Source organism: Xanthomonas vasicola pv. musacearum NCPPB 4379, assembly GCF_000277895.2.
Classification (GTDB): Bacteria; Pseudomonadota; Gammaproteobacteria; order Xanthomonadales; family Xanthomonadaceae; genus Xanthomonas; species Xanthomonas vasicola.
Map to the genome: position 1 here is coordinate 3,571,330 of NZ_CP034655.1, position 57,671 is coordinate 3,629,000.

39 protein-coding genes and 3 pseudogenes (2 of these 42 only partly in view) are annotated in these 57,671 nt (G+C 62.2%); 19 read left to right on the plus strand and 23 right to left on the minus strand.

Annotated elements, in window-relative coordinates:
• A protein-coding gene (sucC, locus tag KWO_RS16560) for an ADP-forming succinate--CoA ligase subunit beta (RefSeq protein ID WP_010366204.1) crosses the window boundary here: on the minus strand, nucleotides 1-30 show its start. The gene continues 1,140 nt to the left of window position 1, outside the view; only the first 30 of its 1,170 coding nucleotides appear in the window; its start codon is at nucleotides 28-30; the stop codon falls past the left edge of the window.
• A 232-nt stretch (nucleotides 31-262) separates the two neighbouring features.
• On the opposite strand from sucC, the gene KWO_RS16565 reads away from it, so the two are divergent.
• A complete protein-coding gene (locus KWO_RS16565) occupies nucleotides 263-1,876 on the plus strand; it encodes a sensor histidine kinase (protein ID WP_010375222.1) in 1,614 nt (537 codons plus the stop codon).
• 264 nt (nucleotides 1,877-2,140) lie between these two features.
• Nucleotides 2,141-3,595 (plus strand): sigma-54-dependent transcriptional regulator, encoded by a 1,455-nt coding sequence (locus KWO_RS16570; RefSeq protein ID WP_026113341.1) that lies wholly within the window; start codon nucleotides 2,141-2,143, stop codon nucleotides 3,593-3,595.
• A gap of 470 nt (nucleotides 3,596-4,065) precedes the next feature.
• Here the strand turns inward: KWO_RS16570 and pilB are convergent, their stop codons facing one another.
• The 4 genes from pilB to KWO_RS16585 form a co-directional block, all read right to left on the minus strand.
• Nucleotides 4,066-5,799 (minus strand): type IV-A pilus assembly ATPase PilB, encoded by a 1,734-nt coding sequence (gene pilB, locus KWO_RS16575; protein ID WP_010375213.1) that lies wholly within the window; start codon nucleotides 5,797-5,799, stop codon nucleotides 4,066-4,068.
• A 64-nt stretch (nucleotides 5,800-5,863) separates the two neighbouring features.
• On the minus strand, nucleotides 5,864-6,226 hold the full coding sequence (locus KWO_RS16580) for a pilin (RefSeq protein WP_338141969.1): 363 nt from the start codon (nucleotides 6,224-6,226) through the stop codon (nucleotides 5,864-5,866).
• The gene (locus tag KWO_RS23595) at nucleotides 6,159-6,329 is read right to left on the minus strand and encodes a pilin (RefSeq protein WP_338141970.1); all 171 of its coding nucleotides are present in this window, start codon (nucleotides 6,327-6,329) and stop codon (nucleotides 6,159-6,161) included. Before KWO_RS23595 ends, KWO_RS16580 begins: the two co-directional genes overlap by 68 nt.
• Before the next feature lie 42 nt (nucleotides 6,330-6,371).
• Nucleotides 6,372-6,788 carry a pilin gene (locus tag KWO_RS16585; RefSeq protein ID WP_010375211.1) on the minus strand — a complete coding sequence of 139 codons (417 nt, stop codon included), beginning with the start codon at nucleotides 6,786-6,788 and terminating at the stop codon, nucleotides 6,372-6,374.
• Nucleotides 6,789-7,151: 363 nt separating this feature from the next.
• On the opposite strand from KWO_RS16585, the gene KWO_RS16590 reads away from it, so the two are divergent.
• The 6 genes and pseudogenes from KWO_RS16590 to KWO_RS23600 all read left to right on the plus strand — a co-directional run.
• Nucleotides 7,152-8,408 (plus strand): type II secretion system F family protein, encoded by a 1,257-nt coding sequence (locus KWO_RS16590; RefSeq protein WP_026113135.1) that lies wholly within the window; start codon nucleotides 7,152-7,154, stop codon nucleotides 8,406-8,408.
• A gap of 6 nt (nucleotides 8,409-8,414) precedes the next feature.
• A complete protein-coding gene (locus KWO_RS16595; protein WP_010375207.1) occupies nucleotides 8,415-9,278 on the plus strand; it encodes a prepilin peptidase in 864 nt (287 codons plus the stop codon).
• A 13-nt stretch (nucleotides 9,279-9,291) separates the two neighbouring features.
• Complete coding sequence (gene coaE / locus KWO_RS16600; RefSeq protein ID WP_010375205.1) at nucleotides 9,292-9,936, plus strand: dephospho-CoA kinase; 645 nt, start codon at nucleotides 9,292-9,294, stop codon at nucleotides 9,934-9,936.
• Nucleotides 9,937-10,074: 138 nt separating this feature from the next.
• Entirely contained in the window at nucleotides 10,075-11,058 is a 984-nt protein-coding gene (locus tag KWO_RS16605) for an IS5 family transposase (RefSeq protein WP_017113471.1), read from the plus strand.
• 311 nt (nucleotides 11,059-11,369) lie between these two features.
• Entirely contained in the window at nucleotides 11,370-16,259 is a 4,890-nt protein-coding gene (locus KWO_RS16610; protein ID WP_220474987.1) for an RHS repeat-associated core domain-containing protein, read from the plus strand.
• 916 nt (nucleotides 16,260-17,175) lie between these two features.
• A pseudogene (locus KWO_RS23600) lies at nucleotides 17,176-17,316 on the plus strand (SymE family type I addiction module toxin); the annotation flags it as partial.
• A gap of 26 nt (nucleotides 17,317-17,342) precedes the next feature.
• Here the strand turns inward: KWO_RS23600 and KWO_RS16625 are convergent.
• A protein-coding gene (locus KWO_RS16625; protein WP_100243780.1) for an IS3 family transposase occupies nucleotides 17,343-18,445 on the minus strand; the annotation gives its coding sequence in 2 pieces (ribosomal slippage) (nucleotides 17,343-18,187 and nucleotides 18,187-18,445; 1,104 coding nt in all).
• A 23-nt stretch (nucleotides 18,446-18,468) separates the two neighbouring features.
• Between KWO_RS16625 and KWO_RS23410 the strand changes: the two are divergent.
• Nucleotides 18,469-18,760: pseudogene (locus KWO_RS23410) on the plus strand (SymE family type I addiction module toxin).
• A gap of 100 nt (nucleotides 18,761-18,860) precedes the next feature.
• Here KWO_RS23410 and KWO_RS16635 read toward each other — a convergent pair.
• The 4 genes from KWO_RS16635 to rimK all read right to left on the minus strand — a co-directional run bounded on the left by KWO_RS16635 (nucleotide 18,861) and on the right by rimK (nucleotide 22,432).
• On the minus strand, nucleotides 18,861-20,195 hold the full coding sequence (locus tag KWO_RS16635) for a sensor histidine kinase (RefSeq protein WP_010363803.1): 1,335 nt from the start codon (nucleotides 20,193-20,195) through the stop codon (nucleotides 18,861-18,863).
• Nucleotides 20,188-20,865, minus strand: coding sequence for a response regulator transcription factor (locus KWO_RS16640; RefSeq protein WP_003490678.1), 678 nt, complete (start codon nucleotides 20,863-20,865; stop codon nucleotides 20,188-20,190). The genes KWO_RS16635 and KWO_RS16640 overlap by 8 nt, the downstream gene beginning before the upstream one ends.
• Nucleotides 20,866-20,944: 79 nt before the next feature.
• A complete protein-coding gene (locus tag KWO_RS16645; protein WP_173399561.1) occupies nucleotides 20,945-21,367 on the minus strand; it encodes a hypothetical protein in 423 nt (140 codons plus the stop codon).
• A 177-nt stretch (nucleotides 21,368-21,544) separates the two neighbouring features.
• The gene (gene rimK, locus KWO_RS16650) at nucleotides 21,545-22,432 is read right to left on the minus strand and encodes a 30S ribosomal protein S6--L-glutamate ligase (RefSeq protein ID WP_026112187.1); all 888 of its coding nucleotides are present in this window, start codon (nucleotides 22,430-22,432) and stop codon (nucleotides 21,545-21,547) included.
• A gap of 492 nt (nucleotides 22,433-22,924) precedes the next feature.
• Here rimK and glgX point away from each other — a divergent pair, with 492 nt between their 5' ends.
• Nucleotides 22,925-25,057, plus strand: coding sequence for a glycogen debranching protein GlgX (glgX, locus tag KWO_RS16655; RefSeq protein ID WP_010375008.1), 2,133 nt, complete (start codon nucleotides 22,925-22,927; stop codon nucleotides 25,055-25,057).
• 570 nt (nucleotides 25,058-25,627) lie between these two features.
• Here the strand turns inward: glgX and KWO_RS16660 are convergent.
• The 5 genes and pseudogenes from KWO_RS16660 to xopAD form a co-directional block, all read right to left on the minus strand.
• Nucleotides 25,628-26,020: an H-NS histone family protein gene (locus KWO_RS16660; protein WP_010363844.1), complete on the minus strand. Its 393-nt coding sequence runs from the start codon at nucleotides 26,018-26,020 to the stop codon at nucleotides 25,628-25,630.
• Nucleotides 26,021-26,110: 90 nt separating this feature from the next.
• Nucleotides 26,111-26,502 (minus strand): annotated as a pseudogene (locus KWO_RS16665) (hypothetical protein).
• 111 nt (nucleotides 26,503-26,613) lie between these two features.
• On the minus strand, nucleotides 26,614-27,273 hold the full coding sequence (locus KWO_RS16670; protein WP_010375012.1) for a thermonuclease family protein: 660 nt from the start codon (nucleotides 27,271-27,273) through the stop codon (nucleotides 26,614-26,616).
• A gap of 534 nt (nucleotides 27,274-27,807) precedes the next feature.
• Nucleotides 27,808-28,791, minus strand: coding sequence for an IS5 family transposase (locus KWO_RS16675; protein WP_017113471.1), 984 nt, complete (start codon nucleotides 28,789-28,791; stop codon nucleotides 27,808-27,810).
• Nucleotides 28,792-29,370: 579 nt separating this feature from the next.
• Complete coding sequence (gene xopAD / locus KWO_RS16685) at nucleotides 29,371-37,416, minus strand: XopAD/skwp family type III secretion system effector (protein WP_159102193.1); 8,046 nt, start codon at nucleotides 37,414-37,416, stop codon at nucleotides 29,371-29,373.
• Nucleotides 37,417-38,375: 959 nt separating this feature from the next.
• Between xopAD and KWO_RS16700 the strand changes: the two genes are divergently transcribed.
• Together KWO_RS16700 and KWO_RS16705 are read left to right on the plus strand one after the other, a co-directional pair.
• Nucleotides 38,376-39,128: a glutamine amidotransferase gene (locus KWO_RS16700; protein WP_010377926.1), complete on the plus strand. Its 753-nt coding sequence runs from the start codon at nucleotides 38,376-38,378 to the stop codon at nucleotides 39,126-39,128.
• 59 nt (nucleotides 39,129-39,187) lie between these two features.
• Complete coding sequence (locus KWO_RS16705) at nucleotides 39,188-40,087, plus strand: BPSS1780 family membrane protein (protein WP_010377923.1); 900 nt, start codon at nucleotides 39,188-39,190, stop codon at nucleotides 40,085-40,087.
• Between the two features lie 152 nt (nucleotides 40,088-40,239).
• On the opposite strand, the gene tatC is transcribed toward KWO_RS16705, so the two are convergent.
• The 4 genes from tatC to KWO_RS16725 form a co-directional block, all read right to left on the minus strand.
• Nucleotides 40,240-40,995 carry a twin-arginine translocase subunit TatC gene (gene tatC, locus KWO_RS16710; RefSeq protein ID WP_010377921.1) on the minus strand — a complete coding sequence of 252 codons (756 nt, stop codon included), beginning with the start codon at nucleotides 40,993-40,995 and terminating at the stop codon, nucleotides 40,240-40,242.
• Nucleotides 40,992-41,618, minus strand: a complete 627-nt coding sequence (tatB, locus tag KWO_RS16715) for a Sec-independent protein translocase protein TatB (protein ID WP_010377919.1) — start codon at nucleotides 41,616-41,618, stop codon at nucleotides 40,992-40,994. Before tatB ends, tatC begins: the two co-directional genes overlap by 4 nt.
• Before the next feature lie 15 nt (nucleotides 41,619-41,633).
• Nucleotides 41,634-41,861: a Sec-independent protein translocase subunit TatA gene (gene tatA, locus KWO_RS16720; RefSeq protein ID WP_003484969.1), complete on the minus strand. Its 228-nt coding sequence runs from the start codon at nucleotides 41,859-41,861 to the stop codon at nucleotides 41,634-41,636.
• A gap of 73 nt (nucleotides 41,862-41,934) precedes the next feature.
• Complete coding sequence (locus KWO_RS16725; RefSeq protein ID WP_010377917.1) at nucleotides 41,935-42,840, minus strand: lipid-binding SYLF domain-containing protein; 906 nt, start codon at nucleotides 42,838-42,840, stop codon at nucleotides 41,935-41,937.
• Between the two features lie 154 nt (nucleotides 42,841-42,994).
• Between KWO_RS16725 and hemH the strand changes: the two genes are divergently transcribed.
• Entirely contained in the window at nucleotides 42,995-43,960 is a 966-nt protein-coding gene (hemH, locus tag KWO_RS16730; protein ID WP_026113157.1) for a ferrochelatase, read from the plus strand.
• A gap of 2 nt (nucleotides 43,961-43,962) precedes the next feature.
• Entirely contained in the window at nucleotides 43,963-44,823 is an 861-nt protein-coding gene (locus tag KWO_RS16735) for an alpha/beta fold hydrolase (RefSeq protein ID WP_010377911.1), read from the plus strand.
• Nucleotides 44,824-45,368: 545 nt separating this feature from the next.
• On the opposite strand, the gene KWO_RS16745 is transcribed toward KWO_RS16735, so the two are convergent.
• The 3 genes from KWO_RS16745 to ttcA form a co-directional block, all read right to left on the minus strand.
• Nucleotides 45,369-46,154, minus strand: a complete 786-nt coding sequence (locus KWO_RS16745) for a YgjP family zinc-dependent metalloprotease (protein ID WP_010377907.1) — start codon at nucleotides 46,152-46,154, stop codon at nucleotides 45,369-45,371.
• A 349-nt stretch (nucleotides 46,155-46,503) separates the two neighbouring features.
• Nucleotides 46,504-47,409, minus strand: coding sequence for a recombination-associated protein RdgC (locus tag KWO_RS16750; protein ID WP_010374498.1), 906 nt, complete (start codon nucleotides 47,407-47,409; stop codon nucleotides 46,504-46,506).
• Between the two features lie 58 nt (nucleotides 47,410-47,467).
• Nucleotides 47,468-48,385 (minus strand): tRNA 2-thiocytidine(32) synthetase TtcA, encoded by a 918-nt coding sequence (ttcA, locus tag KWO_RS16755; protein WP_010377905.1) that lies wholly within the window; start codon nucleotides 48,383-48,385, stop codon nucleotides 47,468-47,470.
• A gap of 595 nt (nucleotides 48,386-48,980) precedes the next feature.
• On the opposite strand from ttcA, the gene xylA reads away from it, so the two are divergent.
• Nucleotides 48,981-50,318 carry a xylose isomerase gene (gene xylA, locus KWO_RS16765; RefSeq protein WP_010377902.1) on the plus strand — a complete coding sequence of 446 codons (1,338 nt, stop codon included), beginning with the start codon at nucleotides 48,981-48,983 and terminating at the stop codon, nucleotides 50,316-50,318.
• A gap of 221 nt (nucleotides 50,319-50,539) precedes the next feature.
• Here the strand turns inward: xylA and KWO_RS16770 are convergent, their stop codons facing one another.
• Nucleotides 50,540-51,613, minus strand: a complete 1,074-nt coding sequence (locus tag KWO_RS16770) for a LacI family DNA-binding transcriptional regulator (protein ID WP_010377901.1) — start codon at nucleotides 51,611-51,613, stop codon at nucleotides 50,540-50,542.
• Between the two features lie 161 nt (nucleotides 51,614-51,774).
• On the opposite strand from KWO_RS16770, the gene KWO_RS16775 reads away from it, so the two are divergent.
• The 4 genes in view from KWO_RS16775 to KWO_RS16790 are tightly spaced (at most 23 nt apart) and all read left to right on the plus strand, a layout consistent with a single transcriptional unit that may run on beyond the window.
• On the plus strand, nucleotides 51,775-53,985 hold the full coding sequence (locus KWO_RS16775) for an alpha-glucuronidase family glycosyl hydrolase (protein ID WP_042506416.1): 2,211 nt from the start codon (nucleotides 51,775-51,777) through the stop codon (nucleotides 53,983-53,985).
• Nucleotides 53,982-55,946, plus strand: coding sequence for a sialate O-acetylesterase (locus KWO_RS16780; protein WP_026113112.1), 1,965 nt, complete (start codon nucleotides 53,982-53,984; stop codon nucleotides 55,944-55,946). The genes KWO_RS16775 and KWO_RS16780 overlap by 4 nt, the downstream gene beginning before the upstream one ends.
• 11 nt (nucleotides 55,947-55,957) lie before the next feature.
• Nucleotides 55,958-57,217, plus strand: a complete 1,260-nt coding sequence (gene manD / locus KWO_RS16785; protein WP_010377889.1) for a D-mannonate dehydratase ManD — start codon at nucleotides 55,958-55,960, stop codon at nucleotides 57,215-57,217.
• 23 nt (nucleotides 57,218-57,240) lie between these two features.
• Nucleotides 57,241-57,671, plus strand: partial view of a glycoside hydrolase family 43 protein gene (locus tag KWO_RS16790; protein ID WP_026113113.1) — the beginning only. It continues 1,228 nt past the right edge of the window; the window shows 431 of its 1,659 coding nt (coding positions 1-431); it begins with the start codon at nucleotides 57,241-57,243; its stop codon lies beyond the right edge, outside the window.

Below are 57,671 nucleotides of genomic sequence, written 5' to 3' on the forward strand. Positions count from 1 at the left end.
CTGTTTTGACTGGTATTCGTGGAAATTCATGCGTCACCGTGGGAAAAGGAAACGACCGCTGCGTGCAACGCAGACCGCCTGGGCGGCACGTCGTGGGACGCGAACGGGCCGCCTATTGTGGCTGACCACGCCGTGCGGCGCAAAATTCGCCGGGATTGGTCGCCTGATCGCAGCGCTTGCGCGTAGACCCACTCTGTGCTCGAGCGCTGCGTAGACCACGCACCTGCCTATACTCGCTGCTCGCTCCAGCGGGGGAATCGGCTTGGCATCCATCGCATCGCTCATCGCTCGGATACAGTCCGCGCCGCAGCGCGAGCTGTACTTCTTCTCATTGTACCGGGTGCTGGTGGCCGGCCTGATCGCCGCGCTGGTGTTTAGCCCCTTGTCCGACGCCATCCCCGAGCCGCGCTACCCGCCCCTGGCCGCAGGCGTAGCAATCGGCTACCTGTGCATGGCGATCCCGCTGCTGTTTTGGGGCCGCAGCGAGCGCCGCCTGACGCCCACCGTGCTATGCGCGGTGGTGGCTGACATCCTGGCCGCAACCTTGGCAACGCACGCCCTGCCCGGCGCCAGCGCCGGCATTGCGATGATGCTGCTGTTCAACGTGGCGGCCGCCTCGATCCTGCTGCGGCTGCGCTATGGCATGAGCATCGCAGTGCTTGCCAGCGCGGCCATCCTGCTGGAATACCTGTGGACCCTGCTCGAAGGCGGCGGCGCCACCCGACCGGTCGCCGAGCTGGCCATGTTCGCCACCAGCTATGTCGCGGTGGCCTTCATCTGCGAACAGATCGCCTCGCGCGCACGGCGCAATCAGGTATTGGCCGAAGAACGCGGCGCGCAGGTCGCCAATCTGTATGAGATCAATGAGCTGATCATCCGGCGCATGCGCACCGGCGTGCTGGTGGTGGACACCCATAACCGCATCTCGTTGGCGAACGAGGCGGCACTGGCCCTGCTTGGCGATGGCGACCCGCGCAACGCACCGGCCGATCTCTCGCTGGTGGCACTTACCCCGGAGCTGGCGCGCCGGCTACAGCGCTGGCGGAGTGGCTGGCGTCAGGAAGAAGCCCCGCTGCAACTCGGCGCCGACCGCCCGGAAGTACAGCCGCGCTTCGTGCGTCTGCTTGCCGACAGCGACCTGGTACTGGTGTTTCTGGACGACGCCACGGTGGTGTCGCGTCGCGCCGAATCGCTGACGTTGTCGGCGATGGGCCGCTTTTCGGCCAGCCTGGCGCACGAGATCCGCAACCCACTGGCCGCAATCAGCTACGCCTCGCAATTGCTGGAGGAGTCGCCGGACATCGGCGATGCCGACCGACGCCTGCTGCAGATCATTCATCAGCAATGCCAGCGCACCAACGGCATCGTCGAAAGCGTGCTCGCACTGGCGCGGCGGGAACGCGCCACCCCTGACAACCTGGACTTGGCCGCATTCGTGCGGCGCTTCGTGGTCGAGTACCGGCAGACCCTGTCGATGGAAACCGACATCCTGGAAGCCAGCATGCAGGGCAGCACCGTGCATGCCCTGGTCGATCCCAAGCACCTGCATCAGATCCTCACCGCGCTGGTCCACAACGCACTCAAGTACGGCCGCGTCATGGACGAACCGGCACGGGTCAAGCTGCGCGTCGAACGCGTTGAACGCATGGCGGTGATCGATGTCATGGACCGCGGCCCCGGCATCCCGGAAGCCGTGGCCGCGCAACTGTTCCGCCCGTTCTATACCACCTCCGAACACGGCACTGGCCTGGGTCTGTATATCGCCCAGGAACTCTGCCGCGCCAACCAGGCGCAACTGGAGTATATCTCGATCCCCGGCGGCGGCGCATGTTTCCGCATTTCGTTGCAAGGCCCAAACAGCTTGCTTGGGAGGTGAGTGGTTGGCTGTCGGCTGGGCGGGGTGTTTGATGTGGCGATATCAGATGGATCGCGCAGCTTGTTCGACACCAGAACGCTGCAGTCTTCGTAGATGCAAACGACCCGCAGCAACGAGCTTTCAGGTCTCGCAGGCTTGAGCAGGGCCTCATAAGCAGATCCGTTCGAAACGCGGCCCCTCGACACGCCCTTTCCGCCGACTGGCAACTGCTCCTCGCAAACGCTCAAAACGCAACAGCGACGCCCCCGCGCTGCAGGTGAATCGTTGGGCCGCGACCCGCTCGACAATTGTCGACCATCATCACGCTGGGCTATCGTGCGCAGCATGAGCGAACCCAAAAGTGCCCTGGTTGTCGATGACGAGCGTGATATCCGCGAGTTGCTTGTTCTCACCTTGGGCCGCATGGGGCTGCGCATCAGCACCGCTGCCAATCTGGCCGAAGCGCGCGAATTGCTGGCCAACAATCCCTACGATCTGTGCCTGACCGACATGCGCTTGCCCGATGGCAATGGCATCGAACTGGTCACCGACATCGCCAGGCGGTACCCGCAGACGCCGGTGGCGATGATCACCGCCTTCGGCAGCATGGACCTGGCCGTGGAAGCGCTGAAAGCCGGCGCCTTCGATTTCGTCAGCAAGCCGGTCGACATCGGTGTGCTGCGCGGCCTGGTCAAGCACGCGCTGGAATTGAACAACCGCGACCGCCCTGCTCCCCCACCGCCGCCGCCGGAACAGGCCAGCCGCCTGCTCGGCGACTCCAGCGCGATGGAGAGCCTGCGCGCCACGATCGGCAAGGTCGCGCGCAGCCAGGCACCGGTTTACATCGTCGGCGAATCGGGCGTCGGCAAGGAGCTGGTTGCACGCACCATCCACGAACAAGGCGCACGCGCCGCCGGCCCGTTCGTCCCGGTCAACTGCGGCGCCATTCCTGCCGAGCTGATGGAGAGCGAATTTTTCGGCCACAAGAAAGGCAGCTTCACCGGCGCGCATGCCGACAAGCCCGGGCTGTTCCAGGCCGCACACGGCGGCACGTTGTTTCTGGACGAAGTAGCAGAATTACCGCTGCAGATGCAGGTCAAGCTACTGCGCGCCATCCAGGAAAAATCGGTGCGCCCGGTCGGCGCCGCCAGTGAATCGCTGGTGGATGTGCGCATCCTCTCGGCCACACACAAGGACCTGGGCGACTTGGTCTCCGACGGTCGCTTTCGGCATGACTTGTACTACCGCATCAACGTGATCGAACTACGCGTACCGCCGCTGCGCGAACGCGGCGGCGACCTGCCGCAACTGGCCGCCGCCATCATCGCGCGCCTGGCGCACAGCCACGGCCGCCCGATTCCACTGCTGACCCAATCCGCGCTCGACGCACTGAATCACTACGGCTTCCCCGGCAACGTGCGCGAGCTGGAAAACATCCTCGAACGCGCCCTGGCGCTGGCCGAGGACGACCAGATCAGCGCCACCGACCTGCGCCTGCCTGCCCACGGCGGGCACCGCCTCACCGCCACACCCGGCAGCGCTGCCGTCGAACCGCGCGAAGCTGTCCTCGACATCGACCCCGCCTCGGCCGCCCTCCCCTCTTACATCGAGCAACTGGAACGCGCCGCAATCCAGAAAGCGCTGGAAGAAAACCGCTGGAACAAGACCAAGACCGCTGCGCAGTTAGGCATCACCTTTCGGGCGCTGCGTTACAAGTTGAAGAAGTTGGGGATGGAGTGAGGGTGGTTGGATTTAGGCAGATCAGGCTCCGAATACGCGTAATTGGGCGCTCAATGGTGTTGGAACTTCAAGCACTGCCGCCAGCAAGCGATGGCGCGTTCTGTACTTGCCAGCCAGCCAATAAGCGAAGACGCCGAATCTCAAGAAAATTTCGTCGAGAGACTCGGTCGAGAAGAACAACTCTCAGAGACCGCGCTGGCGAGATGCTTCCCAACTTAGTGGACCGAGCCGGACCTCCCTTCCCCCCTTGGGAGAAGGTGCCCGAAGGGCGGACGAGGGGTACGTCAGCGCAGCTGCCACAACTCGAGAAGCCACCACTCTCCATCGGAACGGTACACGCTAGCCAAGCAGGCGTAAATGGCGCCTTAAGCGGTAAGCACCACAGACAGTTTCAGCTTCCATCCGCCTTCCACTGGCAAACCGCTCGCAACAGCTTGTCAGCGGTCCTCAGCTGACAAACAGCACAGCAATCAATCCTTCGTCACCCGATTGATCTCAGCCAGGCTGGTCACGCCGTGCGAGGCCTTCATCAACGCCGACTGCCGCAAGTCCCGGATACCGATTTTCTGCGCCGCCTCGGCAATCTGCATCGCATTGCCGCCTTCCAGCACGATCGCGCCGATCTCGTCGGTCATCGGCATCACCTGATAGATACCGGTACGGCCCTTGTAGCCTTCAGTGCACTCGTCGCAACCCACAGCCTCGTAGAGCTCCATGTTCGCGATTTGCTCGGGCGTAAAACCTTCCGCCAGCAATGCGTTGTCCGGCAACGTCGACTTGCGCTTGCAGTTGTTGCACAAACGCCGCGCCAGACGCTGCGCGATCACCAACGTTACCGACGAGGTGATGTTGTACGGCGCGATCCCCATATTCATCAGACGCGCGATGGTCTGCGGCGCATCGTTGGTATGCAGCGTCGACAGCACCATATGACCGGTCTGCGCCGCCTTGATCGCAATCTCGGCGGTCTCCAGGTCACGGATTTCGCCGACCATGATGATGTCCGGGTCCTGACGCAGGAACGAACGCAGCGCAGCGGCAAAGGTCATGCCGCGCTTGACGTTCTGCTGCACCTGATTGACGCCAGGCAAGCGAATTTCGACCGGATCCTCTGCCGTGGAAATGTTCCGCGTCTCGTCGTTGAGGATGCCCAGCGCCGTATACAGCGACACCGTCTTACCCGAGCCCGTCGGCCCGGTCACCAGCACCATGCCATAAGGCTTATGGATCGCGTCCAGGAACAGCTTCTGCTGGTCAGCCTCATAGCCCAGCTTCTCGATACCGAGCTTGGCCGCGCTGGCGTCCAGGATACGCAGCACCACCTTCTCGCCGAACAGGGTTGGCAAGGTGCTCACGCGAAAGTCGATCTGCTTGGTCTTAGACAGGTTGAGCTTGATGCGCCCGTCCTGCGGCACCCGCTTCTCGGCGATATCCAGCTGCGACATCACCTTCAGGCGCGCCGCGATGCGCTGATTGAGCTTCACCGGCGCCTTTGCCACGTTCTTCAACAGCCCATCGATGCGCAAGCGCACCCGGTAGTCGTCTTCATACGGCTCGAAATGGATGTCCGAGGCTCCCCGCCTGATCGCATCCACCAACATCTTATTGACGAACTTCACCACCGGCGTGTCGTCGCCCCTGGCATCGACCCCGGAATCCCCGCCGGCGCCCATGTCTTCGTCGCCGGTGGAGACGTCCAAGTCCCCCATCTCATCGTCGTCATTACCAAGCGACGAACCCAAAGACGCGTTGCTGGCCTGCCACTGTTCTAGTGTCCGACGGATCTGATCCTCGTCAACAAGAATGGCCTCAACTACCAAGTTCGTATGGAACTTAATGTCATCCAGCGCCCGGGTTTGGGTTGGATTGCTCACCCCCACGAACAACCGGTTGCCACGCTTGAACAGCGGCAGCACTTGGTGCTTTTGGAGCAACTCTTCGCTGACCAGCTTGACGGCGTTCTGGCTAGCATCGAACACTGATACGTCGATCAACGGCATGCCGAACTCGACCGCGTTGGCAGCAGCCAACTGAGCAGCTGAGACTAGCTTCTTTTCAGAAAACCACTGTGGAAGTGGAATTTTCGCCGAGGCAGCTTGATCCATAGCGGACCGTGCTACAGACTCTTCAAGGGCGCCATCTTGGACTAGACGACGCGCAATCCCGGTAATACCAACTAAATTTGCAGATGCACTCACGTTCATCACTTAATTCCGAGATGGCTTAGACTACAATCTTTAACGCCATAAGCGCTAACTATGCCAAGGCTCAGGGGCAAGACGACGGCGAGAAGCGCTCTTTGTCGGCCGTAGTCAGATTGGTACTACACGACCATGTCCCATCCGCGTTTCTAGCCCAGGTTACTTTAGAACCATTTACAAGGGGATTTCCGCGGATAGTGCATTCTATGGCATCCTCCTGAGAACCATCGGCATTTGGAGTGTGAACATTAACAGCGCTGCAGCGGTTTGCCGAAGCAACTGTTAATCCTATAGCAGCTGCGGAATTTAGCGCACTTCCGCTTCCATCGTTAAGAATAATTTCATAACGAGTTTTACCAGGGCTAATTTCTGCAAGGCCTGCAGCGACCTTGAGATCGCGCGATATAAATTTGGTATTGCGGAACTGCAATAGACGCCATCACAGAAATGATCACAACTGCGACCATCAACTCTACCAATGTAAAGCCTTGTGCTCGCATTTCACTCCGGCAAACAGTTTCACTAAAAATCATAGCATACAAAAGCCCCGCCAAGCGGGGCTTTTGCAATCTCGATTAACCTTGGCAGGTCGAAGGAGCATACTTAAGCTTATCAGCAGTGGCCAACGTGGTCGAACATGTCCACGTACCATCCGCAGCTCGGGTCCAGGAGATAGAAGCGCTGCCAAGTTTCGGACTGGAATTCAACAAGGCACACGTGATAGCGCCAGTCTCACCCGGATTCGGGGTGCTAATCGTGCAACGGTTGGATGTCTTGAGACCGATGAGATCCGCAGTGATAGAGGCCGCCTTGCCTTCGTTAACCATCACTTCGTACTGAGTCTTGCCGGGAGTGATCTCAGCCAAGGCTGCAGCCATCTGCGATTTGGCCACATAGTTTTGATACGCCGGCAGCGCAATCGCTGCCAGAATGGCAATGATGGCGACCACAATCATCAGTTCGATCAATGTAAAACCTTGCTGCTTCTTCATAGGTATCCCCTAGAGTTGTTGAAAATTTAGTATTTGCCCGCGGGCCACTCCCTTTGGGCGCCGCACGGTAACCTCGGCGTGCTAGGACAATCAAGCAGGATGCGTGCCAAGTTGCCGCCCCCTGCAGAAATGCCCTCTGGGGGCTGATGATGCAAGATCTTCCGCTAGAAGAATGGGCGAATTTGCATAACTGCGACTTACTGCCGAGTCGGCCTTCCAGGGTCACTAGGTGACGCGCAGGGTCAGTACACCAAGAGACCTGGGTGACACGGGCGCACGTGGGATGGCATGCGTGTCAAGCAGTGCAGAAACGGCTACCATTGCACTGGTATCCGCCTGGGGATGGCCGGATGGGGATTTGATATGGCAGCAGTGCGTAGCGTAGTCAGGAGCAAGCCGGCCTCACAGGCCGAACAGATGAGCACGTTTGTCTGGGAGGGGACGGACAAGCGCGGCGTAAAGATGAAGGGTGAGCAGACCTCCAAGAACGCAAATTTGCTACGAGCGGAATTGCGACGCCAGGGGATCACGCCGACCGTAGTGAAGGCGAAACCTAAGCCGCTGTTTGGTGCTGCGGGAAAGAAGATCTCCCCGAAGGACATTTCTTTCTTCAGCCGGCAAATGGCAACAATGATGAAATCCGGTGTGCCCATCGTAGGTGCACTGGAAATCATTGGCAGTGGCCAGAAAAATCCGCGCATGCGCAACATGGTCGGCCAAGTCCGCACCGATATTGAGGGAGGCTCATCGCTGCACGAAGCAGTAAGCAAGCATCCGGTTCAGTTCGACGAGTTGTACAGAAATTTGATCAGAGCAGGCGAAGGCGCAGGCGTGCTCGAAACGGTACTCGACACCATTGCAAGTTATAAGGAAAACATCGAAGCGCTGAAAGGCAAAATCAAGAAGGCCTTGTTTTACCCATCGATGGTCGTCGCTGTAGCGTTACTAGTCAGTGCGATCTTGTTGATCTTTGTTGTTCCTCAATTCGAAGATGTCTTCAAAGGCTTTGGTGCAGAACTACCGGCGTTCACACAGATGATCGTCAACCTGTCGAGGTTCATGGTGTCGTGGTGGTGGCTGATCTTGTTCGTCGTGATCGGCGCAGTCGTTGGCTTCATCTTTGCCTACAAACGGTCGCCGGCTATGCAGCACGGCATGGATCGACTGATTCTTAGGGTACCGATCATCGGGCAAATCATGCATAACAGCTCGATTGCACGTTTTGCGCGAACCACCGCAGTGACGTTCAAGGCCGGCGTACCATTGGTTGAAGCACTCAGCATTGTTGCCGGTGCCACAGGCAATTCGGTTTACGAGAAAGCAGTGCTGCGGATGCGCGATGATGTCTCTGTTGGCTATCCAGTCAACGTGGCAATGAAGCAGGTCAACCTGTTCCCTCACATGGTCGTACAGATGACCGCAATCGGCGAAGAAGCGGGCGCTTTGGATGCCATGCTGTTCAAGGTGGCAGAGTACTTCGAGCAAGAGGTCAACAACGCTGTCGACGCGCTTAGCAGCCTGATCGAGCCCCTTATCATGGTGTTCATTGGTACCATCGTCGGCGGCATGGTCATCGGCATGTACCTGCCCATCTTCAAGCTCGCTTCGGTGGTTGGATAAGACGTAATGGCATTTCTCGACCAGCATCCCGGTCTCGGCTTTCCTGCCGCGGCCGGACTGGGACTGCTGATCGGCAGCTTCCTGAACGTGGTGATCCTGCGCTTGCCCAAGCGCATGGAGTGGCAGTGGCGGCGCGATGCGCGCGAGATTCTGGAGCTGCCAGACATCTATGAGCCGCCGCCGCCGGGGATCGTGGTGGAGCCCTCGCACGACCCGGTGACAGGCGACAAGCTCAAGTGGTGGGAGAACATTCCGGTCCTTAGCTGGGTGATGCTGCACGGCAAATCGCGCTACAGCGGCAAGCCGATCTCGATTCAGTATCCGTTGGTCGAGTTGCTCACCTCCATCCTGTGCGTCGCCAGCGTGTGGCGGTTCGGCTTTGGCTGGCAGGGCTTTGGCGCGATCGTACTGAGCTGCTTCCTGGTGGCAATGTCGGGCATCGACCTGCGCCACAAGCTATTGCCGGACCAGCTAACCTTGCCGCTGATGTGGCTGGGCCTGGTCGGCTCGATGGACAACCTGTACATGCCGGCCAAGCCCGCTCTGTTGGGCGCGGCGGTTGGCTATGTGTCGCTATGGACGGTCTGGTGGTTGTTCAAGCAGCTCACCGGCAAGGAGGGCATGGGCCATGGCGATTTCAAGCTACTGGCCGCGCTTGGCGCCTGGTGCGGGTTGAAAGGCATCCTGCCGATCATCCTGATTTCTTCGCTGGTCGGCGCCATTCTGGGTTCGGCTTGGTTGGTCGCAAAGGGCCGCGACCGCGCGACCCCCATCCCGTTTGGCCCGTACCTCGCCATCGCCGGCTGGGTGGTGTTCTTCTGGGGCAATGACCTGGTGGACGGCTACCTGCACTTCGCAGGCCTGCGTTGACCCTGGCGCGACGATGAGCGATTTCATCGTAGGCCTGACTGGCGGCATTGCCTCCGGCAAGAGCGCTCTAGCCGCCGAGTTCGAGAAGCTTGGCGTGCCAGTCATCGATGCCGATGTCGTTGCGCGGCAGGTGGTGGCGCCTGGCCCCATTCTCGATGCCATTGTGGAACGCTTCGGCCGCGACATCTTGTTGCTGGACGGTACACTCGATCGCCAGGCACTGCGGCAAATCGTTTTTGCCGATGCAGCGCAGCGTCAAGCTCTGGAAGCCATCACGCACCCTGCGATTCGTGCGGAACTACGGCGGACTGCGCTAGCTGCCGAAGGGCCTTATGTCATCGTCGCTATTCCCTTGCTCGCCGAGGCGGGTGGACGTAAAGCTTATCCTTGGCTGGATCGGATACTGGTGGTCGATGTGCCAGTGGCGGTCCAGCATGCAAGGCTGATACACCGTGATCGCACCACGTCAGAATTAGCCAACCAGATGATTTCTGCGCAAGCGTCACGTGGGCAGCGGCTTGCCTTTGCGGATGATGTAGTCACCAACGATGGACAGCCAACACGTCTGGCAGAAGAGGCCTACAGACTTGATGCGCATTATCGAGGGATAACAGCTGCTAGACTTAAAAAAAATTTCTCTGCGGGCCTTAAAAAATAACCCCCAAGCCTCCATCACATCGGAAGGCTTGAGTACAGCCACACAGTCACATTGGCGGTGCGCAAGCTTGCTTAGGGAAACTCTGAACAACTCCCCTTGATCCTGCGACAATCACACAGACGCAACGGGACAACGACGATGCAACTGACCTTCGGCGATGCGGAGTACAACGGCAAGCGCAAGCGGACGCGGCGTGAGGTGTTCTTGGCCGAGATGGACCAGGTCGTGCCGTGGAAGGATCTGCTGGCACTGATCGAACCGCACTACCCGAAGTCGGGGCAGCCGGGGCGACAGCCGTATCGGCTGGAGACGATGCTGCGCATCCACTTTTTGCAGCAGTGGTACGCACTGAGCGATCCATCGGCGGAAGAAGCACTGTACGACACGGTGTCGATGCGCCGTTTTGCGAAGATCGGCGGGCTGGATGAGGTGCCGGATGAAACGACGATTCTCAACTTCCGGCATTTGCTGGAGCGGCATGATTTGGCGCGCAAGCTGTTCAACCGGGTCAACGCGCACCTGTCGCGTAAAGGGCAGAGTCTGCGGGGCGGGACGATCGTGGATGCCACGATCATTGCGGCGCCAAGTTCGACCAAGAACAAGGATGGCGAGCGCGATCCGGACATGCACCAGACCAAGAAGGGCAACCAGTACTTCTTCGGGATGAAGGCGCACATCGGGGTGGACGATGAGTCGGGCCTGGTGCACCACGTGGAATGCACGGCGGCCAACGCAGCGGACATCACGCAGGCGCACAAGCTGCTGCACGGCAAGGAAGACACTGTGAGCGGCGACAGCGGCTACACCGGGCTGGACAAGCGCGATGAGATGAAGGGCAAGCGCACGCTGCGCTACCTGATCGCGGAGAAGCCCTCGAAGCTGAAGCAGATCAAGAATAAGCGCGAACTGAAGTTGGCCAAGCGCTGGGAGCACACCAAAGCCAGCCTGCGTGCGAAGGTGGAACACCCGTTTCGGGTGATCAAGCGTCAGTTTGGTTACGTCAAGGTGCGCTATCGCGGTTTGGCGAAGAACACCGCACAGGTGCTGACGCTGTTTGCACTATCGAATCTGTGGCTGACGCGCAAAGCGTTAATGCCTGCTGCGGGGAAGCTGTGCCTGTAATCCAGGCAACACCCCGCAAACGTGCCGAAACCGGCAAAAAATCGGCGATTTGAGCGCCCTCAGCGCGGCGGATGCGGTTGCTTCGTTTTCCGGTCGCGTTGATCAGACCATCCTTAGCTCAAAATGCATTGATATATCGCGCAACTGATGATTCGACTATCCAAAACAGCTAGTAAAAACAGTAATTGACTGTATTGCGCAATGCGAACAAACACGTCGTGCATGCTGTCTGCGACGCCCACCCTAGATCTCAATCATCAATCATCAATCATCAATCATCAATCATCACGAAAAATTGAAAGGGACTTCACATGCGTTTCCCAGCAAGCATTTTCCTGAAATTATGGCCAGAGTCCACCTCGCCCGAATGCAGATTTAATTTTTCTCATCTGACCCTGTTGGGCTCTTTGGCAATATCGCTGCTCGCCGCCTTCTTCGCAACCCCAGCGATTGCTCAAACTAGCAACGCGTGCTACGAAGGAAAATGTTACTCGTCGCTTGCGGAAGCCGAAACTGTAATGCGGCAAGATCCCATTTATGGACCTTTTTTCCGTAAATCTGAGAGCAGCATCGTCAGCGCCGAAGACAACGCCGTCATAAGGGCAATCCGCTATCGCATTGATGATCAAGAACCAAAACGATTCTATAACCCTGGTTACATAATGTCTGGCTGGGGAGTTAAGGAAAGCGACTGCCAAGCATCTGAAAGCCAGGACACGGCCTGTGCCGACGAAAGTATTATCATGAACTACTTCATTGGCTATTTCCTGAACTTGCATCAAGGCTGCGACGTCAAAAATCAGAAAATATCTGGATCTTATGTTGAGCCATTCCGGGCTTCATACTCTAACTACACCGGCCAAACGGGTAACACAGGCATCCTGAGATTTGACTATGACGCTCCTACTGAAGGCAGTCAAAAAGGTTGGAGTTACGATGTAAAGTGTCCTGGCTGGCAGCAAGACTATTACGATCACCGCTGGTTCTCGGTACAAAAAATCCAGAAATTTCAGTGTCCATTAGGATTTTATGCGAAGGACGGAATTCCGCAAGCATATGCAAATGAAAGCACGAGCCCTACAGCAATCATTTACTGGCCAAAGCTTTGCTGGCCTGCAGTAAATTACAAGGAAATCCAGGTCACCATAACGCAAGTGGCAAGCTGCGGAACTGCCCATCCATGCCATCCAGCAACTGGTGATAAATCGCGCAACGAAGTGGACTTCGTATTCGCAGGCCGCTCATTCGTTCGTAACTACCACTCGCTAGGCCAGGTTTCTGGCCACTCGGGTTCCGGTTCTAATTGGTCGCACACCTATGAAGAGCGCCTGGATTTATATTATTCCTCACCCATTCTTTTCGATGAAAACGGGTACATTGAAACGTTTTCCATTGTAAATGGCAACATTATGCGTGGAAAGAATTCAAAGGACCGCATACTTTACCGGGAGAGCAACGGCTCTTTTCGCCTACTGGATTCGGATGGCACCGAAAAGAAATTCGATGAAACTGGAAAATTGAATGCAATTGTGTCGCCAGGAAATATAGGCGCAAGCGTTACACTCTTCTATGCCAGCGGACTGCTGGACAAGGTAACAGACGGCCTGGGGCGCTCCCTCAAGTTCCATTACGATAATGGAAGATTGGCGCTCGCCGAGCTTCCCGATGGAACTAGCGTCGAATATGCCTATGACAATGACGGAAATTTGCTGTCGGCAACTTACGGCGCAGGGGAAGTTAAAAGATATTACTATCACGAGGGGGGACTTGCTTACGCCACACAAAGAAATCACCTTACGGGCATCAGCAGCGAAGATAATAGGCGCTATGCATCGTTTGGGTACGACAAGAACGGATTGGTGACGTCGAGTGTCCTGAAGAGCAACGATAGCGATGTGGAGCGGACATATCTCGAATACCGGACGGATACTTCTGTAGCTGTATCGATCGACGGGAAGGAACAGGAAATATTTTCTATCGAACCGGGTCTTTATCGACGAGTTCTGGAGATATCCAGAGGCAATGGGAAATCCACTTATCAATACAGTGGCGATGGCCGTCTGGCGGCACGAATCGATCCTCGCGGAAGCGGGGTCGCGTATGGCTATACTGATAGCTATCAAAATTCCACGAAGAGCGCAGTAGGGACCAAGGATGAAAAAGAAACAAAGGTAGTCAAAAACAGCGAAAACCAGGTTGTACGCTCAGAGGTATGGTCCAGCAGAAGCGGGGCTCCGGCCATTGTTCAAGCACAAAGTTTTGCTTATGACGGTGCAAGAAGATTGAGTGCCGCATGCTCGATCAACCCAACCATTTCCGGGGCCCTGAGTTACGTCTGTGGCTCTGCGTCCTCCCCTCCGCAAGGGGTGAGGCAGCAACTCACCACTTACTGCAGCGCATCGGATGTATCTGCAGGAAAATGTCCGACCGAGGGATTGGTGACCAGCGTTACCGGCGGAAAAAGCTTCAATGGAAGGTTGTCTTATACTTACTACTCGGCTGACGATCCGACGTGTGCATCTTTGCCTCAAACGTGCGCATACCGAAAAGGCGATCTCAAGAAAGTCACCGACGCCCTCGACCAAACCACCCAATACCTCGCCTACGACGGCGCCGGCCGCCCGCTGTCCATCAAGGACGCCAACGGCATCGTCACCGATTACACCTATCACCCGCGCGGTTGGCTGACCGCCACCAAGGTGCGTGGCGCCGATGCGGCCAGCGAGGCCGATGACCGCATCACCCGCATCGAGTATTGGCCCACCGGCCTGGTCAAGCAGGTAACCCAGCCCGATGGCGCGTTCACTGCCTTCACCTACGATGCGGCGCATCGGCTGACCGACATCACCGACAACGCGGGCAACACCGTCCACTACACGTTGGACAATGCCGGCAATCGCATCAAGGAAGACACCAAAGACGCGGCCGGTACGTTGAAGCGGACGCTCTCGCGCGTGTACAACCAGCTGGGGCAACTCAAGACGCAGGCCACCGCGGGCAGCGATCCGACAGACTTCGCGTACGACGCCAACGGCAACACCACCACCGTGACCGATGCGCTGGCAACCGCGACGCAGAGCGAGTACGACCCGCTCAATCGCCTCTCGCGCACGTTGCAGGATGTGGCCGGCATCAAGGCCGACACGAAGTTCGCCTACGACGCGCTCGACAACCTGACCAAGGTCACCGACCCCAAGGGCCTGGATACCACCTACGACTACAACGGCTTCGGCGATCTGGTGAAGCTCACCAGCCCGGACACTGGCGTCACCAGCTACACCTACGACAGCGCCGGCAACCGCGCCACCCAGACCAATGCGCGCGGCAACACCACCGCCTACAGTTACGACGCGCTCAATCGCCTGACCAAGGTCACCTACCCCACCTCCAGCCTCAACGTCACCTATACCTACGACGTGACGCAGACCGTGTGCGCCAGCGGCGAGACGTTTTCGATCGGCCGCCTGACCAAGATGCAGGACGGCGGCGGCGTCACCCAGTATTGCTACAACCGCTTCGGCGATCTGGTGCGCAAGGTACAGACCAGCAACGGCACCGCGCTGGTGCTGCGCTACGCCTACACCATCGGCGGCCAACTGCAGCGCATCACCTACCCGGACGGCGCAGTGGTCGATTACGTGCGCAACGCGCAGGGCCAGACCACGCAAGTTGGCGTGACGCCTGCTGGCGGTAGCCGCCAGGTGCTGCTGGGCAATGCCACTTACTATCCGTTTGGCCCGGCTGCCAACTGGACCTACGGCAATGGCCGCACCCTCGCCCGCCAGTACGATCTGGACTATCGCCCGCAGGCCATCCAGGACACTCGCCCGGGTGGGCTGGACGTGGGCTTCGGCTTCGATCCGGCCGGCAACCTCACCGCGCTGACGCCCGCCGGCAATCCCACGCCGGAGATCGGCCTGGGCTACGACACCCTCGGCCGCCTCACAGCGCTCAAGGACGGCCGCACCGGCACGCTGATCGACGGCTACAGCTACGACGCCACCGGCAACCGCCTCAGCGCCAAGGTCGGCACGGCCACGCAAATCTATCGCTATCCGACCGACAGCCACCGCCTCAGCACCGTCGCCGGTGTCGCACGTACATACGATGCCACCGGCAATACCACCGCCATCGGCGGCACTGCGCGCCAGTACACCTACGACACCACCGGCCGCATGACCCAGGCCCGCCGCGCCGGCGCGGTGACCATGAACTATCGCTACAACGGTAAAGGCGAGCAGATCCGCCGCTTCCTCGGCACCGCCAATACCTACACGCTCTTTGATGAAGCCGGCCACTGGCTGGGCGACTACGACAGCAACGGAACGCCCAAGCAGCAGGCGATCTGGCTGGACGACCTGCCGGTCGGCCTGTTGGCCAACGCCAACAAACTGCACTATATCGAACCCGACCACCTCGGTAGCCCGCGTGTGGTCATCGACCCAACCCGCGACGTGGCGGTATGGACGTGGAGCTTGAAGGGCGAAGCCTTCGGCAACACCGCGCCGAATCAGGATCCGGATGGCGATGGTGCGGCGCTGGTGCTGGATATGCGGTTTCCGGGGCAGCGGTTTGATGCGGCGAGTGGGTTGAATCAGAACTACTTCCGGGATTACGAAGCGGCTACCGGGCGATATGGGCAGAGTGATCCGATTGGACTCGATGGCGGATCGACGACTTACAGCTACACTGGATCTAGCCCATTAATGTGGAAAGACACTAATGGACTCGTCCGCTGGAACGGCAAGGCGATGCCTGCTGCAGTTGGTGTCGGCACTTTATCTGTGGGTGCTTACGTGTTCGACCTCACATCCCAATGTGTTAATGGCCGGAAAGCACGCGTACTCGTGAGGGCGTGGGGCGCTGGATTTGGTGCAGGATTAAAGTATCTCCCGACCACATCAACAGCTGGAGATGTAACATTGGAAGATCAGCTGCCAAATATCGTTCCAAGCAATCTAGTCGGCCTGTTTTTCATGGAAAATGCCGGAGTTTCCTTAGGATTTGGTGGCGGCTGCAATGCATACCAAATGGGAAGCGAGTGGACACCTGCCGTTTCAAAGAATGGCACCTCTTGCTCACTAGGTGGCAGTGGCGGCGGCCTTGATGCGGGTGTCGGGCTTCAGTGGGGTAAGTCTGAGCTTGTTGGCCTGAAGTGGTTCAAGTGCGATGAATGCAGCGCTGTCGAGACGCGATTCTGAGAAATCGAAGAATGAAAATACTCTATCGACTCGCTTTCTCTTTTGTTAGCTCTTGCTTCCTTGTTGTCTTATGTCTAATGTTTGGACCTGTCTACATTGACAACAAGCTTGCAATGGAGATGGCTGGACAATGGGTACTTATATCAAGCATTTCCATCTTTACGGCGTCCAGCCTCATTCAATGGATTACTCGAAGAAGAAGAAGCCGCCTTGCCGAATAATTTTCTTTGGCAACTTAAACACCAGCCACCGAAAGGCCACATCACTGCAAGCAACCCAAAGGACCTGTACCCGACACATTGGTTACAGTGTGGACACTTAACTAAGCAGACGAACAGAGAAATTACAACAAAAATTGCTGCTCCGAGAAAGAATTGCCCAGAGGTAGGACTGAAGAACACGCCAAGCAGAACGAATGCACTAAGAATCGTCCAGTAAAAAAATCTCACCCATTTGTATACCTTCACATCTTTATTCACTGGCAAACTTGTTCTTGGCGACTGAAAAAGAATTGTAGCCGTTCATTAGGCGAATACCGGGCAACGACGGAGTGGAATTCACCTCCCACCTACCCCTGGGCTCCCGCAGTTGACATCCCAAGCAACCAGTAGCAACCTCTGCCTCAAGGAGCGTAGAAACTCCTCTAGTAGCGGCACCCACCTCCGTCAAACTGGTGGGTTTTTTGTGCCTGCTTGCAGGCGCAAGCCGACGCGATGCCTGCGTCGGGAGGGCGGCTAATACAACACTCCTTCGGGAGGAATACGCCCGCCGACTACTAGCGGTTTCTAACCTCCCGACATCCCGTCGCCGGCCGGCGACGGTGCCTGTTCTTCGAAGGAGGCGTTGTTATGGCAGATGTATCGATAGTGCAGATTGGTAGGCGTCGTCGCCCCATGGCGCTGGCGGAGGTGAGGCAATGAGCCGGACGCCACCTTCAACCACTAAACGGTCCAAACCAAATGCCAAGCGGGCAGCTACGCCGGTAAAGGACGCGCAGCCCATGCGGCTGGTGCCCTCGCCCACGTTCTATTTGGACAACCTCGCCGTCGACCGACGTCCCCCCGCCCTGAGTAGCGGCCGCGTTTAGAGTCCGGGGTTGATGATATCGGTGTTTGCCAGATGTTGGGCATAAGCGGACGGCGTCATGCCGCCAATTGCGTTCTTGGGTCGGTCCTCGTTGTATTCGCGTCGCCAGCGTTCGATCTCATTGCGTGCATGCAGCAGCGTTGGGAACCAGTGTTCGTTGAGGCATTCGTCGCGCAGCCGGCCGTTGAACGATTCGACGTAGGCGTTCTGGTTTGGTTTGCCCGGCTGGATGAGCCGTAGCTGCACACCCCGGTCATGCGCCCAGGCAACCATCGCTTTGCCGCAAAACTCCTTGCCGTTGTCGGTGCGGATCACCTGCGGCAGGCCGCGACTGTGTGCCAACCGATCCAGCACGCGCGCAACGCCGTGCCCGGAGATCGCGCGTTCCACCTCGATGGCGACCGCTTCGTGCGTTGCGTCGTCCACGATCACCAGACACTTGATCACTCGGCCGTCGGCGGAGCGGTCGAACACGAAGTCCATCGACCACACCTGGTTGGCCTGCGCTGGCCGCAGCAGCGGCTGACGCTCGCCAACCGGTACCTTCTTGCGCTTGCGGTGCCGCACTTGTAGCTGCTGCTCGCGATACAACCGCTCCACGCGCTTGTAGTTCACCAGGCGTCCTTCCTGTCGCAGCTTGAGATAGATCATCCCCACGCCGTAGCGGCGATGGCGATGCGCCAACGCAAGAATGCGCTCGCGCAGTTCGCCATTGCGGTCTTGGCGTGGGCAATAGCGCAGCGCGCTGGCGCTCATGCCAATCGCCGCCAAGGCACGACGCTCGCTAGCACCACGCCCGATCCACTCGCGCACCAGCGCACGACGCGCCGGTGCGCTCACCACTTTTTTCGCAACGCATCCTTGATCAGGTCATTCTCGAACAACTGCTCGGCCAGCAACCTCTTTAGCCGCGCGTTCTCGGCCTCAAGGTCCTTGAGCCGCTTGGCGTCGGGCACGCTCATGCCGCCGAACTTGCTGCGCCACAGATAGTACGAGGCCTCACTGAAGCCATGCCGCCGGCATAAGTCCTTGATCGCTATGCCCGCTTCGGCTTCGCGCAGGAAGCCGATGATCTGCTCTTCGGAAAAACGCTTCTTCACGTCCAATCTCCTTGGGGTAGGGAATTGGACTCCAAACTGAGGTGCTACTCAAAATTGGGGGGACGTCGGACCGTCGCCACAGGCCTCACGTGGACGATCTACCGCCACGGCCACCGCGCAGGGCACGCGCGCCCACGCGCTGCACGGAGGGCTATGCTTTCTACGATGCAGCGCCGGGCCGGCCACACAGCCAGCGGATTCCCCAGCGTGCGCTTGCGCGGGCTTTGGCTGGAACAGTTTGGGTTTGCGGTGGGCAGCAAGCTGCAGATCACTGCGCGCGCGGGCGAACTGGTGGTGACGGTGGTGGAGCGCTGAGAGGTGCTTTAGGTGCGATTATTGTTTGGAGGCGCTGCCTTGGGGTGCAACGGGTAAGGCTGTCACGCCCGGGTGCGCTCCTAAGGAAGTGCGCGGGTGTTTAGCGATGAAACGCCAGTGTCGCGATCACGCCCCGTTCCTGCCCCGGCCTGACGCTCACGCGCCAGCCGTACAGATCGCAAAGCCGACTCACGATCGACAGACCAATGCCGCCGCCTTGCGAGTGACCTGCATGAGTGCCGCGGTAGCCACGTTGGAACAGCTTGGCGGCGTCTTCTTCGCTCAGGCCGGGGCCGGAATCGATCACTTCCACTGCATCGCCCAGCACGCGTACGCGCACTTGGCCGTCCTGGGTGTACTTGACCGCATTGCCGATCAGGTTGCCAAGCGCGACTGAGAGCGCGGATTCCGGGGCGTCGATGACGAGATCGCGTACGCCCTCCAGTAGCAATTCCAGTGGTTTGCCGCCGAGCTGTGCACGGTGCGAGTCGATGAGTTGTTCGGCCACCTTAGCCACATTGCTGCTGCCCTGGCCGCGCTCGTTGCGGGAAAGCAGCAGCAATGAGCCGATCAAGTCGCTGCATTGCTGCTCGGCACGCTGGATGCGTTGCAGCCGCTGCAACACCTTTTCGTCCAGGTTGGGTTTGGTGAGCAGCAGCTCGGTGGCACCGCGGATCACCGCCAGCGGGGTGCGTAGTTCGTGGCTGACGTCGGCGTTGAATTCGCGGTCGCGCTGCACCACTTCGGTCAGACGCGCCGAGTAGTCGTCCAGCGCTTCGGCCAGCTGGCCGACTTCGTCGTCCGGGAAATGCGCCGCCAGTGGCTTGGGTTGGCTGGTGCCGCCGCGATAAGCGCGCAGGCGTGCAGCCAGATCGGAAACGGGGCGCATCACCTTGGACGCAGACCACCAGCCGATCAGCAGCGAAAACCCGCTGAACACCAATACCGACAAGACCAGGGTGCGCTTGAGCTGGATTTCGCCCTTCAGCGCCTGGGTCATGTCGTAGGCGAGGAAGAACCATTCGCTAGGTGTCTTGCGCACCGCAAGCTTGTACGAATAAGTATTGCCGCTTTCGTCCACGCCGGTGATGGTGTGGATGCCGTCGGGCAGCTGATACCACTCCGGTTGTTCGCGGCGTAGCGCTTCGAACTTGTCGCTTTTGACCACGCGCCCGCGCATCTGCTGTAACGGCAGATCGGGGTTACGCATCGGATCGGAATAGAAGCGCTGCGCGAAGGCGTCGATATTGCGGTTCATCACGTCTTCGACCAACTGGTTTTCCACGCGTGAACGTGCCCAGTTGGTGGCAAAGGCGAACAAGGTCGTCAGGCAGAAACCCAACAACACGAACGACAAGATGATGCGGCTGCGCAGGCGCCGCCGATAGCGGCCGCGCGTGCGCGCCGGCCGCGCCTCGCTAGTGCTTTCAGGCATCGGGCGAAGCGATGCGATAGCCGATACCGTGGCGGGTCTGGATCATCGGCACATCGAACGGCTTGTCGACCACGGCACGCAGGCCGTGGATATGCACGCGCAGCGAATCCGAATCGGGCAGCTCTTCGCCCCACACGCGGGTTTCCAACTCCTGGCGCGTGACCACCGCTGGCGACGCTTCCATCAGTGCCTGCAGGATCTTCAATGCAGTCGGGTTGAGCTGCAGCAGCTTGCCGCGACGGCGCACTTCCAGCGTATCCAGGTTGTATTCCAGATCGCCGGTTTCCAGCACGCGCGTGTGCACGCCCTTGCCGCGACGCGATAACGCGTTGAGGCGCACTTCCACTTCCTGCAGCGCGAACGGCTTGATCAGATAGTCGTCTGCACCGGAGTCGAAGCCGGCCAGCTTGTTGTCCAGCGAGTCGCGCGCGGTGAGCATCAGCACCGGGGTCTGCTTGCGCGCTTCGTTGCGCAGCTTGCGGCAGACCTCGATACCGTCCATGCCGGGCAGGTTGAGATCGAGCACGATGGCGTCGAACTCGTGCACCACGGCGAGATGTAGGCCCGTCACACCATCGGCGGCGAAGTCCACCGTGTGGCCACGGTCTTCGAGGTAATCGCCAAGGTTTGCGGCGATATCGCTGTTGTCTTCAATTACTAGAATTCGCACTGGAACCTCATTCGTTAAGCTGTTTTTAGCGCTGGCGCCGAGAAATTTCGTTTCGACTCAAAATGGTCTGATGGCGCCGCTAGGCAGCCGTCATGTCCTGCTTCGTAGTCATCTGCAAACCGAGTACACGCTTGCGCCAGCAAATACGCCGGCTATCTTCGCGTGCCTTGGTCAAAGCTCGGGTGACGAGCTCCTGATCGTTGCGGACGGCTGCCAGTTGCTCTAGCGGCGGCACGTGGATGTCTGCCCGCGTCTCGAGTGCTGCTTCGATCCGCTCAAGCACCGCGCCCACCTTAGCGCGCTCATCCTGACTGATCTCGGAGTACTTCTCGCCTTCAGCAAGATCGGTACGGACCTGCGCTGCCTGCGGCTTAAACGGCTTGTCCAACTCGAGCACGCCCGCCCAGGCAGGACTACTCACCAACCCCGTTGCGAGCAGCAACCCCGCAACACTCCACAGCTTTGCCATGCGACGCCTCCCTGTGCCTGACCGATTTAACATCTGGCGAATGTAGACGCGAACCCCAACAGCGGCAAGCCGTCCATAAAAAGGCCCAAGTGCGACACCGCACTTGGGCCAAAGTTCATCCCGATCACCGTCACTGCCGAGAGCGGAGCTACGGTCGGGAGAGGCTAGCGAGGCGACAATTAAATTTTAGTTAATTTTTTGGTAAAAATGTTAGCCAGCCCATCGGCGGACCGACTGCTCCAGGTGCTGGACGATCGCCCCGGCCACGTCCACGCCGCACACGCCCTCCACGCCCTCCAGACCAGGGGTGGAGTTGACCTCCAACACCAGCGGGCCGCGTTTGGATCGGATCAGGTCCACCCCCGCCACCGCCAGGCCCAGCGCGTGTGCCGAACGCACCGCCACCTCTCGCTCCAGCTCGGTGGCCTCGGCCACGGCCGCAGTGCCGCCCAGGTGCAGATTGGAACGGAAATCGCCTTCGGCCGCCTGACGGCGCATCGCCGCGACCACCGTATCGCCGACCACGAAGCAGCGCAGGTCGGCGCCCTCGGCCTCGCCGATGAATTCCTGCACGATGAAATTGGCGTACAACCCGCGCAGTGCTTCGACCACGCCGCGCGAGGCGCTGGCCTTTTCGGTCAGGATCACCCCGGCGCCTTGCGCACCTTCGTTCAACTTCACCACATGCGGCGGCGGGCCGAGCATGGACAGCAGGTCCTGGGTGTCGTCGGGGTTATCGCCAAACACGGTGACCGGCATATCGATGCCCTGCGCGGCCAGCAGCTGATGCGCACGTAATTTGTCGCGCGCGCGCAGGATGGCGTCTGACGGATTAGGCGTGTAGGTGCCCATGAATTCGAGCTGGCGCAGCACGGCGGTGCCGTAGCGCGTGACCGAGGCACCGATGCGCGGAATCACCGCGTCGAAGCCGGTGATCGGCTTGCCCTTGTAGTGCAGGCTGAAGCCATCGGCGGCGATGCGCATGTAGCAACGCAACGGGTCGAGGATGCGCACCGTGTGGCCGCGCTTGCGTCCGGCTTCGATCAGCCGCCGGGTCGAATACAGCTTGCTGTTGCGGGAAAGGATGGCGATTTTCATCGCGGCAGGCACACGACGCGGCTTGGACATGGGCAGAGTCTGATGACGAAGTGACCCAAGTCCGTACAGTGCAGGCCGATTGCGCGTTCGCGGCAAGCCCGCGTTGTACGCTGCGATCAGGCCGACTGCGACGGCCCCGAGGATGAAGGAGCGAAGTACCGCGCGACAAGTCCAACAACGCTGTGGCTGCACGGGCTCAACCGGATCGATGCTAGCAGGGCGTTGGCGCGTCGCTCAAGCAATGCACGCGTGGTTGCACAAAGCACTTCGCGCGGACCTCACCCAGATCGCAACCAGTCGGTAGCCTTGCCCCATTGCTCGCGCATGGCCGCAGCCTGGCTCGCCGGCGCGTCGTGCAGTGGCGCGCAAAGTAAACGATCCCGCCGGCCGCCCTCACGCCGCACCCTTGTTGCCGTAACGCGTTTTGCACAGCTATAGACGCAATGCTTGAGGCCCCTCAATGCCGGCGTGCCGGCGCATCCGAGACTCTCCATGCGACGTCCAGCAAGCGCGGCCTATGCCAACCCCTCCCGCATCCGTCAGGGGCGCCCATTCCCACGCGGTGCCGTTTTCGACGGCAAGGGCACCAATTTCGCGCTGTTTTCCGCGCATGCCACGCGTGTGGAGCTGTGCCTGTTCGACGAACAGGGCAACGAAACCCGCGTCGATCTTCCGGAGTACACCAATGAAATCTGGCATGGGTATCTGCCCGATGCCAAGCCGGGCCAGCGCTATGGCTATCGCGTCCACGGCCCCTATGCGCCGACTGAAGGCCATCGTTTCAATCACAACAAGCTGCTGCTGGATCCGTATGCGCGCGAACTGGAAGGCGACCTGATCTGGTCCGACGAGCTCTACGGCTACACCGTGGGCCACCCCGATGGCGACTTGAGCTTCGACGAGCGCGACAGCGCACCCTTCATGCCCAAGTGCGTGGTGGTCGAGGACACCTACGACTGGGGAGACGACACGCGCCTGCTCAAGCCGTGGAATGAGACGGTCATCTACGAAACACATGTACGCGGCTACACGATGCGCAATCCGCAGGTACCCGAGGCGGTACGCGGCACCTTCGCTGGCCTGGCCCAGCCGCAGGTACTCCACTACATCAAGGACCTGGGCATCACCGCGGTGGAGTTGTTGCCGGTACACGCCTACCTGGACGACCAGCACCTGCTCGACAAGGGGCTGCGCAATTACTGGGGCTACAACACTATTGGCTTCTTCGCGCTGAAGTCGCGTTACCTGGCCAGCGGTCATCGCGATGAGTTCCGCGACATGGTCAAGGCCATGCACAAGCAGGGTCTGGAGGTGATTCTGGACGTGGTTTACAACCACACCGCCGAAGGCAGCGAGCTGGGGCCGACGCTGTCGTTCAAGGGCATCGACAACGCCAGTTACTACCGTTTGGCCGAAGACAAGCGCTATTACATCAACGACACCGGCACCGGCAATACGCTGAATCTGAGCAATTCGCGGGTGATCCAGTTCGTCAATGATTCGCTGCGTTACTGGGCCGGCGAAATGCACGTAGATGGCTTCCGTTTCGACCTGGCCACGATTCTGGGCCGCGAGCCAAGCGGCTTCGATCAGCGCGGCGGCTTCCTGGATGCCTGCAATCAAGACCCGCTGCTGTCGGAGGTCAAGCTGATTGCCGAGCCGTGGGACTGCGGCCCGGGTGGCTATCAGGTTGGCCACTTTCCGCCGGGCTGGTCGGAGTGGAATGACAAGTTCCGCGACAATGCACGCGAATTCTGGAAAGGCAAAGACGGCAAGCTGGCGGAATTTGCGACCCGCTTTACCGGCTCGGCCGATCTGTTCGATCGTCGCGGCCGTCGCCCGTGGGCGTCGGTGAATTTCATCACCGCGCACGACGGCTTTACCCTGCGTGATCTGGTCAGCTACAACGAAAAGCACAACATCGATAACGGCGAAGACAACCGCGATGGTTCGTCGAACGATGGGTCCTGCAATTACGGCGAGGAAGGCGATACCGACAATGCCGAGGTGCTGCAGATTCGCGAGCGGCAGATGAAGAACCTGTTGGCGACGTTGCTGCTCTCGCAGGGTACGCCGATGATGCTCAGCGGCGACGAACGTGCGCAGACCCAGGGCGGCAACAACAACACATATTGCCAGGACAACGAGATCACCTGGCTGGATTGGGAAAACGATCCGACCGACGGCCGCCTGACCGACTTCGTCAAGGCGCTGACCAAGTTGCGCAAGCGCTACCCGATCCTGTCGCGCGGTCGCTTTCTCAACGGTCAGTACAACGAAGAAGCCGGCTTGCGCGACCTCACCTGGCTAAACCCGGGTGGCATCGAGATGGACGATGCGCATTGGACCGATGCCGGCGCACGCTCGGTTGGTCTGTTGCTCGAAGGCAAGGCGCAGACCTCCGGCGTCAAGGAACTGGCCAACGACGACACCTTGCTGATCGTCATCAATGCGTATCACGAGGGCGTGACCTTTACCCTGCCCTCCTCGGATGAACCGGTGCATTGGAAGCTGGTGCTTTCGACCGACGAAGCGCTGGAAGTGGACATGATGCCGGCCGGCGCCAGCGAGTTCCTGGCCCCGCCGCGTAGCGTGTCGGTTTTCGAGTGCAAGAGCGATCAATAAGATTTTCTAAGCAACACGCAAACGATGAACGACGCTTGCTGCCTGCCGGTATTTGGTGGGCAGCAAGCGTTTTTGTTTAGGCCGTTGGAATACAGACCACCTTGCGTGCGCTACGCAATGACACCTATGGCACCACCCAAGAAAGAGTGGCGCTAGGTTTACGCTGGACCAAGTTTATCGTTTGCTGCTCGGATGCGGCACTAGAAGTGAGGGACATCCACGCCTCGACATTTCATTGAAAAAACAACAAATGCCTTTACCATAGGCGCCGATAAAGTCAACCACTTGAAAATTCCGCATTGAATGCGAAGTCTGAAAACAGCTAGCCTGCAACAATCGATAGCGCTGTAAACGGAAAAAATCCAGCACCTGCCACCAGACGGCCTGCTGTCAACGAAATTTAAAACGTGCAACCGCACACAACATCTATCGACGATTGGTTATGCGCATGTCGATGCAACAAAAGCCCAAGAAGGCACTAGTGCGTCAAACATTCGCCAATACATCGAAGCGCAAAGCAAGGCAAGGCATTGCCGGATTACTACGCCTTCAAAAAAATGATCGAACGACTCAACCCGGATACAGCGGAAAGCGCTTGTCCGGATGATTGGCTTTCCATTCCTTGTAAGAGCTGGTGCCTTCCCAGGCCTTGAACGCCTTCGGCGTACGGCCACGGCCCGACCAGGTCTCGCCAGAATGCGGAATCCAGTATTTGGCGACGACTTCGCCGGTGGAAGACAACGGCCCTTTGGTCTTGCCGGTCATCGCCAGCGAAGCGATCTGGGATTTCTGCTTGGCATTGAAACGATTGCCGAACTGGGTAAGCACCTCGATCACTTGGTCGAAGGCTTCCAGCGTCTGGGCGTATTTCAGCTGCGCTTCTTCTTGCTCAAGCTTGCGCAACTCTTCCAGCAATTGGGCCCGAGCGGCGGCGGCGGGTGAAACGGGCGGATCCTGGCGCATTGGCGAAACATAGGGTTTGGGCGGGTCAGCGAGTATTGCCGCTGCGCCGCTCAGCGTAAAGCGCCTGGGGCCATACGGGTCTGCTGGCGCTCAGCGATGGCGCAACAGCGCGTGCTCGCGTGCCATGGTCAGGACCGGGCCGATCCGCCCGGCGCGGATCAGTTCGCTGCAGTGCTTGCCGACAAATTTCACTCGCGGCGCGCGAAACCACTGCACCACCCGCTCCAGCTCGCCGGCATTGATGGACCAAGCGTGGTAGACCGCCTCGCCCAGTTCCTCCACCCCGATCAGCCCGAGTTCGTGGATCTGCTCGGGATCGGAGCGAACATGTCCAGCACTTTGCCGGCATTGTCCGGCGTGACACACCAGATGCTTATCTGCTTGGCGAGCCCGGCGCTGTAGGCGATCGACGCCGCCCACGCAGACTTAACACGGCGCATGCCCTTGATCAGCGCGCCGACGAGTTTGGAATGGATGATCATGCCGGCACTATGCGGCGGCGCTAGAGCCGGCTCAATCGGGATCTCCCTGATGCTACGCAAGGAAATTCAGAAGCTTGGAGTCTCGGCAGGATATGGGACGTCGCAGCACCGTCAACGCCGCGCCGGCCTCCACCCGGCAGCAGTGGCTTCGCTCACCGAACAAAAGAAGCGCTCGCCCTTCTGTAGGGAGACGTGCGTCTTTGCGTAGTCGCGCTGGCCCGGCACGTGGAAGATCTTGTTGCCGTTGCTGGAAATATTGCCCTTGATCCTGCAATGGCTCGGTGGCGCCGGAACCGTTTGGCGTGCCGTTGCTGCGCGCGCTTTCTTGTAATGGCGATAGTCTGCCGGCATCTGAAACGCGCCTTGCCAGAGGTTGCGCCGCTGTTGCTGCGCGATGCGCTCGTCTGCACTGAACGCGGTGGCGTATTGACGATAAGCAACCGCCCAGCCTGATCGCACCATCCAGGCATTGATGGACTGTCCCTGCACGAAGCATTCGGCCACGGTGCGGCCATAACGATCGGTGTCTTTGCGCTGGCAGCGCACCGTTTTATCCAATAGATAGCCGTCCAACGCCGCTGCAGCGCGGCGGCCGCACGGCCAGGCGCTGCCATCGTGGGCGATGCACTGTTGCGCGCTCTCCGGCGCATCGATTCCCCACAGGCGGATGCGCTGTTGCGCAACGGTGATGGTGTCACCATCGGTCACCATCGCACGACCGACCAGTTCCGCAGCACCCGCAGGTAAAGCCACAACCACCAGCACCACCATCCACCGTTTCAACAACCTCAACAGCAACTTCCTTTCTAAATCAGCAGACCGCGCTCCGCGTGTCTTGCCTTGTTGCCACTGCAGCCGGTCGGCCTGGTCAAGCGTTCCATCGAACCTGACATCTGCGTCGGCAACCAATGCAAACGCAGGGGCCGGCACTGTATGCCAATCCACCGGCGATGCCTATCCTTTTCGCCTCGCTCTTTGTGCATGCTTCAGCCTCTTGCATGCGCAAACAGAGGCAAGCGGCGCGTTGGATGGCGTGCAGGCAGAAAACGCAGAAACGTGCAGAGAACACGTACTGACTGACGGATTCTGGCTAGCTGCAGCTCGGCTCTATGCGCAGTCGCGGATCAATCAATTTTCCAGATCGCGATAGCAGCTGACGCGGAGGATCAACGCGAAAGCGGAAAGGCGTTAAGGATGGTCTGATCAACGCGACCGGAAAACGAAGCAACCGCATCCGCCGCGCTGAGGGCGCTCAAATCGCCGATTTTTTGCCGGTTTCGGCACGTTTGCGGGGTGTTGCCTGGATTACAGGCACAGCTTCCCCGCAGCAGGCATTAACGCTTTGCGCGTCAGCCACAGATTCGATAGTGCAAACAGCGTCAGCACCTGTGCGGTGTTCTTCGCCAAACCGCGATAGCGCACCTTGACGTAACCAAACTGACGCTTGATCACCCGAAACGGGTGTTCCACCTTCGCACGCAGGCTGGCTTTGGTGTGCTCCCAGCGCTTGGCCAACTTCAGTTCGCGCTTATTCTTGATCTGCTTCAGCTTCGAGGGCTTCTCCGCGATCAGGTAGCGCAGCGTGCGCTTGCCCTTCATCTCATCGCGCTTGTCCAGCCCGGTGTAGCCGCTGTCGCCGCTCACAGTGTCTTCCTTGCCGTGCAGCAGCTTGTGCGCCTGCGTGATGTCCGCTGCGTTGGCCGCCGTGCATTCCACGTGGTGCACCAGGCCCGACTCATCGTCCACCCCGATGTGCGCCTTCATCCCGAAGAAGTACTGGTTGCCCTTCTTGGTCTGGTGCATGTCCGGATCGCGCTCGCCATCCTTGTTCTTGGTCGAACTTGGCGCCGCAATGATCGTGGCATCCACGATCGTCCCGCCCCGCAGACTCTGCCCTTTACGCGACAGGTGCGCGTTGACCCGGTTGAACAGCTTGCGCGCCAAATCATGCCGCTCCAGCAAATGCCGGAAGTTGAGAATCGTCGTTTCATCCGGCACCTCATCCAGCCCGCCGATCTTCGCAAAACGGCGCATCGACACCGTGTCGTACAGTGCTTCTTCCGCCGATGGATCGCTCAGTGCGTACCACTGCTGCAAAAAGTGGATGCGCAGCATCGTCTCCAGCCGATACGGCTGTCGCCCCGGCTGCCCCGACTTCGGGTAGTGCGGTTCGATCAGTGCCAGCAGATCCTTCCACGGCACGACCTGGTCCATCTCGGCCAAGAACACCTCACGCCGCGTCCGCTTGCGCTTGCCGTTGTACTCCGCATCGCCGAAGGTCAGTTGCATCGTCGTTGTCCCGTTGCGTCTGTGTGATTGTCGCAGGATCAAGGGGAGTTGTTCAGAGTTTCCTTAATGCCAATCCAACAGGTCAACCTGAATCCAGAGAATGATGCAAACCTCCATATAATCCGATCATAAACCGCAGGTCACCCCTGAGATTTTTTTATTTGCGATTATCTGCTCTCGCTAATGGAGAGCCTTATGAAATGTGATCTTTTTGACGAGCGCATGCAGTTGATCGATGGCGCCTTATCAGTCCTATCTACTCAGCGTGACATCGTGCGGGCAGGGCTCCGAGAGCTTGGAATATCGGGCGACTGGTCGTCGAGCACTGGAGCGATAACGGCTTACGGACACGAGACTGACCAGGTAGCCGTTTGGTCTTTGATAGTTCAGCCGAAGGCCTCTGCAAACCGCATGCAAGCCTGGCTTGACTCACGACCGGGCTAGACGGATCTGAAGGAATCGAAAAGAGCGAGCGCCAGCAATTGCCGAGCACGCCGAAACGCTCAAACCTGATGGCGCATGAAGCGGGCGATGGGAAGCCCAAGGCAAGGTGCATTTCGGCGCGACCGGGACATCGCCTCATGCGCGATCTCCCAGACGCTCGCTGTGGGCGGGCTTGCTCACCTTGGCGGTCATCTCGTGCATCGCCGTTCTGTGCCGTGCGATCTCCTGGGTCAGTTTTGCCTGCCTCGCCGGGTCGGGCTGAGGTTTGTGCCGCTCCTTGTCCAGGCGTGTCTGCGCCAACTGCATCCGCTTGTACGACAGATGCGTTTGCGCCTTGGCGTTGAAGCTCTCGGCCGTGTGGAACTGCACTTCAAACGTATAGCCCTCGGCATCGGTGAAGCTGGCATTGATGCCCCGGTAGGTGCCGTCTCCTGAGGTAAAGTAATTCTTCAGCTTCACGCACGTCATCCCTTGTAGACGCAGTGCGTCCTGGGCCGCCAGCACCTTGGCCACAAAACCCTCGGACGGCAACTCAAGCGCATAGCGCAGCGCATCGCCCACGCTCTGCGTGGCCTGTTCTGCGCTCATGCCGGCGCGCAGATGGCGCCGGATCTTGTCCTTGATCGAGGCGACCGATTTCTGGAACGGGGCCTGTTGCACCTGCTCGATCCGGCCCTGCTTGGCGTCGTAGCGCACGTTGCCCCAGAGCCGCGCGCCCAAGCCTGCGGCCAGCGTGTTGAGCACCGGCGTCAGCGACGCTTGCTTGCCTGCAGCGGCGTTGAAGATGCTGTGTGCCTGCGATGCGTCCGCATTGACCGGGGTCTGTTCGGAGGCGAGCGCCGGCGGTGTGCTTGCCAACGCCGGCACGGTCTCTTCCTGCCAGTCGTCGATCTCCTCGCACCCTGGCGGCGAGGCCACACGCTTGAAGGCCTCCAGCGCAGGCGCCTGCAGCTTGCGCTGCTCGGCCCGCGAGGCGCCGCCAAGCGCCAGCGCATGGGTGTGCTTGTACAGATCGTGGAAGCGCTCCTTGAGCGCGAAGGTCTCCGGCGTATGGAACTGGATCTCCCACAGCGCACCGTCAGGGCTGCGCAGCGTGACATTGATGGCCTTGAAGGAGGGCGGGTAGTCGATGAATTGATTGGTCAGCCTGACCCGTGCATGGCCCTGATCGTCCAGTGCGGCGAGCACGGCGCGCAGGCCGGCGGTAAAGTCCCGCGGTTCCAGCACCATGCTGTAGCGCAGCGCATCGTTGACGTTGGCTGCCGCTTCTTCCAACGTCTGCTTCTTCAATGCCATCCGCTGCTTGAGCTTTTCCTGCAACGAGCTGTAGGACTTCAGTTGATGCTGTGTGCCGGCCAGCTGCCCGCCATGACGCGCGGCAATGCGCTGCAGCATGTCGGTGACCTGCGGCTCCATCTGGCGAGCGCGCCGCAGCAAGGCCTGCGCCTCCACCGCAATGTCCTGCGGCTGCACGGCGCGCAGCCGCTCGGCCGGCGGCGGCGGCCGGGCGATCCAGCCGGCCTGCTGAAGCGCCTCAAGCGCGTCTTCCATGACGCCAGCGGCCATCGACGGCATGCGCTGCAGCAGCAGCTTGGTCTGTTCGGGATCGAAGCGCCCGTCCTGCATGGCCCGGGCGGTCGCCCTGCTGTAGGGCACGCTGCGGACCCGCTCGGCAAAGGCCCGCTCGGACCGTTCGCAGGCCTCCACGATCTTGGCGAACAGCGCCGTGCCGGTGTCGGACTTCAGCGCATCGGTGCCGACCTTGATCGCGTTGGTGAACAGGTTGCGCATGGTCAGTTCCGGCTGGCCGGGGATGAGCCCGGGTTGCCCGTTCGGGAACTGCGCATGCGACAGCCGGCACACCGGGTAGTTGTCCAGGATGGCGTGGATGCGGGCGTCGACGCCGGACGCAGCCTCGTAGGCCTTGGCCAGGCCGGGAAACGCCTCAGCCAGGGCCTCGGGCAACGCCGGCGCGGCGCTGTCGGCGGCCGGGTCCGCCTCAAGCGCAAGCAGCTGCGCGTGCAGCAACGTGGCCGCTTGTCGCGCCTCGGGCAGGTGGGCGCGTTCGATCGCCTCGCGCGCCTGCACGCGCAGCGTGGCCAACACCTGGGGATCGCGGACCTGCTCGTCGAGCAGTTCGCGCAAACCGTTGCGCAACCCGCGCTCGATGCCATCGTAGGTGCCGAACATCATGTCGCGCGCCATCGCTTCGCGCAGGTCGTCCGGCTGCCCCATGAAACGCGACGCCAGCGTGGCCGCCGCCGAGGTGATGCGCTGACCGCGCTTGAGGGACATGATCTCCGACAGCCGCCCGGGCTGGTAGTGGCCGCTGACCGGGTCGATGGCCGGCGTGGCCGTCTTCGGCGGCTTGAAGGACTTTCGCCGACCGAGCCCGGCCTTGCGATCCATCACCCGCGAAATCAGTGCGGCCAGCTTGGGGTAGCCTGCGTAGACAAACGCATCGTCGCCGTCGGTGTCCATGTCGCGTTTGCGCAGCTCGTCAATCGGCAGTGCGCCCAGGCGCCCAGGCTCCACGATGTCCTTGAGCCGCAGGCTGCCGGTACTGAGGATCTCGCGCGGCAAGGCACCGCGGTCACGGCCGTTTGTCCAGCACGACAGCGTCTTCAGATCTTCCTTGGAGCAGGCAAGGTCGGTGTCGCTGAACCCGGCCGGCCACTGCTGCTCGGGCACCACCACCAGCATGCCCTTGCTGTGCAGCATCTGCGGATCGGCGCCGGAACGATCATCAAAACCGGTGTAGCTGTACTGGATGCCGAAGCACTGGGAGAGGAACGCGGCGGTGGCATCGCCCTTGGCCACGGTAGCGATGCGCTGCTCCGGCACAGGCAGCAGATTCTCCTTGTCGTAGGGGGGCTTGCCGAGCAGCAACGGGCCGCCGGCGGCGTCGAAGGCCTGGCTGCGCTGCTGCGGCAGATGCACCTTGTCGTCGGCCGAAGGCACCGCCCGCACCCGCTGCCCCCGGTAGCCGCCGCCGATGAGCGGCCTGTACAGCCACAGCGGGTCATCGCTTGTCGGCTCCAGGGTCTGCAGCCGGTCCTGCATCGCCGCGTGCGCCTCTTCCAGCGCTGCATCATCGCGCGGGTAATGCTGCAGCGCCTGCGGTGGCATCACCGAAGGCCCCTTGTCCTTGGCCACCAGCTCGCGCTGCTCCTCGGTGGCCTGGTTCGCCTGCACCGCGTGCCAGGCCTCGTAATGCTTGCGGAAGGCCGGAATGGCCAAGGCCACCTCCAGTTTCAGGAAGCCGCAGCCATCGTTGGGGCACAACGCCAGGGCAGTGCCATCCACGGCCAACGGCTTGAACGGATGCGCAGGGCCCTCGACGTCATCGAACACGCCCAGGCGCAGCGTGCCTTCCACGACATGGTCACTGGGCACCATCTCCAGCAGCGAGCGCTGCATGCGCGACCAGTCCTCGCGTTGCGGAGCGAGCTTGGCCGCCAGCTGCATCAGGCTGCTGCCCGGGGCGGTGTCGGCATAGCGGAATGCCGGCAACAGCGACGCCGACTCCTTGCGTTGGGACACCACCAGGCTGTGGCTACCGGATTTGCTGCGCGCCGCGCGGCTGCCGCCGAACATGTCAAAGCGCCAGGGCTCGCCGTTGTAGTTGAACGTGCGCGCCAGCATGAAGGTCGATAGCTCACCAGGCAGTTGCACTTCCACCAGCGGCAGCCCAGTCAGGCGCGCAAACAGCGAGTACGGCTTGTCCGATTCGGAACGGTTGGTCGACAGCTCCTTGCCCACCAGATCGACCACCACATGGGTCGTGCTGCCGTGGCCGGGCGCCGGCGCCACCAGCCGGCCGGGAACCGAGGACATGCTCAAGCGCCCACGGTCCAGGTCAAAGCGGGTCGGTGGATGGGCCTGGGTAATCGTCGGCGCTTCCTTGGCCATGCGCAGGTCCAGGGCGTCGAACACCTGCTCGCCGGCCTCGATCTGCGCGATCAGGTTCCAGCTCATCTCGCCCAGGTCCGCCTCGATCGCCTCGCGCGTGCGCTCCAGCGTCTGGTCCACCCACTTCACCAGTTCGTCGCGGCGCTGGCGCAGTTGCTTGCGCGACCCCTCAAGATGGCGCGCTTTCCATTGCCGGCTCACCACCGCGTAGGCCTTGAGCACCTGGTAGAAGGTCAGCGCCGGGCAGCGTGTTGCATGCTGTTCGATGCCGGCCGACGCGCGTGCGCCGTCCCCGCCCAGGTACAGGTCGATCTTGCGCGCGACGATGGGCTGCAACGTATTGAACACGCGCAATGCCTGGACCCCATGGCGGGGCCTGAGCTCCGGGCTGCGGATAAACGGCACCAGTCCCATGCAGAGGCTGCCGATCCCCTCAAGGCTGGTCTGGCGTAATCCATCGTCCCCGATCAGGGCCGACACCCGCTCTAGCGCCGGCTGTCCCAGCGGACGCATCTGGGGTTGCAGCCGCGCCGATGCAAGGGCCTTGAAGAGCACACCGATATCGGCGGCCGAAGCTGACGCAAACCGCTCGCGGTGCAGGTCCAGGTGCCCGGCCATCGCCTGCAGCTTGGCGACACCCAGGGTCCGGAACTGCCCATCCTCCTCTTCGTCCTCTTCGTCCAGGTGCAACAGCCGAGACATCGCGTTGGCCACCATCGCGATCCCACGCATCTGGAACTGCCGCCAGGGTAGCTCGGCCGAGCCTGCACGCTCGGCGAGCAGCACAAATGCCGATTGGCACACCGGCCTGGCGAGGCATTTGCTCAGCGCGTTGAGCGCGATGGCCACGCCTTGCGCGTCCAGGGCCTTGCGCAAGCCGGGCGCGTCGGCCAGCGTCGCAGCCAACAGGTCGATGACTGTCTCGCAGGCCTGCGTGCCGGGCCATTTGCTGAGGGCGTTGAGCGCTTGGGTCACGTTGATAGGGTCGAAGGCATGACGCAAGCCGGCATCGTTGGTCAGCCGCTCGGCCAGCGCGCTGGCGGCGGCCGCGCAGACCGGGGTGTCGGGCCATTTGCTCAGGGCGTTGAGTGCGTTGCCAAGGCCCTGCGCTTCCAGATCCCTGCGCAACCCGGGATCGTTGGCTAGCCGCTCTGCCAACGCGCTGGCGGCGACCGCACAAACAGGCATATCGGGCCACTTGCTCAGGGCGTTAAGCGCAGTAACCACGCCTTGAGGGTCGAGGTCCTTACGCAACTGGGGATCGTCGGCCAGCCGCTTGGCCAGCGCACTGACGACGGCTGCACAGATCTGGCTGTTGGGCCATTTGCTCAGCGCGTTGAGCGTATTGGCCACGCCTTGCGTGTCCAGGTCCTTGCGCAACTCAGGTTCGTCGGCCAGGCGCTCAGCCAACGTGCCGACGGCGGCCGCACAGAGCTTGTTGTCGGGCCATTTGCACAGCGCGTTGAGCGCTTGGGTCAAGTGGACAGGGTCGAGGGTCTTGCACAGCTGGGGATCGTCGGCCAGGCGCCCGGCCAGCTTGCTGGCGGCGGCCGCACAGATATCCATGCGGGGCCACTTGCTCACGGCGTTGAGCGCGGTGGCCACGCCCTGCGGTTCCAGGGCCTTGAGTAACCGGGGGTCGTCTGCCAGCCGTGCGGCAAGCGCGCTGACAGCGGCGGCACAGACCCTGCTGGCAGGCCATTTACTTAGGGCATTGAGCGCATTGGCCACACCTTGCAGATCCAGGGCCTCAACTAATGCAGGCTCCTCGACCAGCCGTGCTGCCAGCGCGCTTGCAGCGGCCGCACAGACCGCGTCGTCGGGCCATTTGCTCAGGGCGTTGAGCGCGGTGGACACTTGCTGCGCGTCGAAGGCCTTGCGCAACCTGGGATCGGCGGCCACCCGTGCGGCCAGTGCGCTGGCAGCGGCCGCACAGACCGGCGTGCCGGGCCATTTGCTCAGGGCATTGAGCGCATTGGCCACGTCCAATGGATTGAGATCCTTGCGTAACCCGGGATCGGCGGCCAGCCGCTCGGCCAGCGCACCGGCGGCGGCGGCACAGACCGGGGTGTCAGGCCATTTGCTCAAGGCATTCAACGCGTTGGCCACGTCCAGTGCATTGAAGGCCTTGCGTAACTGGCGATCGCCGACCAGGCGCCCTGCCAACATGCGGGCAGCTTCCGCACAGACCTCGGTGCCCGGCCATTTACTCAAGGCGTTCAAGACGTTGGTCACGTCGACCGGGCCAAATTCCTTGCGCAGGTCGGGCTCGTCGACCAGCCGCTCGGCCAGCGCGTTGGCGGCCTCAGCACAAACCGCCGTTTCCGGCCATTTGCTCAACGCGTTGAGCGCGATGACCACACCCTGCCGGTCCAGGTCCTTGGGCAACTGGGGCTCGTCGGCCAGCCGCCTGGCCAGCGCGCTGGCAGCAACCGCACAGACCTGCTTGTCAGGCCATTTGCTCAAGGCCTTGAGCGTGGTGACAACCTGGTGTGCGTCGAGCGCCTTGCGCAACTGGGGCTCGTCGACCACCCGCTCGGCGAGCGCGCTGGCGGCCTCTCCGCAGATCGGCGTGTCGGGCCACTTGCTCAGCGAATGGAGCGTGATGACCACTTCCTGCGGCTTGAGGGCCTTGCGCAACCTCCTCTCGTGGGCCAGCCGCGCGGCCAGCGCACTGGCGGCCTGCCCGCAGATCGGTGTATCGGGCCATTTGCTCAGCGCGTCCAGCGCTTGGGTCACGTTGATCGGGTCCAGGGCCTTGCACAGCTCGGGATCGTGGGCCAGCCGCCCGGCCAGCGTGCTGGCGGCCTGCGCACAGCTCGGTATATCCGGCCATTTGCCCAGCGCGTTGAGCGCGTTGGCCACACCTTGCGGGTCCAGACCCTCGCGCAGTTGGAGATCGTCGACCACGCGCTCGGCCAGCGCACTGGCGGCGGCGGCACAGACCGGGGTGTCGGGCCATTTGCTCAGCGCGTTGAGCACGTTGGACACGCCCTGCGGGTCCAGGTCCTTGCGCAGCTCGGGGTCGTCGGCGACCCGCTCGGCCAGCGCACTGACGGCAGCCGCACAGACCTGGCTGTCGGGCCATTTACTCAGGGCGTTGAGCGCGTTGGACAGGCCTCGCGCATTCAGGGCCCGGCACAACACGGGGTCGTCGGCCAACCGCTCGGCCAGCGCGATGGCGGCGGCTGCACACACCGGTATATCGGCCCATTTGCTCAGCGCGTTGAGCGCTTGACTCACGTTGATGGGGTCCAGGGCCTTGCGCAAGCCGGGATCGTCCACCAACCGTTCGGCCAGCGCACTGGCGGCCGCCGCACAGACCGGGGTGTCGGCCCATTTGCTCAGGGCGTTGAGCGCGTTTCCCAGTTCTTGCGGTTTCAGTTCCTTGCGCAATCTGGACTCGTCGGCCAACCGCTCGGCGAGCGCGCTGACGGCATTCCCGCAGTCCGGCGTGTCGGGCCATTTGCACAGGGCGTTGAGCGCGGTCGCCACGCTCTGGGCATCCATGGCGCAACGCAGGCGATAGTCGCTGGCGACAAGCGCGGCAAACCGGTGCGCCGTCGCTTGGCAGTCCGTGTTATCGGACCACTTGCTGAAGGCATTGAGTGCCAGGCTGATGTTCTGCGCACTCAGAGTCTGTCTAGCGTGGTCGTCACGCCGCAGATGACGTGCCAGACGCGCCACCGCGCGCTCACACCGGCCGCTGTCGAGATTCTTCGAGAAGGCATTCAGAAGCAGAACCGACGGGTAGCCTCCCAGCCCCACCAGATCGTCGACCTGCGTGAGCTCTCCGGCGATCCACGCGATTGCCTCCATGCATGCGGGCAGGTTCGGGTGCTTGCTCAGCTTGTTGCCGACATGCGCCAGCTGCGCCAGCGATGCCCCTTCGAACCATCCGGTCTCGGAGAGGTACTGCGCCGCGAGCTCGGTGCAACGATCAAGATCGCGGGGCGTCACCCCTGCCCTGGCGCGCCGTGCAGTGGCAATCAACTGAAGATATTTGTCCAGCCGCTGCGCATTGACTTGCGCGTTGACACTCTCTTCCAGGAAGGGCAGCGCCATTCCGCCACGCATGCGATGCGCCAGCTCGTTGTCATATGCCATCGACACGCACCGGCCCGCATTGTGGTTGCGAGCCATTCCGTGGGGCTCGCTCAACTGTCGCTGCTGTTGCTGTCGCTGCGCCTGTAGCCGTTTTTTTGCCGACGGGTCCAGCTGATGTTTGGCCCTACGCAGGTCCTCGGTCGTCAGCCCATGCCATGGAATGGCCGCTTTGACTGCCGAGATGGCGCCTGCTCTTCACGCGGTCGCTTTCTGGCGGACCATTCGGACGGTTGTTCGCGCGGCCGAAATGCCCTTGCCTCCACACCATAATGCTGCGACGACTGTTGTGGCCGATGATGCGCTGGCGACGCGTCGACATCAGCAGTCACCTTGTCCGGGTATCGCTCGGTTTTGATGCGCGCGTTTTTGACGGCAGCGGGCTGCCACGGCCGAAAGCGCCTGTCCCATGCGCCTTCGCTGGCATCGATTTCCTCTTTCTTTAAGGCGCTTGCCGTAAAGGGCTGCCTGTCGCGCGTCGAGGCCCTTGGGTCATCCGACTCCATCCTCTGCCGTTTTCTAGGCGGCCGTCCAAGCGGTTGATGCGCGCCGCTGCTGCTGGCTGCTGCCTCATCCTCCGTTAGCCTGGGCTTGTCCTCATGAGCGTAAGGCGGATTTTTGCGGGACGCGTTTGAATTGGTGGCATGAGTTTTCATGCCCGAAATTTAGTCAATCTGCCCGCGAGCGACGTGTTCAATACGAAGCGCCGACGACGTGTGCGACGCCCACCCCAAGTTGCGCCAATGGCCCCAACACATGGCATGGATTGAACGCATGGGATGCAGCACGCCGGCACGGCGACGTGCTCCGCAGCCTCCAAGCACAGTGTTCTGATGGTTATGCACGATTCGATGTTTTTCCACGCCAATCCCGCCGAACCTTGCCTCGACCTGACCACAGCGACGGCATAAAGGCCCTGTCGGTCCAGTCGTTCGTTTGTCTGCCGATATCCAGGAAATGCAACCGTCGACGACCACCGCTACCATCCTCCGCATCTGGCTGCGAGGGAATCAGGACATGTCATTCGGCAATGACCCGCAGCGCGCTTCTTGGAGTGCCGCTTGAAAAAAACCCGCCACTGCCGCCTACAATCGGGGGCATCTGTCGTGTCCGGGTCTTCGCGCATGTCTGTTTTGCCGTTCCTGATCATCGAAACCGGGCACCCCGTGCCGGAGATGAAGCGATACGGCCGTTTCCAGCACTGGATCCGCGTGGCGGCCGGGCTGGCCGAGCAGGAAACCGTGGCCATCGACGTCGCCAATGGCGACGCGCTGCCCGACCCGGCCGACTTTGCCGGCATCATCGTCAGCGGTTCGGCTGCCTTCGTGACCGACCGCGCCGACTGGAGCGAACGCAGTGCCGAATGGCTGCGTCATGCCGCACATCAGGGCATGCCGTTGCTGGGCATCTGCTACGGACACCAGTTGCTGGCGCACGCGCTTGGCGGCGAGGTCGACTACAACCCGGCTGGGCGCGAATCCGGCACCATCGCGCTGGAACTGCATCCACCAGCCGAGCAAGATCCTTTATTTGCAGGCCTTCCGCCGCAGTTTCCGGCCCATGCCACCCATTTGCAGACGGTCGTCCGCGCCCCCGATGGGGCCGTCGTGCTGGCGCACTCGCGGCAGGACCGCTGCCATGCGTTCCGCTGGGGCCGGGCCACCTGGGGCGTGCAGTTCCATCCGGAATTCGCCACCCACCACATGCGCGGCTATGTGCAGGCGCGTGCCGACTGCATCGCCCGCCATGGACGTTGCGCCCGCACGGTCGCCCGCGAGGTCACCGCCGCCCCCATCGCCCGCAAGCTGCTGCGCCGTTTCGTGCATCACGCACGCGGCCTGCAAACAGTGAACGCTCGTCCCGCCGCGCACACGTAAAAGCAGCGATAATTGCGCGACGCCGGATGGTCCGGCGCGCGTATCGATCCGGAATGGGAATGAGCGAAATTCGTAAGGTGCCGGCATCTGCCGGCGCAGAGTGGCTGTTGACCGGTTTCTCGCTGTTGAAGCGGGCGCCGCTGGCGCTTGGCTCGCTAGGGGTGATCTGGAGCGTGGCCGCCTCGCTGGTGGTGTCGCTGTCGGTGCTGGTGCCACTGCTGGGCCCGGCCCTGCAGTTCCTGCTGGTGCTGGCCGGCCCGCTGTTCATGGGCGGCCTGCTGTGGGCGATCCGCGAAGTGGACGAAGGCCGCATCGCCAAACCGTCGCATCTGCTGCACGGCATGCAGGACGGCCGCGCGCCGCATCTGCTGGTGTCGCTGCTGCCGCAGCTGATCGCCGGCCTGCTGCTGGGCGTGCTGCTACTGGCGATGATCGGTGCCAGTGGGCTGCAGCAGTTGTCCGAAGTCATGGTCAAGATCAACCAGATCAGCCAGTCCGGCGCGCAGCCGGATCCGGTGCAGATCGAGCAACTGGCGGCCAGCCTGCCGGCCGGGCGCATCCTGCTGTGGCTGCTGCTGACCATCGCCACCTTCGCCGCGATGACGCTGGCGCTGTTCGTGATGCCGCCGCAGGTCATGTTCAACCGCAGCACCGGCGGTCACGCGCTGCGCGAAAGCCTGCGCGCCAGCCTGCACAACCTGCCGGCGATGCTGGTGTTCTTCGTGCTGGCCTTCATCGCCATCTTCGCGATCTATTTTGGTGTGATGATCGTCGCGCTGATCGTCGGCCTGGTCGCCGGCCAGACCGTGGCGATGTGGCTGGCCCAGCTGCTGCTGATGGCCGTGCTCATGCCAGTGTTCGCCGGCTCGGTGTACGCGGCATGGAAGCAGATGTTCGGTCACGAAGGCGCAATCGCCCAGCCAGCCCCGCCTTCGCGGCCTGATGTGTTTGTCGCCTGAATCACGCACTGGCATTGCTGAGGCGTAGCAAAAAAGCCGCTCGTAAGAGCGGCTTTTTTTATGTTCCTTTCGGGTAGATGCTGGTGCAGTCACCCTCGGCACAATCGCGCATACGGCATCGATCGCAGGCACGAAGAACGCGCGCTCATCGCTTAACTAGCAGCGTTGGACGCCGCATCCTTCGGTGCCACAGCACGCGAGGCCATGATGCCCAGCTCGTAGAGTAGGCACATCGGGATGGCGAGCATCAGCTGAGAGACCACGTCTGGCGGGGTGAGCACCGCGGCCAGGATGAAGATGCCGACGATGGCGTAGCCGCGGCCTTCGCTGAGCTGTTTGGGCGTGACCCAGCCCAGCAGCACCAGGATCACCAGCGCCACCGGCAGCTCGAAGCTGGCACCGAAGGCGAAGAAGATCGCCAGGACGAAATCCAGGTACGAATTGGCGTCCGGGGTAATGGCAATCACGTCCGGCTTGAACGTGGTCAGGAAGTGGAACACCGCTGGCAACACCAGGAAATACGCGAACGCGCAACCGAGGTAGAAAAGCGCCACTGCAGAAGCCAGCAGCGGAAATGCCAGTTTCTTTTCGCGCTGGTACAACCCCGGCGCCACAAATGCCCAGGCCTGGTACAGCAGCCACGGCACGCTGAAGAACACTGCCACGAAGAAGGTGAGTTTGAGCGGGGCGAAGAACGCGCCGGCTGGGTTCATCGCGATCATTGTCTGCCCCAGCGGCAGCTGCGAAATCAGCGGTGCGGCCAGCCATGAGTAGATCGCCCGCGAGAACGGCAGCAAGGCCAGCAGCACCACGCCCAGACCGATCAGCGCGCGCACCAGGCGGGCGCGTAATTCGACCAGATGCTCGATCAGACTGCTTTCGGCCTGTGCGTCGTCGAACAGGCTCACGGCTGTTTCTCCTGGATCTTGGTGGGCTCGCCGGGGGGCGGCGCGACCGACGTGCCCGCATCGACTGGCGCGACGGTCACCGGCGCAGGGGCGCTGGTGAGATGCGCGGCGTGCGGCGCCGGCACGATAGTGTCGTGCGGAGCCGGAACCAGGATTTGATGCGGCGCTGGCGCGATGGGTTGGGCTTGCGCAATGACCGGCGCGGTGTGTGCAGCGCCAGCCGCATCCGCTGCACCTGCTGCTGCATCGACATGAGCACCGGCAGACACGTCTGCATGCGCCAGCTCCAGCGGCGTTGCCACCGGCGTGGCGCTGCTGCGGATGTCGATATCGCGGCTGACGTCCTCATGCAGCGCGCGGGCGCCCTGCTCGACTTGCTGCTGCTTGTTGCGCAACTGATCTTCGGCCTCGCGCAGCGAGGCCTGCACATCCTGCAGGCTGCGCTTGAGCTCTTCGGCCTCGAGTTCGCGTTCGAGTTCCTGCTTGACCGAATCCCATTGCATGCGCGCACGGCGCACCCACAATCCGGCGAATCGGGCAGCCTTGGGCAAACGCTCGGGGCCGAGCACCACCAGAGCGACGACCGCAATCAGCGTCAGTTCGCCAACACCTATGTCAAACACCGACGCCGCTCCGGATCAGCGCGCGTCGCGGTCGCGTTCGGCCTGCGCCTCACGCGCCTGCTCGGCAGTGCGGGAGTCGTCGCCGAGCTTGCCGGCCGGCTTGTCGTCGTCGTGCATGCCTTTCTTGAATTCCTTGACCGCGCTGCCGAGATCCTTGGCACCGCTGGTGAGCCGCTTGGTACCGAACACCAGCAACACGATCACCAGCACGATCAGCCAGTGCCAAATGCTGAAACCGCCCATGATCTGCTCGCTTGCTGAAAAAGAAGGAAGACGCAGGATACCCCAGCGCACCCCGCAGGGGGATGACAGTGCTTTAGCGGTTACCGTCTAGTGATTCGGTGCGGATTTCGCCCTCCGACACCGGCTGGAAACCTTGCTGGGCAGGCGGGGTAGCGCTGGGCTGCATCGGCACGGTGCTGGCTTCGTTGGCCGGCGGCACAGTGGTCGGTTGCTGCGCCTGCGCCGGTGGCGGGGTCTGTGGACGGGCTGCCGGTGGCGCGCCATCGGCAGCGGCATCGGTGCCGCGATTGGCGCGTGCGGTGTAGGTGGCCTCTTCCAGACGGTCGCGGAAGGCGATCACATCGGTGGACGGGCGCTCGTTGGTGCGCCCTTCGAAGATCATGCGCGGGGTAGCGCCGCCGCCGTAGGCGTTGAGATCGGCGGCATCGTCGATCTGCAGGACCGCACCGTCCAGCGAAACGCCGGCGAACAGGCCACGGGCACGCGACCACGACCAGATTTCGGCCTTGAGCTGGCCATCGGTGGCCGCGGCAGCGTTGCGGCCGACCGGACCTGCGGCCACGCCGGCGTCGGCGCCGAGAGTGAATTTGCCGTTGACGATGTTGTCCAAGCTGCGGTCGTTGCGGAACACCAGCACCACGTCGGACGACTGCACGCCGGCCTGGAAGCCGATGCTGCCGCCGGTGAGCTTGACGAACACCGGCTGCGACCAGCTGCCGTCGGGGTTCTTCATCGACATCAGACCGTGGCCGCGACGGCCGCCGATCACCAGGCCGGCCTTGAGCGTGTCGGGAATGACCACGATGGCGCGCGCTTCGTCGAGCAATTTGTCTGGAATTGCCTGCTCGGGGATCTTCATGATCTCGGTAAGCACCCGCACCGCATTACGTGCGCGCTGGTCTTCTTCCGGGCCGGCGACGGCATGGCCGGCGACCAACGTCAGCGACAACAACAGGGCCAGGCGCGACAAACGAGGCATGACAAGCTCCAAGGGATATTCCGTTAAAGATAGCAATGCCGCGACGTTAGTGCCGGCGCAATGAATCGGTGGTGAGCGCAACCGGCAGTGGAAGACACGGCCGATCGCAGCGATCGTTGCGCTGTCCTCGGCAGGGATGCCAGGCTCTGCCAGAATGGTACGCATGAACACGACACCCGATACCGCCCTGCTGGTCGTCAACCTCGGCACCCCCGAATCGCCGACCGCCCCGGCCGTGCGCCGCTACCTGGCCGAGTTCCTCAGCGACCGCCGCGTGGTCGCAATTCCGCCGCTGTTCTGGAAGCCGCTGCTGTACGGGGTGATCCTGCCGATCCGCGGCCCCAAGTCGGCCGAAAAATACGCCAAGGTGTGGTTGCCGGATGGCTCGCCGCTGGCCGTCTACACGCGCCGCCTGGCCGAGGGCCTGAAAGCGGTGATGCCCGACTGGCATGTGGAATGGGCCATGCGCTACGGCGAGCCGGCGGTGCGCAAGACGCTGGACGGGCTGCGCGCACGCGGCATCAAGCGTATCGTGGTGTTGCCGCTGTATCCGCAGTATTCCACCACCACCACCGCCTCGATCCAGGACGTGGTGGATGCCTGGCGCCCGAGCGCGCCGGAGATCGCCGTGGAGGTGATCCAGGACTATTGCGAGGACGCCGGCTGGGTGGCGGCGATCGCCGAGTCGATCCGCGCGCATTGGCAGGTGCATGGGCGCAGCGAGAAGCTGATGTTCTCCTTCCACGGCCTGCCGCAGCGCGTGGCCAATGCCGGCGACCCGTATCCGCAGCAGTGCGAACGCAGCGCGCAGGCGATTGTGGCAGCGCTGGGGCTGGGCGCGGACGAGTGGCAGATGGGCTACCAGTCGCGCTTCGGCGCCGAACGCTGGCTGCAGCCATACGCCGAACCCACACTGTGGGCGCTGGCTGAAGGCGGTGTGCGCAGCTTCGATCTGGTCTGCCCGGGCTTTGCCACCGATTGCCTGGAAACGCTGGAAGAAGTGGCGCTGGGCTTTGCCGAAACGCTGGCCGAACGTGGTGCCACGCTGAGCTATATCCCGTGCCTCAATGCCAGCGATGCGCACGCGCACGCACTGGCCGACGTGGCGCGCCGCGCGTGAGGTTGGAGCCGTTTGCGTGCGAGGTGGCCGTTGGCCGGGTCACCGGATTGCGCAACCCGGAGCGTGGCCCCCGCCGCGTGCTGGCCTTGCATGGCTGGCTGGATAACGCAGCCAGCTTCGTGCCGCTGAGCACGCATCTGCACGCGCAGGAGTTGGATCTGGTGCTGCTGGATCTGCCCGGCCATGGCCACAGCACGTGGCTGCCGGTGGGCGCCGAATACACGCTCAGCAGCGCAATCGCCATTTTGTTGCAGGTTGCCGATGCACTGGGCTGGGAGCGCTTCACCTTGCTCGGCCACTCGCTGGGCGGCGGCGTTGCCAGCCTGCTGGCCGCGGCCGCACCCGAGCGCGTGGAAGCGTTGATCGCCATCGAAGCGCTGGGCGCACTGGCCGAGCCGGTGGAAAGCACCGCCACACGTCTGCGCGATGCAGTGGCATCGGCGCGCACGCTGGCAGAGCGGCCGCTGCGGGTGTTTCCGTCGATGGAGATGCCGGTGCGCGCGCGCATGATGGCCAATCAGCTCACCGAACCGGCTGCACGGCTGCTGGTCGAACGTGGCGTGCGCGTAGTGGAAGGCGGTTACAGCTGGTGCAGCGACCCGCGCCTGACCCTGCCGGCCGCCATCCGCATGACCGAGGCGCAGATCGACGTGCTGCTGGCCTCGATTACCTGCCCCACCCAGGCCATCTTCGCCACGCCCGCACAGCCGTATTTTCCGGCTGCCTTGCGCGACCACCGCGTGGCGATGATGCGCGATGCGCGCCTGCACCTGCTGCCGGGCACGCATCATGTGCATATGGAAGCGCCGGAAACGGTGGCGACGGTGATCAATGCGTTTTTGGATGCGTTGACGCCCGCGTGATGTGGCCAGGCGTCGCACACAGGTGAACTAGACCCATGGCAGATGCCGCCCGTGTCGTCAGCGCAGTTGAATCCTTCGATTCGTGGCAGGCGCCGTGGACATTTATCCAAGTGGTGCGTGCAGCTCCCCACTTGGACGCAGACGATCGCGTGCTGTTGGAACAGGCATGGACGGTTGCGTGTCACGCAGACCACTGGATGTCGGGACGCACGCTGGAGGCAGGCGCTGCGGCCGCCGAAAGCGCCCTGTCAAAACGCTTTGCCTGGCTGTCACCGCTGGCTTGCCGACAATTTGCCAGGGCGGCGTCTTACGCGTGGCGCTAGCCATCGCGTCGCCTTATGCCCGGCACTTGCATCGAGGGTGAAGCTCAAACCGTTGCGACTGGGCAGTGGCCGCGTCTGACCTCCAAGCACCCCGCGCGGTAGCAGTCATTGCCAATGACGCCTCGCCATCAGGTGGTGGCCGCGTTGATCACCCATTGCCGCACTCAAGCGTGTGCCCCTGTCAGTAAATACCGCGACTAAACGACGCGCGACGCGCCTGCGTTATTCGGCGTGCAGCAGGCGGCGCAGCTGCGCCTTGAGCTGACGGCCGTGTTCGTGGAAGTAGCTGCGCTCGTCGCGCCAGGCGGGAAAGCGTTGTTCCACTTCGGCCCAGAAGGCTGCCGAGTGGTTGGCTTGCACCAGGTGGCAGAGCTCGTGCACCAGCACGTACTCGAACGCAGAAGAACGGCCGAGCACCAACGCCAGATCCAGCGCCATCGAGCCGTCCGGTGCGAGCGAGCCCCACTGCGAAGACATCACCTTCAGGCGCAGCCGTGCTGGTGCGCGCGGCAGACCGGGCAGATAGTTCGGCAGCCAGCGGCCGACATCGGCGCGCGCCTGCGCTTCGTAGAATTCCTTCAGGGTGCGGCGTAGGCCGGCATCGCCCAAGCGGGTGGGCACATAAAACTGCGCGCCGTCATCGGTGATGTCGATGCGTGCATAGCGCCCTTCGTGCCAGCTCAAGGGCAGCAATGCACCGCGCAATGACAGTTGTCCGGGTACGCCGCGCTTGAGCGCAGGAAATGCATCGACTTGCTGATACCGCGACAGCTGCGTGCTCAACCAATCCAGATGCGCATGCAGAAAGCGTTCGCCGGAAATCAGGCTTGCGCGCAACGGCAAGGTCAGCCGCGCGCCGCGTTCATCGACACTGAGTTTGATGCGCCGTGCACGCGGGTCGCGCACGCGTAGCACCGCGATCTCGCGGCCTTCCAGTTGCACGCGCACGCAGTCGCGTTCGACAACCTGCGGGGGCGGCGCAATCAGGCGGCGGACGGGCTTGAACATGCGCACAGGATACCGCTGCGATGTGTCAGGCGGTGAGACCGAATGATTGCTGCATTCGCTGACTGCGGGACCGTGATCGGTATCCTCGCTAGGAGAGATTGGACAACCGATGGATCAGTTGTAGGGCAGCTGATCTACGACTTTGCTGCCGGGCCCTCGTCCGCCACCGTCGCAGGAGACATCGTACGCATGTCCTTCAGTAAAGCAGCCGGCCGACGCTCTGGCGTGGTCTCCTCAGCGCTTGCGGGTTCACACTTGTCCCGCAGGCGGTGAGGGCATCGCGCCCTCGACCGCGCGTTGGATCTCGCCTTGGATCACGCCAGAGACGCGGCCACAGGTCCAAGCCTGGTTACTCTGCCTTGCTCAACTTCAACGCAGTTTCCAGCAACAGGAACAACCGGCGGATTTCCGCGCTCATCAGCGTAAAGCGTGCATCGAGTTCGGCGCGCGCGCCGTCGTCTTCGCTGTGTTCGAGCTGATCCAGGGCGCCGTCGAGGAACTTGAGCTTGCGGATCACCAGATCATCGCCGAGCACGAACGACAGATTGTCATCCAGCACCAGCGCCAGCTTGGTGACCTGCTTGCCGGCTTCCAGATGCTTGTCGATCTCGTCGCCGCGCAGTTCCTGGTGCTGGCACTTGACCACCGCGCCGCCTTCGATGGGGTCTTTCATCTCGCACTCTTCGCCCAGGCTCAGGCCTTCGGGCAAGGGCTCGCCGGCGATCCAGCCGGTAAGGATGGCGCGCGGGGCGACTTCGGCATTCAGCGGCAGCGCCGGGAAGCTGCCGAGCGCGCCGCGGATCTCGCTCATCACGTTCTCGCCGCTCTTGCGGCTGGAGCTGTTGACCGCGATATAGCCGTGCTGCAAATCCAGGATGGCGTCGGTGCGCGAGCTTTTGACGAAGGCGCGCGGCAGCAGCTCATGGATCAGGTCGTCCTTGAGACGTTTGCGTGCCTTGCCTCCGGGGCGGCGGCCTTCCTTTTCTTCGATCTCGGCGACTTTGCGCTCGAGCAGATCGTTGACCACTGCGCCGGGCAGGATCTTGTCCTCACCACCGACGGTGAGCCACAGAAAATCTTCCAGACGGTGCGAGAGCACTTCCTGCTCGTCGCGGCCGAACGGCGAAATGAAACCGCGCGAACTCATTTCCAACGGGCCGACCGGCTTGAGCTGCACTTGCGGCAGCAGCGTGTCGATCTCGGAGAAATCCAGGGTGGTGGGAAAGCGGAACAAGGTGAGGTTGCGAAAGAACATGCGTTGGACCGAATGAAGAAAAACGTGGAGGGTTGAAGACTGCCGGCAGCCGGCCGCGTCAGTCGCTATCGTGGGCGGCGTCGCTGGCCGACAGCCACGCGCTGGAATCAGGCGCAGGACCGGGTGGTGCTGCGCCGCTGCGGCCCAGCGCCAGGAAATCGAACAGCATGCGGTCGGCCAGTTGTTCGGGGCGTACGTCGCCCAAGGCGCGCGCGATCTGCTCCACGCGCCCGGGCTGCTCGCGGTCCCATTGCTGCAGCATCTTGCCGACCTGCTGGCGCTGCAAATTTTCCTGGCTGCCGCACAAGTTGCACGGAATGATCGGGAACTGCCGCGCCTGCGCGTACGCGGCGATGTCGGCTTCGCGCACGTAGGCCAGCGGGCGGATCACCACATGCGCACCGTCGTCGCTGCGCAGCTTGGGCGCCATCGCCGCCAGCCGCGCGTGGTGAAACAGGTTCATGAAGAAGGTGGCCACGATGTCGTCGCGGTGATGGCCGAGTGTGATCTTGGTCACTCCATGCGTCTGCGCGTAGGCATACAACGCGCCACGCCGCAGCCGCGAGCACAACGAACACATCGTCTTGCCGGCCGGAATCAGCCGGCTGACCACCGAATAGGTGTCCTGCTCGACGATGTCGAACGGCACCCCCAGCCCGCGCAGGTAGGCCGGCAGCACATGCGCGGGAAAGTCGGGCTGCTTCTGGTCCAGGTTCACCGCCACTAACGTGAACGGCACCGGCGCCTTGCGCTGCAACTGCAGCAGCATGTCCAGCAAGGTGTAGCTGTCCTTGCCGCCGGACAGGCAGACCATGATCTTGTCGCCGGGCGCGATCATGCTGAAGTCGGCAATCGCCTGGCCCACCTGGCGCTGGAGGCGTTTGCCCAGGCGCAGCTGTGCACGCTGCAGCCGCTGGCGCGGGTCGCGCGGCTCGGGGTCGGCCAGGGGTTGCGGCAGCGGCAGGACAGCGGTCATAAGCCGGCCATTGTAGCTGGCGGGGGCTGGTAGGCGACCGTGTGGGCTACGTGCGAGGCAGTGGGTTGCCAGCTGTCTTCTGACTGCGTTTACGTTGACGCAGAAGACGGCGCTGGCGGCCGCGGCGGGGCCGGCCAATGCAGACCTGTTTGCTGCGAGCACTGCGCTGCGGTCGTCGCCGGGTAATGACTTTGTCGGATGCTCGGTTTTCGTCGGCGATGCTTGCAGTGCGGACGCGTGCGGTGCTTGCACGCCCCTCTTTCGGCCAATGTGGCCTTTGCCAGGGCTACAGCACAGTTCGCATCTCGCAGCGCAGCAAGCCTTTCGGCCGCCGGCTCGGTACAGTCACTGGGTCGCTTCACCTGGGATCGGCATGGCCTCTTCAGCTTCGCTACGACGCGCGGCTTTTTTCAGGGGGAATTGTGGTAGCGCTAACATTTTTCTGGCTGGATGCGAATGACGGTCGTGCGGATGCATCGGTTGCGTGTTCTGACGCATTGCGCAACCGGCACGTGGCGATGGTCTGCGCGCTGATGCCGCTATCCCGGCGTGACGCTGGTCACCTCTTCCCTCCCCTGCTGCAGGAGTTCACCCCATGAGCAACACCGTCTACATCGGCGCGAAAGAATATTTCCCCGGCATCGGCAAGATCGGTTTCGAAGGCCGCGATTCGGACAACCCGCTCGCCTTCAAGGTCTACGACGCCACCAAGAAGATCGGCGACAAGACCATGGCCGAGCACCTGCGCTTTGCCGTGGCGTACTGGCACAGCTTCTGCGGCAATGGCGCCGATCCGTTTGGCCCGGGTACGCGTGCGTATCCGTGGGATGTGGGCAATACCGCATTGAACCGCGCTGAAGCCAAGGCCGATGCCGCGTTCGAGTTCTTCACCAAGCTCGGCGTGCCGTATTACTGCTTCCACGACATCGACCTGTCGCCGGATGCCGATGACATCGGCGAATACGAGAGCAACCTCAAGCATATGGTGGGCATTGCCAAGCAGCGCCAGGCCGACACCGGCATCAAGCTGTTGTGGGGTACGGCCAACCTGTTCTCGCATCCGCGCTACATGAATGGTGCTTCGACCAACCCGGACTTCAACGTCGTCGCGCGTGCGGCGGTACAGGTCAAGGCCGCAATCGATGCCACGGTGGAGCTGGGCGGCGAAAACTACGTGTTCTGGGGCGGCCGCGAAGGCTATGCCTGCCTGCACAACACGCAGATGAAGCGCGAGCAGGACAACATGGCGCGCTTCCTCACCCTGGCGCGCGACTACGGCCGCAGCATCGGCTTCACCGGCAATTTCCTGATCGAGCCAAAACCCATGGAGCCGATGAAGCATCAGTACGATTTTGATAGCGCTACCGTCATTGGCTTCCTGCGTCAGCACGGCCTGGATCAGGACTTCAAACTCAATATCGAAGCCAACCACGCTACCTTGTCCGGCCATAGCTTCGAGCACGACCTGCAGGTGGCGTCCGATGCCGGCCTGCTCGGCAGCATCGATGCCAACCGCGGTAACCCGCAGAACGGCTGGGATACCGACCAGTTCCCGACCGATCTGTACGACACCGTCGGTGCGATGCTGGTAGTACTGCGTCAGGGTGGTCTGGCACCGGGTGGTTTGAATTTCGACGCCAAGGTGCGTCGCGAGTCGTCCGACCCACAGGATCTGTTCCTGGCGCACATCGGCGGCATGGATGCGTTCGCACGCGGGCTGGAAGTAGCCAATGCGCTGCTGACCTCTTCGCCGCTGGAACACTGGCGCGCCGAGCGTTACGCCAGCTTCGACAGCGGCGCAGGCGCCGACTTTGCCGCTGGCAAGATCACGCTGGCCGACCTGGCCAAGCATGCCACCGGCAATGTGCCCAAGCAGATCAGCGGCCGCCAGGAAGCGTACGAAAACCTGATCAATCAGTATCTGACGCGTTGATGATTGCCATAGCACGCGCTTCGTTTTTTTAACGAAGCGCGTGTGCAACGAATGCCAGCAGTGCAGCTGCGTGCCACCTACAACAGTGCCACCGTCTGCAATGGCTGACAACGTGGCGTGCGGTAAGCAGGTGAGTGAACGCATACCCGCAATCCCGGCGCGTTACATGCAGGTCTGTGACATGACCACGTCCACCTTACAGCGATGCAGTCGTCTGATCGCTATGTTGGCTCGGCCGCATCGTCAGCTGTCGGTGCGGCCACCGAATCCCGCTTGACCAGCAGGTGCGCGACCACATGATCGACCATCTTCGCCGTGCGCTCCTTGGCGCGAATCGTCTTCAGCAAGATGTCCAGCGCGGCATCGGCCATGGCGGCGATGGGCTGCTGCACGGTGGTGATTTCGGGCCACACCGCAGTGGCGGCAGAGGTGTCGTCGAAACCGACCACCGACAGATCGCGTGGCACATCCAGCCCACGCCGATGCGCGACCGAGATTGCCGCTGCGGCCATATCGTCGTTACTGGCGAAGATGGCGCTGGGGCGGCGTTTGCGCGCCAGCAGTTTTTCTGCGGCCACCAAGCCGGATTTGTAGGTGTAATCGCCCGGCTGCACCAGATGTCGATCCAGACGCAGGCCGGCGTCTTCCAATGCCGCCTGAAAACCTTCGAAGCGCCGCGTACTGGCAGACAGGTTCGGATGCCCGGCGATATAGCCGATGCGCGTATGCCCCTGTGCGATCAAGTGTTCGGTGATCTCTTTGGCGGCAGCAAATTCGTCGATGCGCACACAGGCCACATCCGGGCTGAAATGGTTGGAAGCGATCGCCACCACCGGCACCTTGGCGCGCACCAACTCCAGCACAGCGGCTCTGGATTCGCACAAGGGCGGCGGCAGGATCACACCGGCAACGCCTTTGGCGAGCTTGCGCGCGGCCTTGCGTTCGGCATCGGCGTCCAGGTCGTCCCAGCAGTCGATCACCAGCTGGATCGAGGTGCGCGAGGCAACCCGCAACACGCCCAGCAGCAATTCGCGCAAATAGGCGCCGCTGGGATCGCTGTAGATCAACGCGATGCGCGTGCTCTGCGCGGCGGCCAATGCGCTGGCAGCAAGATTGGGCGTGTACCCCAGCTTGTCGACCGCACGCATGACCCGTTCGCGGGTGGCATCGCGCACACTGCCGGTATTGTTGACCACGCGCGAGACCGTCATCGGCGACACCTTCGCCAGCGCCGCCACCTCATCGATGGTGGTCGCGCGGCTGGTGCGGCGGACCGATTTCCTGACCTTCTCCAAGCGTGGCCCCTTCAAATGCGTGCGAAAGCTGCGGGATGCACAGGCGCGGCTGCAGTTACGCAGGCGCCCAGTGCAGGGATGACGGTGCAAGCCATGGTACCGGGAAGCAGGCAGAGCGGTGATATGCGCCTGCATGCACGCGTTACGCTGGAGCATGCCGCATGAGCGGGTCTGACATAAAGCGGCATACCGCCGCTGTGTGTGTATTTCCGCCGCAGTGGTTGCTATGGCTGACGCTACTGTGCGGCGGCCTGCTGGCTACCGTCAGCGCGCGTGCGGAGGACGGCTACGATTTATGGTTGCGCTACCAACCGTTGGCCAATGCCGCGCAATTGCGTGACAGTGCCAGCCAGTTGGTGGTCGTTGGCGACTCACCCACCCTGCACGCAGCACGCGATGAGCTGGCGCGTGGCCTGCAGGGATTACTGGGAAACACGCCGCTACACGTGGACGCGGTCACGCGTGATGGCGCGATTGTGTTGGCCGCCGCCAGCGCGCCACAAATTGCTGCGTTAAAGCTCGATACGCGTCAATTGGGGCGCGAGGGCTATCTGATTCGTAGCGTCCGCTTGGATGGGCATCGCATTACCGCCATTGTCGGCGGCAGCGATATCGGTGTTTTATACGGTGCATTTCACCTGTTGCGTCTGCTACAGACCGGGCAATCGCTCGCAGCATTGGATGTGCGCCAATCGCCACGCCTGCAACTGCGCATGCTCAATCATTGGGACAATCTCGATGGGCTGGTGGAACGTGGCTATGCTGGTGCATCGCTGTGGAACTGGCAGACGCTGCCCGGCTATCTGGATCCGCGCTACACCGACTACGCACGTGCGAATGCGTCGCTGGGCATCAATGGAACCGTACTCAACAACGTCAATGCCAAGGCGTGGAGCCTGACGCCGCAATATCTGGATAAAGCCGCGGCACTGGCGCAGGTGTTTCGCCCCTATGGCATTCGTGTGTTTCTCAGTGCGCGCTTCAGTGCACCGATCGAAATCGGCGGTCTGAAAACTGCCGACCCGCTGGACCCGCAGGTGCAGCGCTGGTGGCGCGACACAGCCGACGCCATCTATGCGCGCATCCCGGATTTTGGCGGGTTTCTGGTCAAGGCCAATTCCGAAGGCCAACCCGGCCCGCAGGACTATGGACGCAGCCACGCCGACGGCGCGAACCTGCTGGCCGACGCACTAGCGCCGCACGGCGGGGTGGTGATGTGGCGCGCGTTCGTCTATTCGCATGAGCAGCCGGACGACCGCGCCAAGCAGGCGTATAGAGAGTTCGTGCCGCTGGACGGCGCCTTTCGCGACAATGTGATTGTGCAGGTAAAAAACGGCGCCATCGACTTCCAGCCGCGCGAGCCGTTTCATCCATTGTTCGGTGCGATGCGCAAGACGCCGTTGATGCCGGAGTTCCAGATCACCAAGGAATATCTTGGCTTCTCCACGCATCTGGCCTATCTGGGCACGCTGTTTTCCGAAACCCTGCAGGCCGACACCTATGCGCGCGGCAAGGGCTCGACTGTCGCAAAGACGGTGGATGGCAGCCTGTTCGCCGACGCCAAGCGCACACGGCTGACTGGCATTGCCGGCGTGGCCAATATCGGCGCCGATCGCAACTGGAGCGGCTCGATCTTCGATCAGGCCAACTGGTATGCGTACGGGCGGCTGGCGTGGGACCCGCAACTGTCGCCGCAGGCCATTGCGCAGGAATGGGCACGCATGACGTTCTCCAACGATCCGGCCGTGGTCGAGCCGGTGGTCGGCATGATGCTGCGGTCGCGCGAGGCAGTAGTGGACTACATGACCCCGCTCGGCCTGCATCATCTGATGGGGCGCGGCCACCATTACGGCCCGGCGCCGTGGGATGCCGGGAGCGAACGCCCGGATTGGGACCCGGTGTATTACCACCGTGCCGACCGCAACGGGATTGGCTTCGACCGCAGCGCCAGCGGCAGCAATGCCGTTGCGCAATATGCGCCACCGGTGGCGCGCCTGTTCGGCGACGTGCAGCGCGTGCCCGAGCCTTTGCTGCTGTGGTTCCATCATGTGCCGTGGGATCACCGCATGGCCTCTGGCAGGCCGCTGTGGGATGAGCTGGTGTGGCATTACGACCACGGCGTGAGTGAGGTGGCTGCGATGCGCACGACCTGGCAGGGCCTGGCCGGCAAGGTCGATGCACAGCGCTACCAGCAGGTGGCCGCTTTCTTGGCGATCCAGCAGCGTGAGGCGCAGTGGTGGCGCGATGCCAGCATCGCTTATTTTCAACGTGTGTCCGGTCGCCCGCTGCCTGCAGGCGTCAGCCCGCCGACGCATCCGCTGGCGTATTACCAGGCACTGACATTTCCATATGCACCGGGGAATCCGAAGTGAGCGCATGTCGCATAAAGCTATTGATCGGGACGTTATCGGCGTTGCTGCTGCCGCAGCTTGCCAGCGCTGCGGATGCACGGCTGCTGCATCCTGTGTTCCAGGACCATGCGGTGCTGCAACGTGATGCGCCGATTCACCTGTGGGGCGATGCGGCGCCAGGCGCGCGTGTCACCGTGCAATTGGACACTGCGCAGGTGCAGGCGCGCGCAGACCGGCAAGGCCACTGGGAGACACGCTTGCCCGCGCATGCCGCCGGCGGCCCGTACCGCCTGAAGGCCAGCGCTGCCAACGGTGTGGTGCAGCAGATCGATGATGTGCTGATCGGCGATGTCTGGCTCTGTTCGGGGCAATCGAACATGGAACTGCAGGTGTATCGCTCGCTGGATTCGCGCAGCGAGATTGCCGATGCCGAGCATCCCACCATCCGCATGTTCAAGGTGCCTGCGCAATCCAGCCCGACACCCCAACGCGGTTTCGGTGGCGCTGCAAGCTGGCAGCGCACCACGCCGGAGACGGTGAAAGACTTTTCGGCCGCGTGTTACTACTTCGCGCGTGAGCTGCAAAAGAGCGTCGATGTGCCGATGGGTTTGATCAACGCCTCGTGGGGCGGTTCGCAACTGCAGGCCTGGATCGGCGACAAGGCGCTGCGTGCAGCCGGCGACGATGGCCCCGCACTGGATGTGCTGGCGCGTTACGCAACCGATCCGGTTGCGGCCGCACCGCGGTGGGCCGCGCTGTGGGAAACCTGGTGGCATGCGCATGGCGAAGGCGAGCCGTGGCAGCCGGATGCGCCCGGCGACTGGCAGAACGCGCCGCCGGCAATGGGCGCGTGGGACGACTGGGGCGTGCCGCAATTGGTCGGCTTCAACGGCATGGTCTGGTACCGCACCAGCGTCGAACTGACCCAGGCACAGGCCGCACAAGACGCCACGTTGCTACTCGGGCCGGTGGACGAACTGGACCAGACTTGGGTCGACGGCCGTGGCGTGGGCAGCAGCTACGGTGCTGATCAGCCGCGTCGCTACGCGCTACCACGTGGACGGCTGCATGCCGGGCGCAACAGCATCGTGCTTAATGTGCTCAACACGTATCGGCGCGGCGGTTTGCTGGGCGATGCGCAATCGCGCGCGCTGCAGTTTGCCGATGGCAGCACGCTGGCGCTGGACGCGCCCTGGCAATACCGCATCGTGCCGCAGGCGCTGGGCACGCCACCGCGTGCGCCGTGGTCGTCGGCTGCCGGGCTGACCACCTTGTACAACGGCATGATCGCGCCGCTGGGGCAGCTGGGCCTGCGCGGCGTGCTGTGGTACCAGGGCGAATCCAATACCGGCGATGCGGCGCACTACCCCGCGTTGCTGAGCGCATGGCAGCGCGACTGGCGGCAGCGCTTCGGCGCGGAGCTTCCATTGCTGCTGGTGCAGCTGGCCAATTACGGTGCACCGCCCACCCAACCGAGCGAAAGCGGTTGGGCGCAATTGCGCGAGGCGCAGCGGCGCTTCGTTGCCAACGATGCACACGCAGGGTTGGCGGTAGCGATCGATATCGGCGACCGCTACGACATCCACCCGGCCAACAAGCAGGAGCTGGGTCGGCGCCTGGCGCGTGCAGCGCGGCATGTAGTGTATGGCGACGCGATTGCCGCCTCCGGGCCGGTGCCGCGCAGCGCTCACCGCGACGGCGCAAGCGTGCGCATCGGCTTCGACGACGTCGACACCACGCTGCTGAGTTACGGCAACGACGCGCCGATCGGCTTCGAGCTCTGCGGCGATGCTGCCGGCAGCTGCCGCTATACCAGTGCAACGCTGTCCGCGCGCGAAATCCGCCTGCGCATTCCTGCCGACGTGCAGGCCACGCGGGTGCGCTACTGCTGGGCCGACAGCCCCGTGTGCACCCTGTACGACCGCAGCGGCCTGCCGGCCGGCCCGTTCGAACTTCCCATCACCGCCACTTCTTCACCCTGAGCGAAATCACGATGTCACAGACTTCCGACTCCCCTGCACCGCTGCAAGGTTCTGCCCGCGATCGCGAGATCGTCGAGGCACGCGTCATCGTCACCTGCCCGGGGCGCAATTTCGTCACCTTGAAGATCCGCACGCGCTCGGGCATCACCGGCGTGGGCGATGCCACGCTCAATGGGCGCGAACTGGCGGTGGCCGCGTACCTGCAGGAACACTTGGTGCCGAATCTGATCGGCCGCGATGCGGGACGCATCGAAGACATCTGGCAGTTTTTCTACCGCGGCGCGTACTGGCGGCGCGGGCCGGTGACGATGAGCGCAATTGCCGCGGTGGATGTGGCGTTGTGGGACATCCTGGGCAAGATGGCCGGCATGCCGCTGTACCAGTTGCTTGGCGGACGCTCACGCGAGGGCGCACTGGTGTACGGGCATGCCAACGGGCGCGATATCGCCGAAACCAGTGAAGAAGTGGGCCGCTTCCGCGAGATGGGCTTTATCGCCATCCGCGCGCAATGCGGCGTGCCCGGCATCAAGAAGACCTACGGCATTTCTGTCGGTGGCAAGCCGTACGAACCGGCGGAAAGCGAGCTGCCCACCGAAACCGTGTGGTCCACACCGCGCTATCTCGGCGTGGTGCCCAAACTATTTGAGCAATTGCGCAGCGATCACGGCGATGCGATCGAGCTGCTGCACGACGCCCATCATCGACTCACGCCGATCGAAGCCGCGCGCCTGGGCCGTGATCTGGAGCCATACCGGTTGTTCTGGCTGGAAGACGCCACCCCGGCAGAAAACCAGCGCGCATTCGACATCATTCGCCAGCACACCGTGACGCCGCTGGCGGTGGGTGAAGTATTCAATTCGATCTGGGACTGCAAGCATCTGATAGAGCAGCAACTGATCGATTACATCCGCACCACGATTGTCCACGCCGGCGGTATCACCCACGTGCGCCGGCTGGCCGATTTTGCAGCGCTGCATCAGGTGCGTACCGGCTTCCACGGGGCAACCGATCTCTCGCCGGTGTGCATGGGCGCGGCATTGCACTTCGACACCTGGGTACCCAATTTCGGCATCCAGGAATACATGTTCCATTCCGACGAAGCCAATGCGGTGTTCCCGCATGACTACGTGTTCCGCGATGGCCGCCTGCACTGCGGCGAGACGCCCGGGCATGGCGTGGACATCGACGAAGCGCTTGCAGCGAAGTATCCGTATGTGCCCAAGCAGTTGCCGATCGCCCGACTGGAAGACGGCGCGATGTGGGACTGGTGATGCGCGCGCTTTCCACGATGTGTGTGGCGCTGCTGATGGCCTTGGCGGCGCCTGCGCAGGCGTCTGCCGATGTCGCCTTCGATTGGTTCGACTACCGCGGCGACGATGCGGTGTTCGCCACGCCGCTGCCAGCCGGCCACTACCGTAATCCGGTGCTGGCCGGGTTCTATCCCGATCCCAGCGTTACGCGTGTGGGCGAGCGCTATTACCTGGTCAATTCGACGTTTACGTACTTCCCGGCGATTCCGGTGTTCGAGAGCACCGACCTTGTGCACTGGACGCAGATCGGCAATGTGGTCGAACGCCGCGAGCAACTCGATTACGACGGGTTGCGCATGTCACGCGGCATGTACGCCGCCAGCATCCGCCATCACGACGGACGCTTTTACGTGGTGGGCACCTCGGTCGACAGCGGCGGCAATTTCATCGCCAGTGCCAGCAATCCGGCAGGTCC

Excerpts from the sequence above, each read along its gene's own strand:
- pilB (WP_010375213.1), bottom strand. The coding sequence starts at position 5,799 with ATGAACGTGAGTGCATCTGCAAATTTAGTTGGTATTACCGGGATTGCG.
- KWO_RS23595 (WP_338141970.1), bottom strand. The coding sequence starts at position 6,329 with ATGATTTTTAGTGAAACTGTTTGCCGGAGTGAAATGCGAGCACAAGGC.
- KWO_RS16585 (WP_010375211.1), bottom strand. The coding sequence starts at position 6,788 with ATGAAGAAGCAGCAAGGTTTTACATTGATCGAACTGATGATTGTGGTC.
- KWO_RS16590 (WP_026113135.1), top strand. The coding sequence starts at position 7,152 with ATGGCAGCAGTGCGTAGCGTAGTCAGGAGCAAGCCGGCCTCACAGGCC.
- KWO_RS16595 (WP_010375207.1), top strand. The coding sequence starts at position 8,415 with ATGGCATTTCTCGACCAGCATCCCGGTCTCGGCTTTCCTGCCGCGGCC.
- coaE (WP_010375205.1), top strand. The coding sequence starts at position 9,292 with ATGAGCGATTTCATCGTAGGCCTGACTGGCGGCATTGCCTCCGGCAAG.
- KWO_RS16605 (WP_017113471.1), top strand. The coding sequence starts at position 10,075 with ATGCAACTGACCTTCGGCGATGCGGAGTACAACGGCAAGCGCAAGCGG.
- KWO_RS16610 (WP_220474987.1), top strand. The coding sequence starts at position 11,370 with ATGCGTTTCCCAGCAAGCATTTTCCTGAAATTATGGCCAGAGTCCACC.
- KWO_RS16635 (WP_010363803.1), bottom strand. The coding sequence starts at position 20,195 with ATGCCTGAAAGCACTAGCGAGGCGCGGCCGGCGCGCACGCGCGGCCGC.
- KWO_RS16645 (WP_173399561.1), bottom strand. The coding sequence starts at position 21,367 with ATGTTAAATCGGTCAGGCACAGGGAGGCGTCGCATGGCAAAGCTGTGG.
- rimK (WP_026112187.1), bottom strand. The coding sequence starts at position 22,432 with ATGAAAATCGCCATCCTTTCCCGCAACAGCAAGCTGTATTCGACCCGG.
- glgX (WP_010375008.1), top strand. The coding sequence starts at position 22,925 with ATGCGACGTCCAGCAAGCGCGGCCTATGCCAACCCCTCCCGCATCCGT.
- KWO_RS16660 (WP_010363844.1), bottom strand. The coding sequence starts at position 26,020 with ATGCGCCAGGATCCGCCCGTTTCACCCGCCGCCGCCGCTCGGGCCCAA.
- KWO_RS16670 (WP_010375012.1), bottom strand. The coding sequence starts at position 27,273 with ATGGTGGTGCTGGTGGTTGTGGCTTTACCTGCGGGTGCTGCGGAACTG.
- KWO_RS16675 (WP_017113471.1), bottom strand. The coding sequence starts at position 28,791 with ATGCAACTGACCTTCGGCGATGCGGAGTACAACGGCAAGCGCAAGCGG.
- KWO_RS16700 (WP_010377926.1), top strand. The coding sequence starts at position 38,376 with ATGTCTGTTTTGCCGTTCCTGATCATCGAAACCGGGCACCCCGTGCCG.
- KWO_RS16705 (WP_010377923.1), top strand. The coding sequence starts at position 39,188 with ATGAGCGAAATTCGTAAGGTGCCGGCATCTGCCGGCGCAGAGTGGCTG.
- tatA (WP_003484969.1), bottom strand. The coding sequence starts at position 41,861 with ATGGGCGGTTTCAGCATTTGGCACTGGCTGATCGTGCTGGTGATCGTG.
- KWO_RS16725 (WP_010377917.1), bottom strand. The coding sequence starts at position 42,840 with ATGCCTCGTTTGTCGCGCCTGGCCCTGTTGTTGTCGCTGACGTTGGTC.
- hemH (WP_026113157.1), top strand. The coding sequence starts at position 42,995 with ATGGTACGCATGAACACGACACCCGATACCGCCCTGCTGGTCGTCAAC.
- KWO_RS16745 (WP_010377907.1), bottom strand. The coding sequence starts at position 46,154 with ATGTTCAAGCCCGTCCGCCGCCTGATTGCGCCGCCCCCGCAGGTTGTC.
- KWO_RS16750 (WP_010374498.1), bottom strand. The coding sequence starts at position 47,409 with ATGTTCTTTCGCAACCTCACCTTGTTCCGCTTTCCCACCACCCTGGAT.
- ttcA (WP_010377905.1), bottom strand. The coding sequence starts at position 48,385 with ATGACCGCTGTCCTGCCGCTGCCGCAACCCCTGGCCGACCCCGAGCCG.
- xylA (WP_010377902.1), top strand. The coding sequence starts at position 48,981 with ATGAGCAACACCGTCTACATCGGCGCGAAAGAATATTTCCCCGGCATC.
- KWO_RS16775 (WP_042506416.1), top strand. The coding sequence starts at position 51,775 with ATGAGCGGGTCTGACATAAAGCGGCATACCGCCGCTGTGTGTGTATTT.
- manD (WP_010377889.1), top strand. The coding sequence starts at position 55,958 with ATGTCACAGACTTCCGACTCCCCTGCACCGCTGCAAGGTTCTGCCCGC.